This is a genomic window from Microcoleus sp. Pol12B5, assembly GCF_036701335.1.
In the GTDB taxonomy this organism is placed as follows: domain Bacteria; phylum Cyanobacteriota; class Cyanobacteriia; order Cyanobacteriales; family Microcoleaceae; genus Microcoleus.
On sequence record NZ_JAUBQQ010000013.1, the window covers coordinates 57,672 to 110,206 of the forward strand.

The following is a 52,535-nucleotide window of genomic DNA, read 5'->3' on the forward strand; positions in this document are numbered from 1 at the left end:
CGATCGCGGTCGTCTGGATGAATGCCTTGCAACCACCCTTTGCCCAAAGCTTCATCACAGGTAATTCCCGAAATTTGACACCAGCGCTCGTTGACATACAAGCAGTCTCCTCCAGCATCTGCATAAAATATTCCCACCGGCGAAGCTTCAGTTAAAGTTTGATAGCGAGCTTCCGTTTCTCGGCGTTCAATTATTTCTTTTTGCAGTATTGAATCGATCATCCCTAATTGAGTTGGACTCAGGAGAGTTAATGCTTGGGGAACGAAAGGGATTAATGCAAATGCGGTGTAACCAGAAATCGCGGCGGTAATAATTTTTAGAATGCCAGAAACCCAATAAACAGGATGCCAAAGCGTCCAAACTTCCATTATATGAGTAGTGCCGCAAGAGATAATAAAGGCTGCAAGCAGCCAAAAGATGTTGCGGAAGGGCAAGTCTTTTCGCTGACCGATAAAATAATAAATTAACGAGAGGGGTATTGAATAGTAGGCCAGGGCAATGATAGAGTCTGACACTATGTGGAGCGCGACTAGCTCTCGCTGCCAAAGGTAACAGTAGCCTTGAGGAATATAATTCCCGGTGAATAACAACTGATTTAAAAAATTCCAAATCATAAATCGAATGAGTAATCGGGAATGGGTAATCGAGAATTGGTAATTGGTAATTGGTAAGCGGGAATTGGTAATTGGTAATTTAATCCAATGACTTATAACCTATCTCAAATTTTTGAAATATACAGCCTTGGACCCAGCGGGCGGTAAAAACCCCGTTTCTGGCTAGATGCCTCATTGCCAAACCGAATATTGTCGTAGGGAACTGGTTTTTCTTCCGTAAGCCTTAATATAGCAATTCTCAATGATTCGCGATGTGTAGCGAGCTCTAGGTTGGGTAGAACGAAGTGAAACCCAATATTCCGATTTTAGATTTTAGATTTTAGCTTTTCCTTCCTTCTTCCTTCTTCCTTTTCCTTCTTCCTTCTTCCTTCTTCCTTCTTCCTTCTTCCTTCTTCCTTTTTCTTCTTCCTTCTTCTATAAAAAATGGGGCGAGCTCGAAGCCCGCCCCACCAAAAATTATGCTGCTGCTATTAACCCAACAGCGCCTGAGCCTTAGCTACCACATTATCAACGGTGTAGCCAAACTTTTCTAAAGCAACGGGGCCCGGTGCAGAAGCGCCGAATCTGTCAATACTGAGGCTATCGCCTTCAGAACCCAAATAACGTCCCCAGCCGAAGCTAGAACCTGCTTCAACTGCCAACCGCTTAGTAACAGCTTTCGGCAGTACAGATTCGCGGTAAGAGGCATCTTGTAAGTCGAACAATTCCCAGCAAGGCATCGAAACTACGCGCACTTTATTGCCTGCAGCGCGCAATTTTTCAGCGGCATCAACGCAGAGGTAGGTTTCGCCGCCGGTGCCGATTAAAATGATGTCGGGAGTGCCCCCGTCGTCGGACAAAATGTAAGCACCTTTGGCTGTTCCTTCGATCGAGCTTCCAGCCAAGTTAGGCAAGTTTTGGCGCGACAAAGCCATTAAAGTTGGGCGGGTGCGGCTTTCAACTGCCACTTTGTAAGCGCCGGATGTTTCATTACCATCCGCAGGGCGCATTACCAACAAATCGGGAATTACTCGCAGAGAAGCGATGGTTTCCACGGGTTGGTGAGTGGGGCCGTCTTCGCCCAAGGCTACGGAGTCGTGAGTCATTACATAAATAACTCCAGCTTCCGATAGTGCAGAGAGGCGAATTGCTCCCCGCATATAGTCAGCAAATACCAAGAAAGTAGCGCAGTAAGGAATTAAACCGCCGTGCAGTACCATACCGTTCGCGATCGCACCCATGGCGTGTTCCCGCACACCAAAGCGCAGGTTACGTCCTTCGTACTGACCTTTTTGGAAGTCTTTTTCACCCTTGAGCAAAGTCATGTTAGAAGATGCCAAGTCAGCGGAACCGCCGATCAGTTCAGGTAACACACCTGCCAAAGCATTCAAACATTTTCCAGAATGATTCCGAGTCGAATCGGCTTTATCTTCTGCCTTGTATGTCGGCAAAACTTTATCCCAACCTTCAGGAAGTTTGCCGGCAACGCTGCGCTCATATTCTGCTGCTTCTGCAGGATATGCTGCTTTATAAGCATCAAAAGCTTTCTGCCATTCTTGCTCAGATTGAGCACCGCGATCGACTGCTTTGCGGAAGTGTGACAAAGCATCATCAGGAATCTCAAACGGTGCGTGTTCCCACTTCAAGAAATCACGAGTTGCTTTCACTTCATCGGTACCCAAAGCAGCACCGTGAGAACTGTAAGAATTGCGCTTGTTAGGAGAACCGTAACCAATAACTGTGCGGACTTTAATCATGGACGGTTTGTCCGTGACTTTTTTGGCTTCTTCAATAGCTTTGTGAACTGCTTCTAGGTTAGTATCTTCGTCTAGAGCGGTATTGTCTACTGTAATGACGTGCCAATTGTAAGCTTCAAAACGCTTGCCCACATCTTCAGTAAAGGCCAAGCTTGTGTCGCCTTCAATAGAAATGTGATTGTCATCGTACAAGGCAATTAATTTGCCGAGTCCGAGGTGTCCGGCCAAAGAACAAGCTTCGCCAGAAATGCCTTCCATGTGGCAGCCGTCACCCATGATGACATAGGTGTAGTGGTCAACAATTTTATGGTCGGGCTTGTTAAACTTAGCAGCGAGGTGAGCTTCTGCCATTGCCAAACCGACGGCATTAGCAATTCCTTGTCCGAGGGGGCCGGTGGTAACTTCTACGCCTTCGGTGACGAAGTTTTCGGGGTGTCCGGGGGTTTTGGATTCCCACTGACGAAATTGCTTGATGTCGTCGAGGGTGACGCTATCGTAGCCGGTCAAGTACATGAGGGCGTACTGTAGCATACAGCCGTGGCCGGCGGAGAGGACGAAGCGATCGCGATTAAACCACTTGGGGTTTTTGGGGTTGAACCGCATGAACCGATCCCACAGCACAAAAGCCATAGGGGCAGCGCCCATCGGCAGTCCCGGGTGTCCTGATTTTGCTTTTTCTACCGCATCGATGGCCAAAAAGCGGATAGAGTTGATGCAGAGTTCTTCGAGTGATTGGGTTGCAACAGCCATAATTCTGGTTTTTATATGTTAAGAGAGAGTGTGTGTGGTCGATTCTGACAGAGGTGCGATGAGCCGAGTTCGATCGCTCGCGTTTCTGCTGTTCAGTTTCTATGGAACTGCCGTGAGGCTGCACTACATATCATCTCACCTGTTGCGATCGACAGACAACTTAATTTTTTAATGTTTCGGTCGCTTTGTGCAGTCGATAACAATAGTTGTCTGTTGTCTGTTGACTGTTGACTGTTGGGGAGAGGGAGTAGGAGGGATGGAGAGGATAGAAGACTTCCGTCAGGATTAAAACCTTACTGACCTTCTGCATCTGTCGATCGCCAGTGTGTCTGGATTATCTGACAAATTGGTCTATGTTGACCAGTTATGATAGAGTTTGGTGTTTCTGACATTTTGCAGCTCGATCGCGAACAGGCAAGATGCCTGTTCCACAAAGAGTGAATTTTCTTGTAGGGCGTTGTTTTGAGCAACGCCCGATCGCACGATCGCCAGAATAGTGCAAGATGTCAGATATTTGTAATTTTAATCAGGCAATAACTAATGACTCTCAGTGAAGCCGAAGTCCGCAGTCAAAAAGTAGACGAACTGCGATCGCAAGGCATAGAACCGTATCCCAGTGAATCCTACGCGCGATCGCACACAGCCCAACAAGTTCGCGAAATATTTAGTCAGCCGGGAAAAGAACTCCAAAACGGAGAAAGTGACCCCGAAGAAATTTCCCTGCGATTAGCCGGCCGCATCACTTCCAAGCGAGACAGCGGCAAAATTGGTTTCATCGATTTAAAAGACGCCACAGACAAAATTCAACTCAAAATCGAGAAAGCAATTGTCACCGGCGAAGTCGGTTTGAGCTTTGAACAAATTAAAAAATTGCTCGATGTCGGCGATTTTGTCGGCGTCGAAGGTATCGGCTGCCGCACCCCCAGGGGAGAACTTTCTATTTTAGTGAGGGAATTAAAGCTTTTATCAAAAGCTACTATTCAATTTCCCGATTCTTATTATGGAATTAACGACCCCGAAGTTTGCCGCCGTCACCGCGAAATGGATTTGGCAAGCAACCAAGATGCGCTCAACCGTTTTATGCTGCGAAGCCGCATCGTTCAAAGCATCCGTTCCTATCTCTGGCAAGCCGATTTTTACGAAATAGAAACCCCGACACTGCAAGCTATTTACGGCGGTGCTGCTGCTAAGCCATTCATCACTCACCACAATGCTTTGGAAGTAGATTTGTATTTGCGAGTGGCTCCAGAATTATTCTTAAAAAGAGCCATTTGCGGCGGTTTCGAGCGAGTATTTGAACTAGGGAAAGCATTTAGAAATGAGGGCATTGACAGCACGCACAATCCAGAGTTTACATCTTTGGAAGTTTACCAAGCTTATGCTGATGTTTTCGATATTTTAGGAGTTGTCGAAGACGTGATATGTTTCGCAGCGGCGGCGGTATTTGGGGATGTCAAAGAAATTGAAAATCAGGGGGAAACCATTAGTTTAGAACGCAAGTTCGACTACAGCGAAAAATATCCCGGTTTCAGCGGCAAACACTGGCAAGTGAAAACGATGGTAGAAGCTGTCAGAGACGAGTTTGGGCTGGATTTTGACAGTTTGGACTTGGAAAGTGCGATCGACTCTGCAACCAAGTTAGAATTGCACCTGTCTAAGTTAGAACAACAGAGTTTAGGCTACGTGCTCTATGCAGTTTTTGACAAATTAGTTGTTCCCAAACTCATTCAACCTACATTCATCATCGACTACCCTGTTGAAGTCAGTCCCTTAGCAAAAGGACATCGCAGCAAGCCGGGATTTGTAGAACGTTTCGAGCTGTTTATCAACGGTACAGAATACTCGAACGGATTTTCAGAATTGAACGATCCGAAAGAACAAAGAAAGCGGTTTGAGGAACAGTTAGCACAGAAAAATGCCGGCGATGACGAAGCGCATCCAATGGATGAAGATTTTATCCAAGCGCTATCTTTGGGAATGCCTAACTGTGCCGGAATGGGTATCGGTGTAGACAGATTGGTGATGCTTTTAACTAATACTCAAAGCATCCGAGATGCCGTCATGTTCCCGACAATGCGGCCGGTCAAAGATTGATTGGAGTAGGTTTTTTGCAGATGTCTAATAAGTACATGGGGATTTTTTAACCGCAGATATCAGCGGATTAACACAGATAAACGCAGATGGAATTTCATCTGCGTTTATCTGCGTTTACCTGCGGTTAAAACAACATTTTTAAGATCACCGCATAAATGAACCGACAACACCGTTCATATCTTCAGCCAAAGGATTTCCCAAAGCCTTAAACTTCCACTCGCCGCCTTCTCGATAGACTTCTCCCATCAACATATTTAATTTTCCTTCATAAGATGGGTCATTTGACAAGCGATAGCGAGCTATTTCTTTCCCGGCGGCATCTACAGCCCTCACGAAAGCATTTTGTACCAGGCCGAAATGCTGTTTTCTCTCTTTTCCATCGTAAATATTTACGCCCAAAATAATTTTGTTATATTCGGCTGGCAAAGAACTCAGTTTCACCACTATTTGTTCGTCGTCTCCGTCTCCAGCCCCCGTGAGATTGTCGCCTGAGTGAACAACTGTTTTGTCCTTTGACTCCAAATGAGAGTAATAAATTACATCCTCTTTGTAGTTCTTTATTTTGCCATTTTCTCCCAGCAGCATAGCGTAGGAATCTAAATCAAAATTGGCACCGCTGCTTCGACCGAAAAGACCTTTTTTAGCTTGGGCAACATCCCAGCCCAAACCCATTGTCAATCTGGATAAGTCGTATTCGCTTTTGCTGAGAACGATCGATTGCCCTTTTGTCAAGTTGATAGCCATAGTTTTGAGATTTTGTAAGGTTTATGGTGAAGTTGAATGATTGCCCTAAGCTAGCATTTTGTTTGGCTGCAAAAGCTGTTTCTAGGGTAAGAGATTTTTGATTCGTGCTGATTTTACCCAATGTGGATATTCGGCTGTCAACAAATCGTATAATTCCTCATCGGCAATATGTTCTGGGTCTTCTAAACTGAAGAAATCGGCGTTGTCTAGGTAGCGATCGCCCATTTCGTCAAGCTGTTCTAAAAAGCTAAAATCGCTCGCTACGGCTCTTGCTAACCACCCGCGAGCTCCCTTACTTTTGACATCTTTCTGCGACTTGCCGATCGCCATAAACTGCCAAAATATCGGCTCGTAAGACGACCATTGTAGCTGCTGCTTGGTTTCCGATTCGTCAGCAGTGGCTCCATCCGTGACAAACATCACGTATACAGGTCGATCGGCTTTAATAGCTGCGTAGCGCCTGCTACCGCGAGCGTCAGGAAAATAGAAATTTCTAATTTCTTTCATTACTTTACCGTAGTAAGTACCTCCTTCTAAAGGATACGGTTGCAGTATATTGTGGATGAAGTTTGAGAAATTGTCGATCGACATTTCACCGGGATTGTGGGGGTTGACTCCAAACAGAAATATGTCGATTGATCCGTTGTCATCCAACCGACACCCCAAAGCCAAAATCTTCTCTGCCAAACGCTGAATTTTTCCTGAACGGTATAGGGAAGACATAGAAGCAGAAATATCGAGGCAAAGCGCTACTTGAGCATTGTGATTTGTGAGATTTGCTTTCTTGAGCGAGATATCGGCTTTCTTCGCGAGATTAAAAATGTGCGGCGCTTTCTCCTCAAGCTTTTTGTCTAACGCTATAGCTTTCTGACTTTTGTGGCTATCTTCAATAACTGGTAATTTAGGCAATTCTACTGTACGTTGTGCTGGTTTTTCTTGCTGTTGAATCTCAGAATGATACTTATCAACAAAACTCTGCAACCCTGCTTTATATCCTTGCCCTACGGCCTGAAATCTCCAAGCTGCATCTTTTTTATACAACCGTCCAAACTCGATCGCGGTTTCTTCAGAAAAAGCTTCGGTTAAATCATACCGCGCTAGTTCGCTGCCTGTTTGGCGATCGTACAATCGGATAAAAGCATTTCTGATTTGGCTGAAATTTTGATGTTTAGCTTGTGCGTCGTGAATCGTGACCACAAAAACCATTTCTTCAACAGCAGCCGTTACTTTTTCCAAGTCTACATCAATTGTCTCGTCATCCCCTTGAGTTTGACCAGTTTGATTATCTCCCGAATGGGCGATCGCTCCGTCCGGCGACTGCGAGTTATTGTAAAATACAAAGTATCTTCCATCGGGAATCTTGCCGTCCGCACCTAATGCAAAAACAGAGGCATCGATATCGCAGCTTTGCGGGTTTGAGTTCGGTAAGTTTAGTTCAGTTGCTATTTCCCACCCCAGGGCGATCGCAACTTTTGTTAAACTTGGAGATGTTTTAGAAAGATTAAATCTTTCGCCCTTCTTTAATTGAATTCCCATCTGGTTTATCACCTCATGAGTCTGATTGCTTAAAATCGAGGGAAACATTCCTGCTTCCGAATTTCCCCTCGATTTATTTAGCTGGGAGCGATCGCCTTTTTATGCGGCATACTTATCTACAAAGCTTTGCAAGCCGGAATTGTAGCCTTCTCCTACAGCTTGAAACCTCCACTCGCCGTCTTTCTTGTAAAGTCTGCCAAACTCTACCGCTGTCTCCCGAGAAAAATCCTCGTCTAAATCGTACTTCATTACCTCTGTGTTAGTAGTAGTGTCGTAAATCCTGATAAAAGCATTCCGCACTTGACCGAAGTTTTGCCTTCTCGATTCTGCTTCGTGGATAGTTACCACAAACACAATTTCTTGCACCGCCGGATCGACTTTGCTTAAATCGACTGTAACGGTTTCATCATCGCCAAATCCTTCTCCAGTTCTGCTATCTCCCAGATGTATTACAGAAGTGTCCGGCGACTCCTTGTTGTTGTAGAAAACAAAGTATTTTTCGCCGGGAATTTTGCCCGTAGCCCCCAACATAAACACGGAAGCATCTAAGTCAAACGCTGTGCCGGTATCTGTAGCATTGGTATCCCATCCCAAACCAATCCCGGCATTTTTTAGCCCCGGTGCTTCTTTCGATAGATTGATTCTCCCGCCTTTTTCCAAATTGATAGACATTCGCCCTCCTATTCACAACATCACTGGCGTTACTACTAGCAATTATATCAAGTGTTATAGTAAGTTGACAATTTGCTTTTGGTACTCGTCCTCTGTGATTAGTTCGTGGGTATTTTCCACTCTGTCTAAAAACACGATTCCATCTAAATGGTCGTGTTCGTGTTGAAAAATTCGGGCCACAAAGTCTGTCAATTCTTGTCGGTGGAGTTTGCCGTCTCTACTGGTGTATTCTATCTCGATCGCCCTACTTCTCGGCACCAACCCTCGAATCCCCGGAATGCTCAAACAGCCTTCCCAGTCTTTGACTGTCTCTGTTGATGCAGCCACAATCCGGGGATTAATCATCGCTGTGGGTTCCATGTGGGGTGCTTGGGGATAGCGCAGATTGGGACGGGATGCGACGATGAACAGACGATCGGACTGAGCCGCTTGAGGGGCGGCAATCCCCACTCCGTTTGCCTGCTGTACTGTACAGATTAAGCTGTCAATCAATTGTTGAATGCGATCGTCCTTAATATTCTCGACAACTTGCGACGGGCGGCGCAGCACAGGATTTCCTAATTGTGAGATTTGTAAGAGTTCTGCCATATTAATTAGTCATTGGTAATTGCTAATTGGTAACAACTGCCAACCGTCAACCGTCAACCGTCAACCGTCAACAGATTATTGAACTTTTTGAACAGGCAAACTCCCCGGTTTAACAGTCAAATTAACTATTTGCCCGTTGCGGTTAATTTCCATTTGCAACAGCCCGCCAACCTTAGCATTTTGCACGAACTCCTGAACAGCTTCCGACTGAATAATCGGCTGATTATTAATTTTTTGAATCACATCTCCAGCCCGCAAACCTGATGCTGCTGCGGGAGAATTAGGAACAACGCTAACAATAGCCACACCCCGATCGACTGCAACTCGCAGACTGCTGGTAGCATTGCTGTTAATTTGCTCCTTAACATCGGGAGTCAGCGTCGCCATTTCAATACCCAAATAAGCGTGTTCGACTTTCCCCGTCGAAATCAGTTCCTTCGCCACCTGTTGCGCCGCCTGAATGGGAATCGCAAACCCCAATCCTTGAGCACCTTGAATAATCGCCGTATTCATGCCAATAACTTGTCCCGAAGCATTCAGCAGCGGGCCGCCGGAATTCCCCGGATTAATTGCAGCGTCTGTTTGAATAAAACCGATCCGCTTGTCGGGTACGCCCACATCGGTACTCGATCGCCCCGTAGCGCTAATAATTCCCGCAGTTACGGAATTGTCCAAACCCAAAGGATTGCCGATCGCGATCGCCCATTCCCCAGACAACAGCTTATCCGAATTGCCGATCGGCACCACAGGCAGATTATTCGCCTCAATCTTCACGACAGCCACATCCGTCACCTTATCCGCCCCCAACACCCGCCCCTGAAAGCTGCGGCTGTCCTTGAGAGTTACATTTACTGTATCGGCTCCCTCTACAACGTGAGCGTTAGTGAGAATCACACCGTCGGCACCGATGACAAAACCCGAACCAGTGCCCCGTTCGATCCCGCCCCGGCCGCCCGAATTCGGTTCTATGCCAAAAAAATCTTCCGGCGACAGCCCTCTATTTCCCGGTTTCACCCGGCGCGAAGCATCGATCCGAACCACTGCCGGCCCAACTTTTGCCACCGCAGCCACAATAAAATTCACATTAGTCCCGTCGCCCGACAAGGAAGCAGGTGGCAAGACTTTGCTAACTCGATCCTTTGTATTAGGAGGCAGTTGCAATTTCGGTTCCAGCGCCCTTTGTCCAGAATCGCCAGAATTTGCACGAAATTGAGAAACCGTCAGACGATCGCCCAACATGGCGGCCCCGGCTCCCGTTACCAGCAGCAATATGTAAATTGCCGGTTGCTTCCAAAATTTGCCAGTAGAACTCTTCATTGCCATGTTTTAAGGCTTTCCTGCCAAATCTAAATATTTGCTGAACAGCTCCCCGATACCTGGTTTGGACTGCAGAGCCGCCAAATTTTTGGGCGATGGCGTCCCGCCCTCGCCCGTGCTACGGCAGACTCCCTTAAACTTTAGCATCTGAGGACTAAACTCTCTAGAGTAGAATTAATATCTTGAATGCCGATCGGCAGAGGTGAGCAGTGGACATTCCCCTCGAAAGTCTGTGGAATCAGATACTTGAACGTCTCCAGGTACAACTGAGCAGACCTAGCTTTGAGACGTGGATCAAAACTGCTAGGGCGGAACAACTCGAAAATAACTGTTTGATCGTCAGCGCCCCCAACCCCTTTGCTCGCAATTGGTTACAAAAATATTACAGAGAAATCCTTGCCGATGCAGTCGCAGAAATTCTGGGCTATCCCGTAGACATTTACTTGACAATTGCGGGGGGAAACGAAACAGGCGGCAGCAGCGACTCGGCCATAATTTGGCCCTCCCCCATCGCGGATATCCAGGAAAGTCACTCGCTTCACCCCCCCAAACCCGCCAATTTAAACCCGAAATACCTCTTTTCCCGCTTTGTCGTCGGTTCCAACAACCGCATGGCTCACGCGGCTTCCCTCGCGGTAGCCGAGTCTCCGGGCCGAGAATTCAATCCCCTATTTTTGTGCGGTGGCGTCGGTTTGGGCAAAACTCATTTGATGCAGGCGATCGGTCATTATCGCTTGGAAATTGACCCCAACGCCAAGATTTTTTACGTTTCTACTGAGAAATTTACTAACGATTTAATCGCCGCCATTCGCAAAGACAGTATGCAAACTTTCCGCGATCATTATCGGGCCGCAGATGTTTTATTAATAGATGACATCCAATTTATTGAAGGCAAAGAATACACTCAAGAAGAATTCTTTCACACTTTTAATACTTTGCACGAAGCCGGGAATCAAGTAGTTTTAGCTTCAGATCGCCCGCCGCAACAAATCCCCCGCCTGCAAGAGCGTTTGTGTTCCAGATTTTCGATGGGATTAATTGCCGACATTCAATTGCCAGACTTGGAAACTCGGATGGCAATTTTGCAGAAAAAAGCTGAGTATGAAAATATGCGGCTGCCGCGAGATGTGATTGAATACATTGCTTCTAGTTACACTTCCAACGTTCGGGAATTAGAAGGTGCTTTGATTCGGGCGGTAGCATATCTTTCAATTACTGGTTTGCCGATGACTGTGGAAAATATCGCCCCGGTTTTGAATCCGCAAAGTGAAAGTGTAGAGGCAACCCCAGATGCAGTAATTGCAGTTGTGGCTGAGGAGTTTGATGTTTCTGTTGAAGATTTGAAAGGTATTTCCCGGAGGCGAGAAATTAGTCTCGCCCGTCAAATAGGGATGTATTTAATTCGGCAGCATACTGGTTTAAGTTTGCCCAAAGTTGGCGAAGTGTTTGGCGGCAAAGATCACACGACTGTGCTTTACAGTTGCGACAAAATTGCTCAGTTGCGGAACACTGACCCGAATTTGGCTCAAACTTTGCGTCAGTTGAGCGATCGAATTAACGCTGTCAGCCGCAAAAGTTAATTTGAAGTCAGTTGTCTGTTGACAGTTGTCAGTTGTCGGTTGACAGTTGTCGGTTGACAGTTGTCAGTTGTCACATCAATGACTCAGTTGTCAGTTGTCAGTTGTTATCACTCAACGCCGTCAACAGTCAACAGTCAACAGTCAACAGTCAACAGTCAACAATTCCCATTCCCAATTCCCAATGCCCCATAATAGACAATCTTGCCTGTGGAAAAACCTGTGGAAAATTGGCCCTCCGTTTGTGGAAAACTTTACTCGATCGCCCGAAACAGCTTTTGCACAAAAAAGGGCGATCAACCGCACCAGCTTTTCCACAAGTTTTCCACAGGTATTTCTTACCTATAAGTTACGCCCAGCAAGCAGTTAGCTTTTTTTTCCACAGTTTCCACAGGGCGATCGACACAAAAATAATTCAATAAATTAAAAAATACTAGCGATCCCTACACACCCTACACACATAGTTCGCGACGCGCGCTGACTTCAGAAACCCGGTTTCTACCAAGCTTTCTCGTTTTTACAGACAAAATTTTGCCTAGACACGCAGTTTCTAGCCCCATGCTTAAGCCCTACACACAGAAAAACCGACCCGCCGGCTTTCTGTGATACCATTTGTTTCTGTTTCAAATCCGGTTAATTAACCTTCCTACAATGAAATTGGTTTGCACCCAAAGTGACCTCAACGCCAACCTCTCGTTGGTAAGTCGGGCCGTTCCCTCCCGCCCGACACATCCGGTACTAGCCAACGTGCTCTTAGTAGCGGATGAGGAAAATCAGCGGGTTAGCTTGACAGCTTTCGATCTCAGTTTGGGCATTCGCACCAGCTTCGCAGCAGAAGTAACAGGCGGCGGCAGTTTTACCATACCCGCTAAATTACTCAACGATATTGTTTCGAGACTCCCAGATGGAGAGATTACTTTAGAAGACGAAGCAGGGGACACCGTAGCATATCTCACTTGCAGTTCTGGCAGCTACCAAGTTAGAGGCATGGGCCCGGAAGAATTCCCAGAATTGCCTGCAATAGAAGGCGGAACAATCCTCAAATTGCCACCGGAAGCCTTGATAGAAGGACTCAAAGGAACTTTATTTGCTACTAGCCCCGACGAGGCAAAACAGGTACTTGCAGGCGTGCATTTAAAGGTATTGCAAGATTGCCTGGAATTTGCAGCTACAGACGGTCACAGATTGGCAGTAGTTCAAACTGCCAATGAAAAACCTGAAGGCGAAGAAACCCAAGAAGAATTTGAGGTGACAGTCCCCGCTAAAGCATTGCGCGAAGTAGAAAGAATGCTGGTGATGCGGCAGTGGACTGAACCTGTCGCCTTGCATTTTGAACACGGTCAAGTAGTGTTTGAATGGGCAGATCAGCGGCTGACCACCCGCACATTGGAAGGGCAATATCCCGCATATCGGCAGTTGATTCCGCCGTCTTTTGAGCGGCAAATTACCTTAGAAAGGCGATCGTTCTTAGCAGCAGTAGAAAGAATAGCCGTTTTTGCCGACCAAAAAAACAATATTCTCAAATGCAGCATCGACGAGGAGAATCAGGAAATTACTTTGTCTGTAGATGCTAAAGATGTCGGCTGTGGCAAAGAGTCAATGCCCGCACAGATTTCGGGAGATAGCATAGATATTGCTTTCAACGTGAAATACTTAATTGACATTTTGAAAACCGCTCAATCCCCCGAAATTCAACTGCAATTAAACGGTGCCTTAGCCCCCGTAATTTTCCAGCCTTTGGGCGGAGTTAATGCTACATTCTTGGTAATGCCTGTTCAGCTAAGAGCTTAAAAAGAGTCAGTAGTCATTAGTCAGTAGTCATTAGTCAACAGTCAACAGTCAACAATCACCGATCGTGCAACCGAACTCGCTCTAACTCATCTGCGTTAATCGGTGTTTATCTGCCCTCATCTGCGGTAAAAAAAAGAGACTTTATTAACCGCAGATGACAAGGGATTGAGGCAGATTCACGCAGATAAAGAGAAGGAGAAGAGAGATAGGAATAATTCCGATGCTAATAGATTTGAGATGAGTTATTTCTTCAAATCCATGGCAACAAAATTTCAAATTCAGTACCTGTACCTGGCGTAGAATGCAAATTTAACTTGCCTTTATGCTTTTCCGTAACAATTTGATGGGTAATTGCCAACCCCAAACCGGTACCTTTCCCTGCCGGTTTAGTGGTGAAAAATGTCTCAAAAATCCGCCGCTGAATTTCTGGCGGAATTCCCGGCCCGTTATCGGCAATTCGGATGGCTATCCAAGCGTTATTTTGATTTTTTTCCGCTGTTTCTGGGCAGAAATCGCCGTTTTGGCTGGCGGATGATAGCTGTTTGACATTTTGTCGATCGCCCCTAACATAATTTTGAATTAATTCCGAATTCACGCAGTCTCCGTCAGAACTGTCTATTACCTCGGTTTCAATAGTAATCGCAGGCATAAAATCTTTTTCTGCTTTTACCTCTTCCAAAGCGTCGATCGCATTGCTGATGATATTCATAAATACCTGGCTCAACTGACCAGAGTAACACTTAACCAAAGGTAAATCCCCATAGTTCTTAACTACTTTAAACCCGTACTTCAGACGGTTTTTCATAATTAGCAGCGTACTGTCAATACATTCGTGGATGTTAGCTTGCTTCAAGTGGGTTTCGTCCATATGAGAAAAGGTGTGCAGGCTGGTGACGAGTTCGGTCAGCCTCTGCGATGAAACTTTCATACTTTTGAGAATTTCCACCCAATCTTCTTGCAAAAAATCAAATTCTATGTGTTTTTTGAGTTGGTTAATTTTTTCGTTTTCACCGACAATATGTTCGTAAGCAGACAGCAACTCCAGGATGTCTTTCGAGTAGTTGGACAAAAAGCCTAGATTTCCGCTGATGCAGGTGACGGGATTTCTAATTTCGTGGGCGACTCCAGCTACCATCTGTCCCAAACTGGCTAGTTTTTCGGTTTGAATTAGTTGAGATTGAGTTTGCTGCCTCAGCAATTTTGTCGCTAGTTCGTGAATGTTGGATTGGGCTACTAACAGTTCGTGTACGTCTAGCAAACTATAAGTTTGAGGCGAAACTTGAACCACAATCGGTTCGTAAAGCAATTCTTTCGATCGCAACAGCGACTTCCTGGCTGCATCCACGATTAAAGTACTGCTGGGAAAAATTAAACTCTCAGTTTCGGCAAAGCGGTACAAAGCCCTCACAGGTCGCTTTAAAAATAATTCTCGCCCAAAAGGACGGCTGATAAATTCTAAAAATCTCCGCCGGGAAATCATACCTGCAAATTCACCTTGATGGGTGACAATGACTCCCGGTAACAGCGGATTAGCTTCTAACATCTGAGAAATTCGCATTCCCCAATCCGTAGCTTCTACCTGAAAATCGTAAAGCGACAATTGTTGGAGAGTAGAGTCTAAACAAAGTTCTCCTAGGTCAGCCTCGGAGATGGGTTGGACGGGTCTTTCTACGCAGGAGGTATTCAACATAAATTTATCAGCACGCTTTTTTGGGTTCTATTTGCCAGCAGACATTCAGCTACCAAAGCTCAGCAGGTGAGTTGCTGAGTGTTTTGACCGGCATCCCCCTGGCAAACTGCATTTTAAATTACACAAAAAACTGACTGTAGCAAGGAAAATTTTACCACTTAAAGTATTAGGCAAGATTGAGGCTCACCGAGATAAATGCGCCCTGGTAATTATACCTGACTTTATTTTATACTGACTTGAACGGTATTAACGCTTGTTTCGACTATTTAACTATTCATTAATCTTAATTAATCGTCTTAACCTTTTGTTAATAAATTATTAGGTTAAGAAATATAATTAATTGATAATAGAAGAAAATGGGAATTGCCCGATCGCCCCGGCGATACAACGCCCTGAAACAAATTAAAAGCACAAAGCTAGGGCGATCGCGTCCCTGAGTTTTAGCTTGCAATCGCGATGGCGGGACGCCTTGCAAGCTAGGGCATCTGAGGCTATGTATCCCATCTCCCCGATCCGGTACTCGCAACCCCCCGTAACGGCCAGCTAGCGGCCCACCTGCCAGTGCGTCCCTTATAGGTTTGTAGTGAAAACTAAAGTCATCGCTACAAACATATTTTTTAGCGATCGTTATATAAAACAGTTAGCCTTGCCCGCAATCTGCAAAATCTGCCTTGGCATTTGTTCTAAAATCAATTATTGTTAACCGAAATATCCATCAAATCCGCGACGGTTGGCTTAGTTAATTATTAATTGGCTGTACGAGGCGGATATGAATAAAAATCCAGTCAAATTTAAACGGCTTTAAGCAGTCGAAATCATTCCATATCTTAGCATTGATTAAATTAGAAGGTCTACAAATTATAGCAAAAAAAACACCAAAAACAATTAACTCGATCTTAACTTAGTGCTATGCTTTAGTATGATATACAAGGAGTTCTACCAAAGACGTATAGCTAAATAGCAATCTACCAGTAGGTGATCGATGCAACCCGCCCTGACAAATCAGTTAAATAATGCTTTCACCCTGTTTCTCAGCTTGTTAGTAGAAGCAATACCTTTTCTGCTGCTGGGAGTTTTATTTTCAGGTTTGCTGCTGGGGTTTGTAGACGAACGCAAACTCGTATCGCGCATCCCACAAAACCCGCTGCTGGCGGCTTTGATGGGCAGTTTAATCGGCTTTTTGTTTCCCGTGTGCGAGTGCGGTAACGTGCCCGTAGCCCGCAGGTTACTGATGCAGGGAGTACCCGCACCAGCGGCGATCGGCTTTCTGCTGGCGGCCCCCACCATTAACCCCGTGGTAATTTGGGCTACTTGGACGGCATTTCGCGATCAGCCAGAAATTGTAGTTTTCCGGGTGGTATTTTCTCTGTCTATAGCCACAATTATCGGCTGGGTGTTCAGCGCCCAAAAAGACTTGCGGCCTCTGCTGCAAACCTCTGTAGCCCGCGCAATCCCCTTGCCAAAACCAGAGTTTTCCGAAAAAGAAGTTGTCCAAGCTAACACTCCGCTGCTGTTGCAGTCGGGAACATTTATGCTCGGTCAGCCGGGGGGGGTGGTGCCGATCGAATCTTTGCTACAAGACGACTGGAAGCCATTAAAAACAGGCAAAACAGAAAAAACCTCGAAACGTTCCTCAATGTTTCACCGGGTTTCTAAACAGCGTCTGCGCCTGCTTTTAGATACTATGGTACAGGAGTTGCGCGAATTGGGAGGAGTGTTGGTAATCGGAAGTGCGATCGCAGCCATCATTCAAGTTGGCGCCCCCCGCGAACTAATTCTCAACCTCGGCCAAGGCCCCGTTTCCTCGATTATAGCCATGCTGCTATTAGCGGCAGTCGTATCGATTTGTTCTACAGTAGATGCCTTTTTTGCCCTGTCTTTTGCTTCCACATTTACCAGCGGTTCGCTGTTAGCCTTTCTCGTTTTCGGCCCGATGATTGACCTCAAAGGTATCGGTTTAATGCTGTCAATTTTTAAAGGTAGAGCCGTAGTTTACTTAATTGTCTTGGCAGCTCAGTTAACCTTTTTAATGACCCTCGCTGTCAACTTGCATTTAGGTTAATAAGTTAGCTCAAACAGACAACTAATACCATTTTCGCTTGGCGATTTTCAATTACCTTGCTCGCAGACACGGAAGTCACGAATATACGGATAGGTGTTTTTCATTTGCTATCTTCCCTATTCCTTCTTCCTTCCCCATCACTTTTAAAAAATGAATCTTAAAAAAATTAGCCCCTGGCTGGACGCCCTAGCTATCTTAGGCTGGGGAATATTGCTCCTCAAATATTGGATCACCGGCCAATTAAGCATTCTCATTCACCCCAATTACTTTGGCTTGACTCTAGCAGGAGGAATCGGCTTATTGGTTATTGGCGGTTTAAAAACTTGGGAACTCTTAAAACTCGATCGCACTACCCAGCAATCGCGGACATCAACAGCAAATAACTCTCTCAGAATCACAGAAGTTGAACACGTTACTTTGTTTCCCCCCAGTATCGGCAGCACCTTAATGTTGGGCGTCGCATTAATAGGTTTACTAACAACGCCACGCACCTTTACCAGCCAGACAGCATTAGAACGAGGCCTCACCGAATCCCTGCCCATCACCAGACTGCAACCCCAAGAATTTCGCAATACTACAAAACCCGAACAGCGATCACTTGTCGAATGGGTGCGGCTGTTAAATTTCAACCCCGAACCGGATACATACAGAGGTCAAAAAGTCAAAGTTCAAGGATTTGTAATTCACCCCCCTAACCTAACAGAACAATATATGTGGATTGGGCGTTTTATCATTACCTGCTGCGCGGCAGACGCCTATCCGATCGGCTTGCCAGTCAAATTACTGATTGGTCAAAGCCGCACCACCTTTGCCCCAGACACTTGGCTAGAAATAGAAGGAGAAACGATCGTAGAAGAACTCCAAGGCAAGCGCAAATTAATCATTCAAGCATCCTCCCTCACACCCATTCCCGCACCCAAAAACCCTTATGATTATTAGATGTTGAGTAAGTATCAGATTAAATTTTACCTTGATTGCGAGATGGAAAGTCCAGACCCAATCTCCGTATACAGATCAACATACGGTAAAGTCAGCTATAAAAGTGGCAGCATCCTCCTCTAGGAGTTGCAAATAACAAATTCAGCAACTACACTCGTAATTAGGAAATAAATTCTGAGTATATGTCATCAGAAAAAAAATTAGCTATCAAAGGTGCTGCCTGGACGATCGCCAGTTATGCAAGCAGTCAAATTATCCGATTTGGCAGTAACTTAATCCTGACGCGTCTGCTTTTACCCGAATTATTTGGTTTAGTAGGTCTAACCTACGTTTTTATAACAGGGATCAACTTATTTACAGACATAGGTTTGGGCCCAAGTATCATCCAGAACAAACGGGGGGAAGATCCTCAATTTCTCAACACCGCTTGGACACTGCAAGTTCTTCGCAGCTTGTTCATTTGGATTGGTTTGGTTATAATTACCCAGCCCGTTGCGAGTTTTTATGAAGAGCCCCGTCTTCTGTGGTTGATTCCAATCATAGGTATAAATTCCGTACTAGGAGGGTTTAAATCTACTTCAACAGCCAGCCTAGAACGCAAAATGGCAGTGAAGAAAGTAGTAATTTTTGAGTTGGGCATACAGATTGTTTCTACAACAGTGATGATTGTCTGGGCATGGTTCGATCGCAGCATCTGGGCGATCATCGTCGGTGGCTTTACTGGAGCTTTCATGGAGTTAGTATGGAGCCATTTTTTGATTCCAGGCAAGTCAAACCGCTTTGCTTGGGATAAAGAAGCAGCTAAAGAAATATTTTCTTATGGAAAATGGATATTTTTGTCTACGGCTTTGTTTTTCTTGTGTTCTCAAGCCGATCGACTGATCCTAGGGAAAATATTTACTTTAACAATGTTGGGCATTTACGGCATCGCTTTTACCCTGGGGGATATGCCGCGCCAAGTCATCATCGCCATTAGCGGCCGGGTGATTTTTCCATCGATTTCTATGCTGGCAGAGTTGCCGCGGGAGGAGTTGCGCGCGAAGATACTCAAGAACCGCAAGCTAATTCTAATACCATTAGCCGTAGGTTTAGCAATTTTTGTGATCTTTGGAGATCAGTTAATTTTAACACTGTATCGGAAAGAGTATGAGGCTGCATCTTGGATGATGCCAATCTTGGCGTTAGGTATCTGGCACACCACCCTCCACAATATCATGGGTTCTTGTCTGTTAGCCGTAGGAAAGTCTCAGTACCCAGCTATAGGCAATCTGCTGACTTTTGTGAATCTATGTATAAGTATACCGCTGGGATACTACTTAAAAGGTAATTTAGGGGCCGTGATTGCTGTAGCTCTCGGTGACCTTCCTACCTATGCAGTAACTAACTACGGTTTGTGGAAAGAAGGACTAACTTGTTTTTGGCAGGATATTCAATTAACAGGGCTGTTTGTAGTGGTGCTGGCCACTCTACTTTGGTGTAGAGTCGCTTTGGATTTGGGTCTGCCAATCGATAAAATATCACCGATGGATTTAGTTCCAATCAATCAACTATTTCAGTAAAAAAAAGGAGATTGTCTCTATGTCAGCCGAACAAAATACAAGAAGCAAAGTAATGCACTTTATGTTCTTACAAATGGCTCTTTTACAAGAAATCTCGCGAGTGGCAACAAGGTATAGTAAACTGATGTTTTTTTATCAAAAAAATCGGGTTATAAATTTGTTCAAAGAAAACGAACAGCTCGAAAAAAAACGCCCCAAAGTCTTTGTGGCTGTCCCACACATTACATCAGTTGAAGAATTTAACAATCCCGAAAAAGCCACAGCAAAAATAGAGAGACTCAGGCACACAATAGATGGACTGTTAACGACTTTTGCTCATTGCGACCTGACAATTACTATCCAAACTCTACCGAACAGGCACGTTACAGCCTACTTACCTGAATATCAAATTAAGTGCATTCAGATCCAAGAAGGTCCTGAATGCGACCCCATGTTTGTAGAGTTTAGACTTCAGGAAGAATTTGTCGAAAAAGTAGAAAAATTTGACTGGTTTTTATTTATAGAAGATGACATTGTTTTATACGATGCTTTCATTCTAGAAAAATTAGAAAGTTTTAACCGACAAAGCGGGTATGAGAATGCTATTCTTTACCCACACCGTTTTGAAATGTATCAAGGAACCAAGAGATACATTGATTTGACAATAGATGATGAACTATCGTGGAATAAACTATCTAGTGTAGAGATAGAAACTGTAAAATTTGCTGAGTGTACCAATCCTCATTCAGGATTTTACTGTTTGTCAAGAAAGCAGATGAAAGAGTGGATAAAATCAGGTCGCATCTTCAAAAATCACGTAGTGAAGGTCGGGCCTTTAGAGAGTGCAGCCACTTTTTGTCTTTTGGAATGTTTCTCGATATATAAGCCCCACCCGTCAAACTTAAACTATTTTGAGATCAGGCATTACGATAGCAAATACTCTAAGCTATATCCCGAACCGGAATCGCCGTATACACTGTCAGCAGTTAATAATAGTTCCCACACACCCATCGGCAAGGCTTCGTCAAAGGGATCTAAGTAGTCGTCATGATTATTAGTAGGATGGGTAGATCGCAAGCGTTACCCCTAAACCTATTAAATAATTAGCGATTTGAGATGTGAGATTAAATTAAAAATCTAAAATCTCAAACAGTGTTGGACGCAAGTGGTATAATTGTAGGGTGCTCTACTGTCCTCAAAGCCTCTCTCTATCGAGCAATTTTTAGCACTGAGGCAGCCTAAAAGGTAAAATCTCAAATTTCACATCTCCACTCGGTTGATACTGTTGGAAGTGCCGCAGAATCCACGGATTTAAGAGCGTGAGTTTAGTTCAGTCCTGGAGGCACACACACTTTCAAAAACCGAGTTTTTTACCAACATATTTCGTTATATTTCGTTGCAGCCCTTTAGCCTGGTAAAAAAAACCGTTTCAGAGGGCCGGGAGTACGCCCAAGACAGTAAAATTTAAGAGGGAAAATTTGGCAGTTACTTTTCAGCAGAAAGTAGGAGAGAAAGATTTGTGAGTATTTTTAAGAAAAAAATTAATCCTTCACCCTTCGCTATTCTGCCATTCCAACAGCCGATCGACCGCACGGCGATCGTCCTCATGCTAGTGCTGAGCTTCTTAATAGGGCTGCTGCTGCTGAGCGGCGATCGCACAGCACCCAGAGTGCGAGAATTTACCTGGGAAAACAAACAAATCGGCGCCGAAGATACCGGCTTTATCCTCACCTTCTTTCGGCCGATGAACCACTCCACCGTCGAGGAAAACTTAAAGCTAGAACCCCCCCTCCCCGGTAAATTTAGTTGGGCTGGAAGACGCATGGCTTACACGCTCAAAAATCCAGCACCCTACGGCGTTACCTACACAGTCAAACTCGCCGGAGCAACCGACAAGTATTTCGGAGAAAAAAACCAAAATAAAGGAACGCCCATGCAACCGTTTAGCAGTTCCTTTCGCAGCCGCGATCGAGCTTTTGCTTACATCGGTGTCCAAGGCGAAACAGAAAGCAGATTAATGCTAGTCAATCTCACCAGCAGCGACTCAAAACCGATACCGCTGACTCCCAAAGATTTAGTTGTCACCGATTTTAAACCTTATCCCGACAGCGATCGCATTTTATTCTCCGCCACAGATCGATCGATCGCCCGTACTCGCGGCACTCTAAATCAAGAAATATTCACAGTCACCACCGGCATCAACCCTCAATCTGACTCAGGAACTCAACAAAAATACCCAGCCGGTAGAATCGACAAAATCTTAGACTCCAAAGATTACCAAAACCTCAAATTCGACCTCTCAGCCGACGGAAAAATCATAGTTGTCCAGCGCGTCAACCGCCGCAATCCCGGCGATTTCAGCCCTTGGATTGTGGAAGAAAAACAGGCGCCCAGACCATTGGAAAATGAACAAGGCGGAGATTTTATGATTCGCCCCGACAGCAAATCGATGGTAATATCTCAAAAACAAGGATTAGCGATCGTCCCCCTCAAACCCGAAGCAGATCCAGTAGAATTTTTGCCAAAATACGAACAAGTGTTGGGCATGGCTCGCGACAACTCCGCCGCCGCCTATGTTAAATACAACAGCGACTTTACTCGATCGCTTTTCATCTTAGATAACCAAGGTGTAGAACAAGAAATATTGCGTATTCCCGGCAGCATTATGGCCGTTTATTTCGACCCCCGCAAAAACCAAGACAACCAAGTTCAGCGTCTCTACTGTTTGTTAGCCCAACGCCTCAAAACAGAAAGCTACAAAGAACAGCCTTTCATCGCCACCATCGACCTCAAAAAAGAGGGTACTCGTTTGGTCGGAACCATCAAACCGCTGCTGATTTTGCCCAACCAATTAGATACCCAAATCAGTTTATCTCCCGACGGGCTGGCATTAATTTTCGACCAATCAGTCACAGCAGCAACTCCCTCCGTAGCAGACAGTCCCCGCAACGATAGTGGACAGTCGATCGCCACCAGCCGCCTCTGGCTGCTACCCTTAGTAGAAATACCGGCAGACGGTTCTCCCGCAAAACTACAGCCAGAAGAACTTCCCTTTGCCGGCTATCACCCCCGCTGGCTACCATAAACCAATTTGAGATTTGAGATCGCACTGCTGACTAATCAGTGGTGACTAATCTAAAATCTAAAATCTAAAAGCTAAAATCATTATGACTCCCGAAGAAATTAGCAATACCCTTAAAGACTTATTTGGTGACAGTGTTGAGATGCCTGCTGCCACTTCTTGGCAAGTAGAAACCCCCAATTTTCGTCTGTTAGTCCTCCTTTCAGAAGACGGGAGTTGGCTGCGGATTTTGTTGCCGATCGCCGATGCCCAAGAAGCTCAACCATTTCTTGATAAACTGCTAGAAGCTAACTTTGACACCACCCTCGAAACTCGCTACGCCTTACATCAAAACGTTTTGTGGGGAGTATTTCAGCACAGTTGTGCCACACTCGTGGCCGCCGATTTCTCAGCCGCCGTCGCCCGAGTGCTGGCTTTGCAAGAGAGAGGTTTGTCTGACTTTTTCGGCGGTTTGATAGAAAGCCGCATCCGTCAAATCATCAAAGCTGCGAAGGCGCAGGGACAGTCTGTCGAAACCACCCTTCAGACTTTAGACCGTTTCTACGCAGAGGGATTGATGGGTGAAATGGAACTAGGGCGAGAGTCTAGCGAAAAAACTCTCGCCGCTTGGCGGTATCAGCTAGAACGCCTCTGGCCGGAGGTGGAACCCTAAAAGAATTGGAGATTGCTGATTGGAGATTGCAGACTGCAAAAAACTGATGACTATCGAGGTTCGGAAGTTGCCTAAAGTTGCATTTCTTTTGAGTGGTATAGCAACCGCGGCCGACGCTTAGGATGTTCTTAATTCCACAAACCCTTGGGGAACATTGCTTCTTCCTTCTCTCGCGACGATAACTAAAGCCTTCCATCCGTTACATTCGGTTACATCCGAAGAAAGCGAATTCGTTGCCGAACTTCCTTTGGCTAGGGCCCTAGTCTGGACAATTGGAGCCTGCAAGCCCCTTGGACAATGGCTAATCCGGGCCCTCGAACCCTCACAGGATGCAAGTATCTTCACTGATAACCCGCTCGCGGTTCTCCAATTCCCTTCTATCACTGGAAAAATGGTATAATTTATCACAATAATTAGTTATAAATATTAAAAATTTTCGGAAAACACCCGATCACAGGTATATCATGGTAAAAAGTTTACAGCAGAGATCAGTAAGTTCCACAAAAGCTTCGATCGTTTAATATTGACTTAGAAACAAAATCTTTAGGAGACAATGCTACTGCGATCGGGTTTTCCCATCGGGTGCTGTTGTAATTTCACAAATTAGCAACTACCCGCTACCAATTACCAGTTACGAATTAATAGCAACTTAAGTTGTTCATGAATACAATTTTTAACAGGGGTTTCATCTATGTTTGCTGTGCGTGAGACTAGCTCGGAGTTATCAGTGTTGCATATACCTGAATTTTGTACTTGGAACATCTCCTTAGAATCAACTCTCCTAGACCTGCCACTCTCCAACTGCCAAATTGAATTAACTCAACAGGCAAAAGAAGTAGCCAAGGCTTTTGAAGAAAATTCAATGCTTCCCGGCGTCATTTTGACAGATAGTGGTAATTTTGTCGGCATGATATCCAGGCGTCTATTTTTTGAAAAAGTTAACTGCCGCTACGGAGTAGAAATGTTTTTCAAGCGACCAATAGAGGTGCTGTACAAGTTTGCCAAGCCAGAGGAACTCATACTTCCCGCCAGTAAATTAATAGTAGAAGCCGCCCAGGAATGTCTTTACAGATCAGCAGAATTAATTTACGAACCCGTAGTAGTGGAAATAGCCCCCCAAGCCTACAAGCTGTTAGACGTACACCAATTAATGGTCGCTCAATCAAGAATTCACGAATTAACAAATAAGTTACTCCACAAACAAACCCAAGCCAAACTCATCCAAACAGAAAAAATGGCGAGTTTGGGGAGGATTGTAGCAGAAGTAGCCCACGAAATCAGAAATCCGCTGAACTGTATTTGGGGAAATTTAACTTTCCTGCTGTCCTATTTTGAACACTTGCTTCAGCTCATGTCGGTTTATGAAGAAGAATATTCGGCACCCTGTCCCCGAATTGATGCCCTTAAAAAAGAAATTGAATTTGATTTTTTACAAGAAGATTTGCCGATTACCTTAGAAGGAATGGAGTTGGGAGCCTCGCAATTGCTAAAAATAGTTAACGGGCTGCACCACTTCTCTCACATGGACGAGACAAAACCAGCCGAGACAGATATTCACGAATGCGTCGAGATGACGCTGTTAATTTTGAAAAACCGCTTTAAAAACAGCATAGAGGTGGTTAAAAATTACGGCGAACTGCCCCTAGTTAGAGGCTACTCCGGTCAGTTGAGTCAGGTGTTTTTGAACTTGTTAGTTAATGCTCTAGACGCCCTGACCGAGTACGCAGCCGATCGAGAAATACACACCCAGTGCGGGGACAACTGGCAGCCCCAAATCGAAATTAGCACTAAAGTGATAGAAACCGAACACGGCAAGCGAGCCGCAATTTGCATTGCCGATAACGGGCCAGGCATTCCCCCAGAAAATCAGCAGCAGATATTTGACACCTTTTTTACCACTAAACCAGCAGGCAAAGGCAGCGGTATGGGGCTGGCTATCTGCCATCAAATCGTCACAGAAAAGCACGGCGGCCAACTCAAATTGCGATCGCAACCAGGTAAGAACACTGAATTTGAAATTCTCCTGCCTATAGTTGGCACAACATGATTAGCTTAAGAATATTCTCGGTTGTTCGCTCCTGCGGTGAAATGATAGGGTAGCTTAGTAGTAGGTGCTCATTTCACTTTCCCAGCGTTTCGGCAACTAAAAGTTCCAGTGGCAAATAAATTCAGTTCCAAACTCCTTGGCCCTTCAGTCTCCGAAGGCAGCCATCAAGACCTTTCGCTAGAGTCTACCCTCTGGGATTTGCCCCTGTATGACTTTCAGGTTAAATCGAGCTGCTTGGCCGTGGCAGTTGCCGAAATGTTTGAACAGCATCCCCTAGTGCCGGGGGTCGTCTTGATGGAAGCAGGAGAGTTTGCTGGCATGATATCCCGCAGGCAACTGCTGGAATATTTGCTCAAACCCCAAGGCCCAGAGCTATTTTTGCACCTGCCACTAAAAGTTCTCTACAGTTACGCTCGCGTCGAAATATTATTGGTGGCAGAGAGTACAACCATTTTGGCAGCAGCCCCACAAGCTCTGCGTCGATCGCCCGAATTGCAGTCAGAACCGATCGTCGTCCAAATAGACTCCCAATCTTACCGACTGTTAGACCCTAACGCACTCAACATCGCGTACTGGCAAATTCGTGGCATAGAAACTCAAGTCCGCTACGAAAGAGCCCAAACTCAAATGATTCAAAGCGAAAAAATGGCTAGTTTAGGGCGTTTAGTTAACGGAGTAGCCCACGAAATTTTAGATCCGGTAGGCTTTATCTGGGGGAATTTAACCTACGTCAGCGACTACAGCAAAAACTTGATGGAATTGCTCTCAGTTTACGACGCATACTGTACCGATCCCCCGCCGGAAATAGCACGACTCAAAGAAGAGATCGACTATGACTTTTTGCAAAACGATTTTCTCCGAACTGTTGCCAGCATCAAATCAGGTGCAGAACGTTTGAGCAAGTTGGCAAGCAGTTTACAAAACTTCTGCCACATCGACGATATTTATCCCAAACCCACCGACTTGCACGCCAACATAGACAGCATACTTTTGCTGCTCAAAAGTCGTTTGACTAGGGAAATCCAAGTAGTGAAAAACTACGGCTACCTGCCACCAGTGCCGTGCTATGCAGGACAGCTAAACCAAGTATTTATGAATATATTGACGAATGCTATTCATACATTAATTAACGAAGCAGTCGGTCAAGAATTGGCAAAAGAGTTCAAAGGTGGAGGACTCAGAGATGCCGATCGCCAGCCTAAAATTGAAATCACAACTCAAGTCTGCTGTCCCGAACCTGCGCCGGATTTAGACAAACTTCATGTTCGCTGGGTTTCGATTTGCATATCAGATAACGGGCCAGGAATGTCACCTAGCAAGTACAAAAAAATCATAGAATCCTTCTCTACGGAAAAACGCGCCCTCAAAGAAACCAGTTTAGCAGTTAGCTATCAAATAGTGACGGGCAAACACGGCGGTGCATTCAGAATGCGATCGGAGTTAGGCAGAGGCACTGAATTTGAAATTTTGTTACCGTTAGCTTAAAGAAGGAAGTTCGGCAACGGATTCTGTAACGGATTGTGTAACGGATTTAACGGATTTCAGGAAGAAGGAAGTTCGGCAACGGATTGTGTAACGGATTTAACGGATTTCAGGAATAAGCAAGAAGCAAGAGGGAAGAAGTTACAGTTTATTCCTGATTTATGAAGTACAGGAGACGGCAATGCGGTTTCCTTAACCGTTATCTGTACTCCACTCAACTGAAAACTGCTGTAACAGTCAACAGTCAACTATTATCTAATTGACTGCCGCACATTTTACAAAATTTAGCATTAGCATCGTGTACCGACCAACCGCAACCTTTACAAACAGCTTCTCCGTGATTAGCACTTTTAACTAAGTGCTTAATCAAGTCCCCCAATTGCCAAGGAATCAGAGCAATTCCCGTCAAAATCATCAAAATAGTCAGAAAACGACCGGATTCCGAAATCGGAGTAACATCGCCAAATCCCACGGTGGTCATGGTGACAACCGAGAAATAAACAGCATCTAAAAAAGTTCCAAAACTTTCCGGATTTGCCGGATGTTCGACTTGATAAATTAAACCCGAATAAACAAAAATTATGGCCAGCAAAGTAAACAAAATCCGAGCAAAAATCACCCCATCTTCGCTGCTGATGCGGAAAATAGAAATTTTTAATTCTAGAAAGCGGATGAGTCGGAGAATTCTAAACCAGCGGAAAATTCGGATAAAACTAACGTTGACAAATCCCAGCAAAAATGGTAATATTGCCAGCAAATCAATAATAGAAAAAAAACTAAAAATAAATTTAACTCGATTTTCGGCACACCATAGTCGCAATAAATACTCAAACAAAAAAACAACTAAAAGTGCTGTATCGAGAGTTTGCAAATTAATTCTAACAGTTTCGGAAATCGGATAAGTTTCGGCGATGAAGCTGGTCGAAGATAGGAGAATGAGTCCGGTAAGAGTTAAATTGACGGTTCTGCCAATTGGGGTTTCGATGTCTTCGAGATAAAATCCAATTTGCGATCGGGTTAACATAGATGAGATAATTAATACCATTTATGAGGTAAGGGAATTATCGCATATGAGTATCGAATTAACGAAGGGTGAAAGGTTCAATCTTTCTAAAGAAACTCCTAATTTCAGTAAAATTGCGATCGCCCTGGGTTGGCAAGTCAGCCAGACAGCACAAAACTGCGACATTGACGCATCTGTTTTTATGTTAGCGGCGGACGGTCGGATTCCCGATGAAAAGTATTTTGTATTTTACAACAATCTGACATCGCCGGACGGTGCGGTGCGACATTCGGGAGACAGCAGGAATGGACAAATTGAGGGAGATGATGAGACGGTTTATTTGGATTTGAGTAAAATCAATTCGGCGATTCAGGAAATTGTGTTTGTTGTGACTATTCACGAGGGACAGGAAAAAAATCAAAGTTTTAGTCAAGTTACAAATGCTTTTATCAGGCTTTACAATTCAGAGAATCTTGGCGAGTTGGTTCGGTACAATTTAAATCAGATTTTTTCCCAAGAAACGGCTTTAGAATTTGGACGGTTGTATAAGAAGAATGGCGAATGGAGATTTCAGGCGGTAGGACAGGGATATAATGCTGGGTTGCAAAGTTTTGTAGATAAGTATTATGTTGAAAATGCGGTTGAGAAAAGCTCGAATGCTGGTGAGAAGGTTGATGATGCTGAGGTTTTGAGGCAGTTTAGCGATCGGGTGGATCGGTTATTGCGCGAAGAGGCGATCGACGAGACATCGATTCCAGCATCTAGCGAAGCGGTAGAACAGTCGGCTGCTACTCCTGTGAATGCGGATACTGTGGAATCTGAGGAAGAGGAAAAAATTGATGATTCTGCACTACAAAATCTGGAACCCGCTATCAGTGCTGAGGATTTTTTGCAACGGTATAATCAGGGAGAACGAGATTTTACGGGAGTTAATCTAGCCGGAGTAAATCTGAGCGGAAAATCCCTGCATAATGTCAACCTGAGTAGCGCTAATCTCAGCGGTGCAGAACTCTCTGAAGCAAACTTATCTGGTGCTAACCTGACTAAGGCAAATTTATGTGGTGCAAACCTTTACAAGGCAAATCTAGAATCATCAAACTTAGGTAAAGCACAATTACTCAATGCAAATTTAAGTGAAGTAAAGCTGAATCATTGTACGAACCTCGTTGAAGCTAATCTGAGTGGTGTAAATTTCAGTAGTATTGTTGTTGGTTTTTACCCAATAAAACTATTGAGCATGGCAAACCTCAGTAAAGCAAATTTAACTGGGTTAAGTTTGAGAAAATCAGAATTGATGAAGGCTGATTTGAGTAATGCAAACCTAAGTAATACTAACCTATTAGAGGCCAAGCTTGAAGGGGCTAACCTTGAAGGAGCAAAACTTCAACAAGCGCTTTACAACGCAGAGACTATCTTCCCCAGAGGTTTTGACCCTGTTAAAGCAGGTGCTTACTTAATTGATTCTAATACTTCACTGCAAAGAGCAAACCTAGCTGGTGTTGACTTGAGTTATGTCAACCTAAGTGAAGCTAACTTGAGTGGTGCAAATCTAACTAAGGCAAATTTGGATCGTGCAAACCTCCTGCAAGCTAATTTGAGTAACACCAACTTAAGCAGAGCAATTCTGAGTAGCGCCAACCTAATTGCGGCCGACTTGCGCGGGGCGAATATGAAAAGTGCACAAACAGATTCTGCCAATTTTAGTGGTGCTAATCTGAGTAAAATTAATCTGGTTGGTGGAAGTCTTCACTGTAATCTAAGCGGAGCAATATTAACTGAAGGAAATCTCTGTGGAGCTAATCTTAGTTACGGCAATTTTAGTGGAGCAGACTTAACTTTTGCAGACTTGCGGGGGGCAAATTTGCAGAATACAAACCTCGAAAAAGCCAACCTAAAGGGAGCGAATCTAAGTGGCGTGGTAAATCTGGAAACGGCAAAACTCGCAGGCGCAATTATGCCAGATGGCACAATTCACGAATAAATTAATGTTTGTAGTAACGAATTGAGTCCTTAGAAATGGCAGGAGTAGGGCGTGTTTTCTTGACCCGGAGATCACCCCTAGCCCCCTTAAAAGAGGGGGGAACCGGAAGCACTCAAAGTCCCCCTTCTTAAGCATTCAAAGTCCCCCTTCTTAAGGGGGATTTAGGGGGATCGAGACTTTGATAGAAGTGACATTTATTATGGGTTTCAGTCTTAAATTGATACCAATAGTGGGGTGTGCATCGCCCTAGAAATAGATTATGATTAGTATTAAAGATCAAATACATAGATTGTCGATGAATGAATCTGACACGGAAATTATAGAATCTACCCTCAGATGGATGACCGAGTTTGTCGAGTTGTCGCATCCCGTTTTCAGCGATTTACCGATTTGTCCCTTCGCTAAAAAGGCACGCTTGGCTAATCAAATTTTATTCAAAATCGAGCGGTTTTCAGCGCTGACTGAGTTCGATCGCGATTCTGCCATCATGAAATCGATTCATGAATTTTACAATTCGGAATTTGAAATAATGGTAGTAATTAATCCCGAAAAAACTGCAATTAGTGCGCCCGAAACTAAAGAATTGATAGACAAATTGAATAATCAGATTTCAGAGTTGGGCTTGCTGGCTTTTCACATCCATCCCGAAGAAGATTTTAATATTGACGGACTTCATACTAGAAGGATGCCCTATCCGGGCTTCACTGTTCAAGTAAATTCTAAGCTGAAGCCCGCTTCGGATGCTTTAGAGAAAACTGAATATTACAAAAATTGGACTGTCGAACAACTAAAATATTTCGGGATTCCGAGAAATTGACGATCGCCCACCCTCCCCGCGCATCTCTGTGCCATTACAATTAGTTCAGCAAAAAATCTTTACACATAAGAACTCATGCAGCTTAAGTCAACAACCCGCCATATTCGCATATACACCGCCATCCTCGAAGATAACGAACTCGTACCCAGCAATGACCTTTTGACGCTCGACATTGACCCAGATAACGAGCTTAACTGGGATGACGAGTCAGTCAAACAGGTACAGGCCAAATTCGACCAACTCGTAGACGCTTACGAGGGCGAAGACTTGACCGAGTACAACCTCCGCCGTATCGGTTCGGAGTTGGAACACTTGGTACGATCGTTCCTACAAAAAGGCCAAATCAGCTACAACCTCAACAGCCGCGCTGTTAACTACAGCATGGGATTGCCTCAAGTTGATGCCAAAGTTCACCTGTAAGGGCGATCGGGCGATCGGCATTTATGTCAACTTAAGATTGAAACCCATAATAAATGTCGCTTGTAGCTGAGTTTTGATCCCTCCTACTCCTCTTAATCAGGGGAGTACGGGGGAAAAAGAGGGTTATGTTTCGTCTCTGGCTTTGGGGATAGAGGGAGATTTAGACTTGGATACAGAGGAAAGGTGGAGATGGGGAGAATTGGGAAAATCTGCTTTTATTCTTCTTCCTGCTTGTTTCTGACTCCTAACTCCTGACTCTTGACTTCTTCCTTCTTCCGACTTCGATCGGACTTCTCCCCCGCCTCCCCAGCATCAACCGGAGAATTGGGAACGCGATCGCGTTCCAAAAACTGTTTAACTGCCAGTTGGCGGTTGGTCATAAACTGACCCCAAGCGCCAGGAAACAGCCCATCCAAGGTTTCCACCAGAGCCCAAACCTCAAGATTCATCACTTTGTAATAGAAACTGTGAGAATGTTGAATGCTAGTGAGTATTTCGTCTATTTCAACTGCCGGCAGTAGCTTCGGATCGGACAAATTCTTGGGAAAGGCGCTGGGATCATGTGGGGGCATGGTTAAATACTCAACAGCTTGCAGAGGCCGGTCAGTCGATTTGAGATTTGAGATTTGAGATAGACTCCACAGATGAATCTGGGGGCTTGAACTAACATCTAATTTTTTTGGCTTTCCACGACTCCTGTCGGGGGCTGGCATCCGTCAGTCGATTTGAGATTTGAGATTGACTCCACAGATGAATCTGGGGGCTTGTATCCGTCTTTGGGTAGGGTTAAATTTAACTTCTCTTGCGAAACTCGGTCACGAGGCAATGAACACCCTTGGCGAGAAAACCGAGAAGTGATATTTATTTATACCTGTCGGCTCAGGTGATTTCTACGTACCAGCATCCTACCATTATAGTTAGTCTAAAATCTCAATTCACTTGACGATCGCGATTTCTTCGGAAATTGCCGCTATCAGGAATATGCTGAAAACAGCGTGATTTCCAGCCGATGACTGGGGTGTCGCGCGATCGTCTAACCCTGAAAGCTCATAGCAAGATTCATCCGGCCGTCAACAAAATGGTAAACTGTTCGTGTCAGTACAAGACATTAAAACCTACCCCTAGACTGGGGGAAAGTCAGATATCACTACGCACACAACAGTGGAAACGTGGTGAGCCCGGGAACCTGAAAAATCAGGATATTAGGACTGCGAAGTCTTAAGAATCTGCGTCTGTTGAGAAAGCGGGGGTGTCAAATAATCGCCACGTATCAACCCGTCGAGGTTCAATCGCTAAAATAGTTCAGATCAGCACGCTTGCCCAAAGGCGTCAGGAACCCTTATGCAAAACTCTGTGGCAAAACACTACTTATGGGCTTTAGGTGAAGGGATCAAAGGGTGTAAGCCAGGCGATCTGATCGCTGGTCGCTACTTGGTCAAGCGCGATCGACTTCTTGTCGATACTCAACCCGAACACTTGCCGGAACTGCCCGAAGAGATTCCGAGTGTTGTCACTCCTTATCTGAGACTGTTTGCCTATCAGTTGCACGTACCTCAAGTATACGGCCTGGTATCGTCCAAGATGAGCAAGCTATCGGGAGATATCTGGCTACTGGAAAACGTGCCTATTTTGAAGGTGACGGAATCTTTAATGCCGGAATTGGCGGACTCCTGGAAAGGAGCCGCAGCGATGCGCCAGCTCAATTGGCTGTGGCAAATGGCCCAGTTGTGGCAGCCGTGTATCGCTCAGGGCGTGGCTTCGACGCTGTTGACTCCCGAACTGCTACGGGTAGAAGGGCAATTGGTGCGGTTTCTGGAATTGCAGCCCGATCGCAAACCGCCTCATTTGTCGCAGTTGGGCAAATTGTGGCAGCAGTGGCTCGAAGATGCTCACCCAACTATTGCCAATTTTTTAAGGCAACTTTGCCAGCAAATGGTTGCCGGTCAAGTGCGCCACGGCGAACAACTGATGGGCCAGTTGGATAAAGCTTTGGCAAAGTGCGGCCGATTTTACGATCGTCACGTTGAAATTGCCACGGGCACGGATGTAGGCAGATCCCGGGCTCACAACGAAGATGCTTGCTATCCGCCCAGTGGTACGCTGTTCGCAGGAAACCCGGGCGCAGAAGCTTGCGCGATCGTCTGCGACGGTATCGGCGGACAAGACGGCGGCGAAGTCGCTTCGGAAGAAGCAATTGGTGTGCTGCGCGACAAGTTGCAGCAAATGCCCCTGCATCAGGCTAATTGGGACCCGTTGAGCCTGACTTCCAAGCTGGAACGGGCGGCTTGTGCTGCTAACGACAAGATAGCCAGTCGCAACGACAGCGAACACCGCCAAGGCCGCCAGCGGATGGGAACTACGCTAGTTATGGCTTTAGCCCACATTCACGAGTTCTACGTCGCCCACGTCGGAGACAGCCGGGCTTACTGGATTACCCGCACCGGCTGCTATCAACTTACTCTCGATGATAATGTGGCCTGCCGCGAGGTGCGTTTGGGCTACTCTCTCTACCGGGATGCTTTGGAACAAGTGGCCGCCGGAGCTCTGATTCAAGCTTTGGGGATTACTTCGTCCAACACTCTGCACCCGACTATACAGCGTTTTCCGGTGGATGAAGACTGCGTTTTGCTGCTGTGTTCCGACGGTTTGAGTGATAAAGACCGGGTTGAGGAATGTTGGGAAGCGGAGATTTTGCCAATTCTCGACGGTAGCATTAGTTTGGGTAAGGCGCGCGATCGACTGATTGAGATTGCTAATACTAGAAACGGTCACGATAACGTCACTGTTGCTTTAATTCACTGTCAAGCACATTTGAGGGAAGACGGCAATACTTTTACAGAACTGTCTGTCGCACCTTTAGATACCCCGATCGAACTAATTTCCGACAGCGAGGATTTGCCAACGGATTTAAATGGGCCGACAAGCCCTGGCGGTGCTAATTCTGAAGGAAAAACGCAGTTGTTACAGCCGGAAAAAAGCAAAAGCCCATTTTCGCTGCTGCTGAAAATTTTATTTTTATTAGGCTTGGGGGGTGTATTTGCTTATTTTTTCATCCCTCCGGTGGGTCGCGCGATCGATACTGCCGGGGAGTCGATTTTTGGCAAAGGCGGTTTAATTAAAGCTGGAAGGACGCCGGAGAAAACAGTTGAATCTGTAGCTTCTCCGGTCAAATCTTTAGAAACTGGCTCATTTATAGAGATTAAAAGTTCTGCGGCTGGGGAATTAGGAAAAGAGGGCGATGGCTTGGATTTGCGAGGCGCAATCGGTGAGTTGACTGTCAAAGGAACAGTCCCTGCCGGCAGCGTTTTGCAGGTGACAAACAAACAGCTTACGCCTCAAGGCAATTGGCTGGAATTGAAAGTTTGTTCGATTGCTGAAATAGTGCGGTCTAACTCTCCCAAACCCGAGTCAAATAAAGATTTTTCTACAGTTTCAAAACCGACACTGAATCCATCTCCCGCTGTGGCAAATCCCTCGCCTTCCCCGCCAATTAAGCCAACAGTTGAAGTAGAAAGCACCAAGCTGCAACCGGGGGAAATCGGATGGATTCAAGAACAAGATGCCATTTCTAAAGTAGTATCTAACCTATCCTTAAACCCAATTCAAAAGGGGAAATGTGTTGATTCTGAATCAAATCCTAATGCTAATTAAACTGTTAATGCTTGAGTATATTTATCTAAATTGATAGAGTTTAGTAGAAACAAAAATGCAGATTTCTCAACAAAACTAAGATTAATATCATGTCCGGTCTAGTGATCGCGATTTTTGTAGGGACCCGTGACCCAAAAGTACCTGGCAATAATTAACAATCTCAAAAACCCGCCCCGACCGGGACATTATGGTTAATCAATCGGACATGATATAACTGATACCATCGGTGGTCAAGTAGCTGGCATAATTTTAGATTTGAGATGGGAAATTATTAAATTACCAATCTCAAATCTAACAAGGTTTCAAAATTGCTAACCTAATTTGTTAGATACTTCTGCCAGTTTAGTCACCATTTGGGATACGGCTTTGTCAACTGCCGCGCTCAAAAGTGAGTCTTCATTGCTGCTGCCAGAATTGCTGCTGATACCTCTGACAGAAATATTAGAATCGCTTTGATCTGCTTCTCCTACTGCTTTGGCTGTGGCAAGAATATCTCCCGAAGCTGTACCGATTAACCGCACATCTATTTGAACGGTAGCTTTGGTTTTTTGTGAACCCGCGCCGATTCCCATGAAACTGCCGCCGCCGGATTGTTTGTCGATATTAAACTTGGTAATGGTGCCGATGAGCACGGCGTCAACTCCTAATTGTTTGCCAATTTCGGCTGCTGTGCCAGCATCCATCGCACCGCTGCGATTTTGCTGTTTGAGCACTTGTTCGAGTTTGCTGCGATCGACTACTGTATAAGTGCCGTTGTTGACGAGTTCGTTGATTAGCAGTTCGCTGATGCCTTTGGCGGCGCCGACTCCCCTGTAGGAAGTGTAATAGCTGTTGGTGGGGCCGTAGTCGAAGTCCATGACGACTAGGCGCTTTTTGGCAGTTGCTTGGGCGAGTTGGGTTGCGGGTTCGGTGGTGGCTGGTGTGGCGATCGCATTTACTGAAACGCCTGCTAGCATTAGAGTAGCGAGGGAAATGCTGGTTAAGCGAGATATAGTGGTTGTTTTCATAAAGCTTACCTCACAGTTGTTTTGTGCCGACTCTAGGATACTTTACGGAACAGCCCGATGTCAGGGTTGGGGGGTGAGGAGGTTGGAATTGGGGGGCTTGAGTGTGTTTGGACTTTCAACAGGCTTAATTTTGGTTAATTAACCGCAGAGGACGCAGAGGACACTGAGAAAGAAAGGAAGAGTTTAATCAAGCTTTCAATCCTTTATAGGGATTTAGGGGTTTTCATGTCAATAAATTTAATATCTCTGTACTTTAACGGTGGCCACAACCGCACAGCCATCCAAAATTCCTCTTACGCCCCAGCTTCCATAAAACTCATCAACCAATTAGCCATCGTCGCCCTGCGAGTCTGTCTGGGCCCGAATTCCCCAATTTTATAGCCTTTAAAGCCCAGTTTTTCCTTCAGCAACTGCTTGTTTTCTGGAGGAGTCGATCGAGTCAATTTCACCGTCGCCGGCCTAGAATCGATAAAATCCGGCGGTTCCGGGTACTCTTGCCGCCACTCGGCTGCAACACCTGCACTGTTCCACTTGCCAGTCTCGGCATCCCAGCGGTAGCCCAGATATTGCCAAACTAATCGGTTGACAGCAGCATCGTCGATTTCTTCGTTGAGAATAGCCCAAATAGTTTCGTTATTCAGCGGTGGTAATTCAGACATAAGCGCGATCGAATCGGAAATAAAAAAAGTTTAACTCACATTAGATAACATGATCAGGAACGGGCTGTCCGGCCCGTTCCACAAAACATCATAGGAATTTGTTTGTGGGGTGGATACGCGAGCCCGCCCACAATGCCACCCCCAAAAAAATTAATTATTCAAAATTCCGTCTTTCTCGGCCATAGACAGCATTAAGTCAATCACGCGGCTAGAATAACCCCACTCGTTGTCGTACCAGGAAACAACTTTGAAAAACTTAGAATTCAGTTCAATTCCCGCACCTGCATCGAAAATGCTCGATCGCGCGTCGCCCTTAAAATCTGTCGAAACAACTGCATCCTCAGTATATCCAAGAATGTTTTTGAGTTCGCCCTCTGAAGCTTTTTTCATTGCCTCGCAAATTTCTTTATAGCTAGTTTCCTTCGCCGTTTTGAAAGTAAGGTCAACTACAGACACGTCGGGAGTTGGCACGCGCAAAGCCATTCCAGTCAATTTTCCTTTCAATTCTGGCAACACCAAAGTAACAGCTTTCGCTGCACCGGTCGAAGATGGAATAATATTTTGAGCCGCACCGCGTCCTCCCCGCCAATCTTTTTGGCTGGGGCCATCTACAGTTGGTTGAGTAGCTGTCATTGCGTGAACTGTCGTCATTAAACCTTCTTCCAAACCGAAGTTATCGTTGATAACTTTGGCAATTGGTGCTAAACAATTCGTCGTACAGCTAGCATTAGAAACAACAGTATCTGTGGCTGGGTCAAATTTATGGTGGTTGACGCCTACTAGAAAAGTTGGAACTTTTTCCGGGTCTTTTGTCGGTGCTGAAAGTATTACTCGTTTTGCTCCCGCCGTCAAGTGTTTTGATCCGCCTTCAAAATCTGTAAACAATCCGGTAGATTCTACAACATAATCTGCGCCGGATTTACCCCAGGGCAATTCGGCAGGATTTCTAATTGCTGTGCAGGGGATAAAATTTCCGTCAACGACAATCCCGTCGGGTTTGCTTTCAACTTCGCCGTCGTAAATGCCGTGGGTGGAGTCGTATTTGAAAAGATAAGCCAGGTTTTCTGGCGAAACTAAGTCGTTAATGCCGACAAATTCGATGTTGGGGTTTTTGATGCCGGCACGCATGACTAGCCGTCCGATGCGACCAAATCCGTTGATGCCGACTTTTAATGCAGCCATGTTTAAACTCCTATTGAAAATATCGTTAGTCGATCGGGCGTTAGCGAAGCCCTCGCAGAGGATCGCCTGTTGTGGCTTAGAATTTACCACGCTCACTGATTTTTGCAACTGATTCTTTTCTATCTCTTAAGAATTCTGAATTATCCCCCGGCTGGGAAGGGCAATTCATCCTGAAATAACCGCTGACTAATGGCTAATGGCTGATTTAAGTCAAATTGTAAAAGTGCTATAATAGACAGAAATTATTTTCAAAATCGCTTTTTCAAAATCAGTCTAAAGTAATAATAAAAAACTTATTCAAAAGGCGAAACGGATTGGCATTCTCACCAGTGGCGATTGTCGGAACCAAAGCCTAGGATTAAAGTCGCAGATACGCGCAAGGACACAGCAATGCCGTGGCCCTAGACATAGGGCATACAATCTATAGCAATCTTTGCAGGAGTCGTAATTTTTTTACCCCACCCAAACCCTCCCCGAACTCGCGGGGAGGGAGTAAGCAATTTACAAATGATTTAGGATTGCTATAGGTGCAGCTCAAATTTTCCGAATTGGTATAATCACCAATCACTAATAACTAATGACTACCCGACGCACCTAGTAATTAGCAATTCCACCGCATCTGAAATAAAACACGACCCACCAAATTTATTGAGTACGGGTCTAATGTTTTCTGCAACTGCTGAAACTTGAGCTGGTGAACAAAAAGCAAGCACATAAATGTTATCCAGCGCCGTCATTGATGAATCACGGGAAACGTGATCCCTAGTGCTTTTTCCAGCGACATCACGGATCACCGAATAACCGGGTACGCCAGCTTTGTCTAAACCGTCTAAAATCTTGCCGAGTTCTACTGAGTGGGCTATGATTTCTACTCTTTTGACTGACTCCATCATCTCACCTCCAAAACATATTGATTCCGTATAGATACAGGGGAATGCCTACAATGATATTAAATGGAAATGTCACTGCTAAGGCCGTTGAAATGTAAAGACTTGGATTCGCTTCGGGAACAGTTAGGCGCATGGCTGCTGGTACTGCTATATAAGAAGCACTCGCGCACAATACGGCAAACAGCAAAGTATCTCCCTGCGGCATTCCGATTAATTTGGCTATTACCAAAGCAATTACTGCGTTGACTATGGGAATTAGGATTGCAAAGCCAATCAGAAAAATTCCTGCTTCTTGCAAATCTTTAATTCTGCTAGCAGCAACCAGCCCCATGTCTAGTAAGAAAAAAGTCAGAACTCCGTAAAACAAGTCTTGAGTAAACGGGCTCATAACTTCCCAACCATGCTCTCCTGTCAGTACGCCCATAATTAGGCTGCCAATCAGCAGAAAAACTGAACTGTTTAGGAATGCTTCTTGCAACACTTCTGGCCAAACTATTTCGCGTTTTCCTTCTTCCCCGCCAAATACACTGACTAGAATGAGACCTACTATAATTGCCGGGGATTCCATTAATGCTAGCGCGGCTACCATGTAACCGTCAAAGTCGATCCCCTGTGCTGTGAGGAAGGAGGTTGCGGTAATAAATGTGACGGCGCTGATGGAACCGTAGGTGGCTGCGATCGCGGCAGCATTGTAGGAGTCAAGTTTGATTCTCAGTATGAAAAAAGTATAAACTGGTACTAGCATTGACATCAGCATCGCTGCCAAAATTGTCAGGGCGATTTGCTGGTCAATTCCGCTTTTGGACAGTTCGACGCCACCTTTAAATCCGATCGCAAACAGCAGGTACAGCGAAAACAGTTTAGGGATGGGCGCTGGAATTTCTAAATCAGATTTGAGAAAAATGGCCAGCATTCCCATGAAAAAAGCTAATATTGGGGGATTTAAGATATTTGACGATACTAAACTCAAATCCACGATCGGTCACTCCCATTTGTTGCGTTTTTAATATTACTTCCCCAGTAATTGTTGCACGAGAATGGATCAATAGACCGATCAAACTTTTGACTCAGAAGCTCGATCGGGCTAAATACCCCCAAATACGGCAAAGGCGCACAGTACGCACCCTACAACGAATGTGTGCACTGTGCACCCGCAGGCTAAGTTATTGTTGTTTAACTAAGCAACTGACAAATAAGAGTCTAGGGCTTCGGAACCACCGATCAACTTGCCGTCGATAAATACTTGCGGCACAGTTGTAGCCCCAGTCACAGCCCGGAGCGATCGAGTTGTGATATCTCGACCCAAGACGATTTCTTCATAATCCAAGCCCTTCTGACTCAGCATTGCCTTAGCCTTAGCGCAGAAGGGACAGCCCATTTTTGTAAACAGCGAAACTACCTTCGGCTTGGTTGCTGCGGAGTTGATGTAGTTGAGCATCGTCTCGGCATCGGACACTTTGAAAGGGTCGCCCGGTTCATCAGGCTCAATAAACATTTTTTCAACCAAGCCATCTTTTACCAGCATCGAATAACGCCAAGACCGCTTGCCAAAGCCTAAATCTGTTTTGTCTACCAGCATTCCCATGCCTTCGGTAAATTCGCCGTTACCGTCGGGAATTAATGTCACATTGTCTGCTTCTTGGTCTTTGGCCCACTCGTTCATCACAAAGGTGTCATTGACGGAAATGCAAACGATTTCATCTACGCCGTTTTCTTTGAAAACTTTCGCCAATTCGTTGTAACCGGGGAGGTGCGTTGACGAACAAGTGGGAGTAAAAGCTCCAGGCAGCGAGAACACTGCTACGGTTTTGCCTGCAAATATATCATCGGTGGTGACATCGACCCACTCGTTGTCTTTGCGAGTGCGAAAGGTGACTTTGGGTACTCTTTGACCTTCTTGGTTCGTCAGCATGATTTTAAATTTTTGGGTACTTGGGTTCAATTCCTTTGCTTATTATAGCGTACTCATAACGAGTATGACTTGTCAAGGCTAGGCGGGTTTTTTCTCGGACTTGGGCGCGCGCGAGCTCAGTTCATTGTCTTTGCGACAGCTAGCAGATTTAAAACTTGCTGTTTAAGTAGGTCGGCAATTCTGTCTCCATTCCTTTGCTGCTGCTAACGGGTGAGGATTTTTTACACATTCTGTCAATATATCGATATCAATTCCCGGTAGCAATTCGCTTTGTGTGATTAATTCATAACCGCAGTTTGGCACGAATTCAACCGGGATTTCTTCTCGCAAATGGTAGATAGAAAATCTGTTATTTCGCCAGAAGCAAACCTCTCGCACATTCAACCTTCTATACAGTTCTAGTTTATTGATGCTGCCACTGGTAATAATCACTTCAATTACCAAATCGGGAAATTCTTTATCTGTGCCAATACAGTAAGCTTCATCTGGTTCCGTACCGCCACGTTTTTCCTCTTGTCGCAGAGTTGTAGACCCAAAAGGGAAATATTCGATGTCAGCTTCTACAAAATAAATAAGCAGCAGATCTCCAATGCGAGTTTTTCTACTTTCATGGCGGCGAGAAGGCGACATAATTTCCAAAACTCAATCTAAATAAGTAACTCGATATCCTGCCGCATCTCCAATCCGATTCAGCAGTGTCTCGTATTGTTCCCAGTTGGCGGTATCGGTAATGTAGCGATCTTCAGGATCTTGGCGTTGGAATGCTTGTTCCTTAAGTAGCGTATCTAGCTCGCTCGTCAGCATCGGTATTACCTCCTTACAAGTTGTTCTAATCTTAGCTCAACTTTATTCCCAATCAAACTGCCTCCCCAAATATTCCTCTAATTCCTGATTGTAAGGTCGGAAATAATCGCTTAACCTGTCGCGAACCGATTCATTTACTCGCTGGTAAGAACCGGGATTAGCATTTTGGTACTCAGACAATTGATATTCCGGCAAATCTAAGAATTCTAAAACTTGCTTGACTGTTGTCGCTGCATCTGCATAAAAATCTTCGCTTTTCAAAATTAGCAACTGTTCTGTAGGAAAGAAAGTCCGCCAGTTTTTAATAAATTCTATGTACCTACCGCGAGCTAAATAATTGCCCGGTTCCTCGCCGATGATGTATTCGGGATTTTGATTCAACCGTTCAATTTCATCGCTAATTGCTTGATCGAGCGATCGCGCTTCCCAGTTTAAGTCAGTCAAGCGGTAAAATTGAGAAATCGCCCGATCGACCGGATTTCGCAAAAGTACAATCAGTTTCGCCTCTGAAAACAGGCTGTAGAGACGTTCCGGTGCTTCCCGATAGTCAAAATAGCTTGGACTTGCTTCGCCAGTTACAAATTGCTCTCCCTGCAGCATTGGCGGAAAATGAGCCAAATACCAATCAAGACCTCTGTCAAAGTGCCACGAAAAAAAATCCATCTCCTTTTTAATCGGAGTCAAAATTTGCGGGTGTTGCGCTAAATAAGTATAAAGAGAAGTTGTGCCGCACCGCTGAGAACCAATAATTATAAATTTAGGAACTTTGACGGCTTTTAAGTTCCAATTTTGTAGAACAGGCAAGATGCCTGTATCTGCTTGTAGAACAGGCATATTGCCTGTTCTATTACTTATAATAGATGCAAAACTTTGTTTAAAACTGACAGTTCGATAAAAATCAATCGCCTCGGCAATTTTACCTTGCCTCGTCAAAGCTTCCCCCAAATTCAGATAAGGCCAAAAAGCCTCCGGTTTAGCTGCAACAACTTCGCGGCACAAGTTCTCAACTTCATATAGCTTATTTTGCCTAACAAAAACTTCCCACAAATTGTAATAAAACCACCAAGGAATATCGGGATTTATTTCTATAGCTTGCAAAAATGCCGCCGCCGCTTCCTCCCAATATTTTTGGTGGCTCAGAACAGCACCTAAATTGTAATAAGACCAGCAATCATCGGGTTTCTGGGCTACCCTTGCGCGAGATGAGGCTAATGCGCGAGCGCATTTTTCTTGCTGCTGCAACAAGTCCTCTAATTTCGCTGATATTTCTTCACAACTCGGCATCCTTGTCAATAACAATTTGTAAATAATAATTGCGCTTTTTGGGCGATCGTACTTGGCTAAATTCTCTCCTAACTTCAAATAAAACTCCCAATTTTCCGGTGTAATTTGCAATTGATATTGTTCTAACACCAACTTTAAATCAGACTCTGTTTGCCCGAGAGCATATCCCAACTTCTCGTAAATTCCCGGCAAATCTCCATCAATTTCAATAGCTTTTAAATACGTAGCAATAGCTTCATCCCACAGTTTTAGTTTAGTTAAAGCGTCGCCTAAATTGCAAAAAGACCAAACAAAATTTGAGTTGAGTGCAATCTCGCAGCGGTAAGCAACAGTAGCTTCTTCCCATCCCTGAAGTTTTAGCAAAGCATCGCCCAAATTGTGATAAGACCACGAAAAATCGGGATTTAACTCAACAGCTTTTTTGTACGCAACGACAGCTTCCTCGCATTTTTCAAGTTTCAGCAAAACATCGCCCAAACTGTGATAAGACCAAGAAAAATTAGGATTTAATTCAATAGCTTTTTTGTATGCAGCAACAGCCTCATCAAGCCGACCGCATTCTTGCAGGGAATTTCCCAAATCGTGGTAGTCATTATCCATGCAAAACTCCTGCCATAGCCAGTAATTTTTCCAGCGAACTCAAATCCAACTGCATATCTTTATGTAAAGGTCTGGTCGGAGTTCCATCATCAACCAAATCACCAATTAAATAGTAATGTTCCAAACCGCACAAATTGCTAATCATCCAATAACAATGCGGAACGTAAAGGGGAGAAAAAATCTCAATTACCTTAGTTCCCGGACTGCAAAAAACTAAATTAGTCAATCCCCCTCCGTGAGGTGCGACAACTACTTTAGCAGCAGCCAAACACGATGCTTGTTCCGCTATGGACATCGTTTCCAGCTTCACACTGCGGAACCCAAATTTTTCTAAATATTTAATTACCTCTTCATCGTTGACTATTTGCCGATAAGATGCTTTTTGGCGGCTGATATAAATTCGCTCTGAATAGTCTGTATTGCGAGGCTGTTGTTCATTTGAAAATGTCTGTTTCAGATATTCACACTTCCATTTTGAAACCGCCCCAGATCCGTTATAAGATATTGAAGGAACTATTAATTTATCTGCTGTAATATGTAAATTGCAGCGACTTTCTAAAAGTTTCTCTTGAGGAATTCCTAAAATCTTTAAAGTTTCTGCTTGATAGGAAGAATCCGAGGCATTGACAACAAACTTATCTATAGTTTCTATCAATCCGCTACGCTGCAAAAGGTCAAATCGCGTAATCACATCAAACATCCAATGAAAATAAGCGGCTCCACCCCAGCGAGCAGATAAAAAAGCCACATTTCCATCGACGTGTTCAGCGGGAGTCAATTTGTCGGAAGTGATTACCAATTCAGAACAGCCCATTGAAATATCAGCAACAAGTTTATTGTTTGAAGTAATCACGGCGGTAGTCACAACATCTGCCCAAGCTCGTCCGTTTGGCAATACGGCAACAAAAGCTTTTCTGGAATGACTTTGATGTTCCCAAAATCTGCGGCTGCTGTCGATTGTTTTGGAATCAGATAAATTGATTTGACTCGCAGGATGGATGTCAATGCAGGTGAGGTGCGGATTGGATTCTGCTACAACGGTCAAATCTTCTGTAAACCCACAGTATTTTTCGAGAATACTTAAGGGTAAATTTTGATTACTGCATTTTGCCCGATCGCTCTCATCGACTTCTCCTTGTTGTTCCAGAGCATAACCTATATTATCGTATGCTTCAAACAAATCGGGTTTAATTTGCAGGGCTTGAACTAAATTAGTGATTGCAGGTTCCCACTGCTGTTTTGCAATTAAACTCAAACCCAATCCTTCGTAACACCAGCAGGATTTTGGATCGAGATTGATACCTTTTTCATAAATGGCGATCGCCCTTTCCAATTCTCCTTGATTCCGCAGTGCATCACCCAACTTTTTGTACAGCCAACTATGCTCAGCTTCTAGCTCAATAGCACGATTAAAAGCCCCTGCTGCTTCGGGCCAATTTTCTTGTAATTCCAGAACTTCTCCCAAAGCATTGTACAGCCAACAATCATCAGAATTTAATTCAATAGCTTTGCGGTAAGCCACCGCCGCTTCTTCCCAATGTTCCAGTGCAATCAAAGCCTTACCTAATCTATCGTAAGACCAACAAAAACCGGGATTCAGTTCAACTAATTTGCGGTAAGCAACAGCAGCTTCCTCCCACTCAGAAAGCTCCATCAGCGCATCGCCTAAATTGTTGTAAGTCCAACAAAAATCGGGATTTAACTCAATAGCTTTGCGGTAAGCAGCAGCGGCGTCGCCCTGTTCCTCAATCGCCTGCAAAGTTTCCCCCAAAAAGTGGTAAGCCCAACTAAAATTAGGGTTTAGTGCGATCGCCCGTTGGTAAGCTGCCCGAGCTTCCTCAAACAGTTCTTTCTCTTGTAGAGTTTTACCCAACTTGTGGTAAGTTAAGTAGTTCCCCGACTTAATTTTAATAGCTGTTTGATAGCGGGCGATCGCCTCATCCAAATAACCCGCATTTGCTGCAATATCCCCCAACTTTTCCCAACCCAGAGACAACAGAGTTTGCTCTTCGCCCAAACTTTGATGGCCGATTTTTTTAACAATCAGTTGATAGCCTTTATGTACTACTTCTAACTGACTTGCAAACATCTCCAAAAAAATATCTATCCCTATTTTAGTATCTTGCTCCGGGCTGTCGGGAAAGGTAAACTCGTAATCGTCAAAAATCATCAATCCCCCAACTTTCACCAACCTCCAAGATAAAATCGCATCTTGCAGAGCACTGGTGGGTTTGTGACAGCCGTCAACGTAAGCAACATCGTAATATTCCGAAGTCAAATTAATTAACAAATCTTGAGAGTAACCTTCTAATTCAATTACCCGATCTGCTGCTCCCGTTTTAACAATATTGCCCTTAAAATGTTGTTGAAAAAACAAATCAATACAAGTAATCTTTGCCGTCGGATGAGTTAAAATATTATCCAGCAGCCAGCAAGCCGACATTCCCTGAAAACTGCCGATTTCCACAACTTGAAAATCTGCAATTCCGGTAAATTCCTGCAAATGCCGTTTCCAAATAGGAATATTGTGGGTAAACCAATCTTGGGTAAATTGATAATCTTTCGCCGCACACTCAGCCCAACCCCTCAATTCGGCCGCTTTTTGGTGGCAAATAATTGCTTCTTCTAATTCCCCTAATTGGGGTAAAATATTTCCTAAATCGTTGTAAGGCTTAGAATTGCTCGGATCGATTTCAATTTGGTGGCGGTAAGTGGCAATTTGTGCGTATAACTCCTGTTGTTTCGCCCGAACATCATTCAGTTGGGCGACAACTTCCGCAGCATTGGGTTCAATTTGCAGTGCCATGCTATAAAATACGATCGCACCTTCCAACTGCTTCTGTTTCGCTAAACTATTGCCTAAATTTATATAAAACTCCGCTCCATCTAACTCAATTCCCAGCAAGTTGTGGTAAATTTTCCCGCTTGCAAGTACCTCTACACCTTGACAATAAGTTTCGATTGTGCTGTCTAAACCCGATTCGCTGCGCTTCCGTAAAACATATCCCAACCTCTGATTGATGCCCGTTAAATTCGGCTCAATCTGAACCGCGTGCAAGTAAGCGCTAACAGCTTCATCCCAGGATTGTTCGCAGGTTAAGGCAATTCCCAAATTACAATAAAACCAAGGAATATTGGGATTTATTGCAATAGCTTTGCGGTAGCAACTAATAGCTTCGGGCCACAGTTGTTTTTGAGCCAAAGCTTCCCCTAAATAATTGTAGGCCCAGTAGGAATTATCATTAATTTCAAGAGCCTGACGGTAACATTTAATAGCTTCATCCAACTCACGCTTCTGCACCAAAACATTGCCCAAACCAAGGTAAGCACGAGCGTAGTTGGGATTGAGTTCGAGGCTTTTGCGGTAACAGGCGATCGCCCGATTTAATTCTCCTCGCTCCGCCCAAGTTTTACCCAAACTGTGGTAAGATTCAAACGAATTTGGATTGATGGCAATGGCCTGTCGGTAATTGGCGATCGCCTCATCCCACCGTTTCTCCCCGACCAGCATTTCCCCCAAATTGTGATAAGCTGTTGCCAGTTGCGGGTTTAACTTAATTGCCCGCGAATAACATTCAAGAGCGCGATCGAACTTCCCCAATTCAACTAAACTATTTCCTAGAGTGACGTGCTCGTCAGCAGTTGCCCAATTCGGATCGATATTAAAAGCTTGATACCAGCACTCTGCCGCCTCTTCTGGCTTCTCTAACTGCGTCCAAATTCTCGCCAACTGCCGATAAGCTGCAGCAAAATTAGGCGCTAGCGAAATCGCTTTTTCACAATTGGCGATCGCCTTTTCCCACAGTTTTTCTTGAGAATACAAAATGCCGAGATTAGCATAAACTTCCGGCAAATTTGGATTGCGATCGATCGCCCTTTCATACCAATGCTTAGCTTGCTCGATTTCACCTCGAACCTGCATCACCTTTCCCAGCGTCTGACAAGCTGCCGCCAAATTCGGTTCAATTTTCAACGCTGACTCGCAAGCAGCAACTGCCTCATTCAACTTTCCTTCGGCTAAATAAACTTCTGCTTGCCGACTCAAATCAACCGCTGCCTTTTCCATCTTCTCAATCGAGGGCATAATTAAACTTTCTCCAGACACCAACTAACCCAAACCCACCACTTCAACCATCCTTTTCAGCGAACTCAAGTTCACTAAAATATCCTCAGTCAGCGAATTCTGATACATCAACTGTCTAATAGGATAGCATTCAAAAGCCTCGCCCGTTAAAAAGTAATGTTCCAACTGCAAATATTGACTGATTCCCCAGTAATAATGGCTGATATAGTGAGGCGACACCAACTCAATTACTTTAGTTCCCTGGCGACAAAAAATCGTATTTGTCAAGCCGCTGCCGTGGGCTGCAACTATTACCTCAGCGTGGTAAAAATGAGCAATTTGCTCTGCCAAAGACAAAGACTCAGGTAAAATAGAAACAAAGCCAAATTTCTCCAAAACCTCAACCACATATTCCTCGTTCAAGACTCGTCGGTATCTTGCTTTGCTGCGGCTGATATAAATGCGTTTTGGATAGCTCGAACTAGGTACAATTCCCTTGAGAAACTCGCGCCTCAAAAAATCCATCGCCCACCCAGAAGGCCAGCCCAAATATCCCGCAAAAGACGGTACAATTAACTCTGTTGCTTGAATATGAGGCAAGCGATCGCTCTCCAAGACTTTTTCTTCGGGAATGCCCAGAATTCTCAAACTTTCCCGCTGAAATTGGTGCTGACAACTATTCACCAAAAACCAATCAATTTCCGCAAAATTCCTACCGCTATGCCGCAGCAATTCTATCCTCGGCAAAACATCAACCATCCAGTGAAAATAGACATTTCCCGACAAACCAGAAAGCACCGCCACGCTGCCGTCAATTTGCTTTAAACCTGGAAAGGATTCTAACTGAAAAACGCTGTGTTTTCTAACATCATGCTTTTCGCATCCCGGCAAAAACCCCGGATAGTCTCTCGACACATCAGCCAATAAATAATTGTCAGGAGTAATTACAGCGATCGCCTTACAAATCAGCCAATAATTTTCCTGTGGAACAATCCAAACTCGCCCGTTGGGAATTGCTGCCACAAAAGTCTTGGGCGCCTCCACAGGTATCGGTTGCGAGTTGGACAAACGGCAAATTCCCCAACCCAAATGCACCGGATCGAACCACTTAGAAAGTCGCTGCAAACACAGCCCGCAAGTTAACCCGGCACAATCGGAATTCGCCAATTTGGAATTAGCGATCGCAAATTGGGAATTCGGAATATTTTCTGCACTTGCTTCTGGTGCCGATTTCCAAAATATTTCCACATAATTATCAGCATCCAGCTTAGCATTAACTAGCCAATCCCAACTCGCTAAATAAATACCGTGAGGAGGTTTTAGAGAGGTGTTATCTGGCAAGATAAAACTCTTTGTTTTCCATTCTTTCTGCTCCCCATACCCGTGTAATTGCAGCTCTAAAACTTTTTGATAATAATCAATCGCCCGTTCCCAGCGCCCCTGTTTTTCCAGCAGTTTTGCCAACTCAAAATAAACCTGCGGTAAAGCAGGTTGAATCGTCAAAGCTATGCGGTAAACTGCAATTGCTGCGCCCAAGCGCTGTTGCTGGGCTAAGGAATTTCCCACCCGCCAGTAAAGCTCTGCATTTTTGGGCTGAATTTGCAAAGCTTTTTGATAATAAGTGGTGGCAGATTCGTGCCCGCCGTACTCTGTTAAGGCATTTCCCAAATGCAAGTAAATTTCGGCTAAATTATCGCAAATTTTAGCAATTGGTAATTGGGCATTGGGCATTGGGCATTGGGCATTGGGAAGAGTTTCTTTTTCATCCTTCTTCCCTCTTCCTTCTTCCTTCTTCCTTCCCATCAATGCTGTGAGAAATCGATCGCACGCAGCGATCGCCCTTGACAATTCATCATCTTCTACCGCCGCAACTCTGCGCCTGTCTCCTAAGCGGCAGTAAGCCTCAACAAAATCAGGCTTCAGAGCTATTGCCCGCTCAAAATAAGGCATGGCTTCAGCAATTTTGCCCAAAACCATCAAAGAAAACCCAGCGTCTGTATAGCCCGAAATATAGTCGGAATTGATCTCGATCGCGCGATCAAAACAAGCAACCGCAGCCGAATGTTCCCCCTGTAATTGCCACGCTTTCCCCAGATTGTAATGAGCCAAAACCATGTCCGGCTCCAACTCAATAGCGGTGAGGTAAGATGCGATCGCCCGATCGGGATTTTTGTCCAGCAAGGCTTGACCCAAATTATTGTGCAGCGTCGCCCAATCCGGCTTAATCTCCATCGCCCGCTGGTAAACCTCGATCGCCTCAGCAGCCCGATCGTCCTTTAGCAAAATCACACCCAGATTGGTGTAAGCTTCCACGTAATCCGGCTTTAAAGCAATCACCTGTCGGTAGGTATCCATTGCCGCTGCGAGCTGACTATTTTCATCTAAAACCACAGCCAGATTGTATAAAGCATCGAGATAATCCGGTTTTTTGGCGATCGCATTTCGGTAACAGTCGATCGCCCCCAACAAATTACCCTGCTTGTGAAAAACATTTCCCAAGTTATAATGAACTTCCGCCCAATCTGGTTTCAAATCCAGAGCTTGTCGGTAGTGAAAAACCGCCTCATCCAGCCACGCATAGTCGCTGTAAAGTTGACCCAAATAAGCATGAGCCAGAAAAAACTGGGGCGAAATCTCCAAAGCTTGCACAAAAGCGTCTCTTGCCGCCGTCGGATCGCCTTGAGCGTCGAGAATTTCGCCTAAAGTCGTGTAAGCCGAGGGCGAAAATGGTTGAAGTTCGATCACCTTTTTGCAAAACTCGATCGCCTCAGTTAACTTCCCCCGGTTCAAATAAATTTGGGCTTGCCGGATATATTCTTCAGTGCTCATTGCTAGCCAGCAGTTGCGATTTCTTTACCGCTTCAGTAAAACCTAGAAATTGTAATTTAAAAACTTTGTATTTATATTTTGCCCGATCGGGCGATCGATTAATTTTATCAATAACTGTCGATCGACTTTTTTTTAACTGCCCCTGTTTCATTTCCTGCATTTAAGATTTCAACCTCACTCCGCTGGTAGCAGAGTGAGGTTGAAATCCTTTAAAACTACCGGCTTTGTGAGAACAGCCCCGAATCTTATCCGGTGCTGCCCCACAACAGCCAGTTGTTTTAGAACAACTCGAAGTTGTTCGAGGTAATTGTCAGGCCAGGCTGCAACTGAGCAATAGTTAGCACTCCGCTGGCGCCGTTGAAGTACAACGCACCGCTTGTTGGGTCGTAGACCAACTTGTTGGTCGTGGTTGCTCCTGGAGTAGCTGCGTTGAAATTAGAAACGACGACAAACTCGCTTGCCTCGAAGCTGCTACCCAAATTAGCGAACACACCGCCCTGCTTCAAGCGGATCTTATCTTCGCCTGGGGTAAAGTCAGTGATCGTGTCTACGCCATAATCGCCACCACTGGAGAAGAAGTAGAACGTATCGCTACCAGCACCGCCGATCAGGACATCGCTGCCTCTGTCGCCAGAGATAAAGTCATTGCCACCGCCACCATTGACAGTATCGTTGTCTTTACCGCCGTATACAGTGTCGTTGCCGTCGCCGCCGTCGACAATATCGTTGCCTTGGCCGCCAAAGACTGTATCGCTGCCACTTCCGCCAAGTACGGTATCGTTGCCTCTGTCCCCAGAAACCAAGTCATTGCCGTCACCGCCATCAACGAGGTCATCCCCTTTACCAGCAAAGATCCGGTCGTCGCCGGTGCCCCCAGCGACCACATCGGCGCCGCTGCCTGAAAAGATATTATCGTTGCCGTCGCCGCCACCGATACTGTCATTTCCGCCTCCGGTAATAATCAGGTCGTTGCCACCGCCACCAGCGACGACATCTGCGCCCCCAAAAGTCAGGATAATATCGCTACCATCGCTGCCGTTCAACCTGTTGGCGCCAGTGATGCCGATAACGGTTGAGCCACCGCCACCACCACCTGGTAATGAACTTGCTGGTTGTGTTGGATTTGTTACCTGTGTCATTTACACTCCTCCTAAAAGATCAATCATTTTTCTACAATACACTTTTCCCTCCAAAGGGATTCAATAAATGAAACCGGACATCGGTTGAGACCCTAATTTACCCGGCTGCTATAAGCTGTCATGTAATTTAAATTGTCAGCAGCGAGCCTCGGAGCGCGAGTTGAATCCTGTATTCGTTGAGCAGCAAATCTCGGTTGTTTCCTGCTTTTGACTCTCGACTCCACCACTGCCTCCTCTAACACGAAAATATTCCAGTTAAACGTTTGCGAGTTTACCATAATGACCATCGATATGGCTAGTCATTATTCAAACAATACCCGGAAGATACACAGAGACCATTTTTAATGGGAGTATGCTCTCAAGATTGAGAAGTTGCACCGGGCCCGCGGGCACTGTCGATCGCCGGAGAGTTCGATCGCCCGCAATGGGGCTGGAACTAAGCTGCGATTTCTTTTAAGTACACTGTAGTTGACCAGACTTTAGATTTTCCCCAAGAGTTCCCCACAAATCAAAATTTTTTAACTGGCTTTCACAGCAAGCCGACGCACGCTGGAGGTCGTATTTAATCAAAAGTGCATCCCAACACAGTCCTGGAGAGGCTTTTGAGCCTCATCACCTGGATGTTTCCAGCCAAATCCGTCACTATCAACGCAGAATTTTGGCTAAAAAACCCTGTTTTTAAACCACAATCCGTCATTTCAACCATGATCCACATCCATCCGGATCATCATACAATGCAGCGATCGTCTTTTGGTGAAGTTGGGACGAACGGTGGGTCGGTAGATTTGTGACGGTACTGTCACTAGATTTTAAATTTTAGATTTTAGATTTAGTCCACAGATGAATCGCAGTTATGGGTTGGCACAATTATAGTTATGGATAATTTACCTGTTCATAATGCTGAAGCCGTCAATTTTTGATGCTATCTATCGGCTCCCCAGTAAAATTATTACCTCGATACTCGCCGGATTTATCTCCCATCTAGTTATAGTGGGCAAAAATCAAAGCGATTTTCCGCCCTGAAGCGTATCCACCTTCAAATGTTCTTGATGAAGCGATTACTAAAGCTATTAATGCTTTTAGTGATGAAAATGCTTGGCCATCCTTTCATCACTCTGGTCTTTTTTGATAACCCATTAAACAGTTAATTTTTGTGTTACATTCGATCGGGAGCATCTCATATTTGTAAAAACACTTCTTCTGGCTCCTTATTTCTTCCTATTTCCTCCTGCCTCCTGCCTTCTGCCTCCCAACTCCAATTTATAGCTTGGCTGCAAAAGTGAGATGCTCCCTATTCTAGGGCTAATAAGTAGTTAGACAGAATTAATTACACAAATACATAGTAGAATGATATTCCAGGCAAAATTATGAGTTAATTAGAAT

39 protein-coding genes (1 of these 39 only partly in view) are annotated in these 52,535 nt (G+C 44.9%); 16 read left to right on the plus strand and 23 right to left on the minus strand.

Going from position 1 to position 52,535, the window contains the following annotated elements; all coding sequences use genetic code 11:
• Nucleotides 1-614 carry the 5' portion of a PAS domain-containing sensor histidine kinase gene (locus QUA24_RS09525; RefSeq protein ID WP_445242592.1) on the minus strand. It extends 2,185 nt beyond the left edge of the window, so 614 of the gene's 2,799 nt are visible here — the first part of the coding sequence; its start codon is at nucleotides 612-614; the stop codon falls past the left edge of the window.
• A 470-nt stretch (nucleotides 615-1,084) separates the two neighbouring features.
• The gene (tkt, locus tag QUA24_RS09530; RefSeq protein ID WP_333208959.1) at nucleotides 1,085-3,100 is read right to left on the minus strand and encodes a transketolase; all 2,016 of its coding nucleotides are present in this window, start codon (nucleotides 3,098-3,100) and stop codon (nucleotides 1,085-1,087) included.
• 540 nt (nucleotides 3,101-3,640) lie between these two features.
• Here tkt and lysS point away from each other — a divergent pair.
• Nucleotides 3,641-5,194 carry a lysine--tRNA ligase gene (lysS, locus tag QUA24_RS09535; protein WP_333229114.1) on the plus strand — a complete coding sequence of 518 codons (1,554 nt, stop codon included), beginning with the start codon at nucleotides 3,641-3,643 and terminating at the stop codon, nucleotides 5,192-5,194.
• Nucleotides 5,195-5,338: 144 nt separating this feature from the next.
• Here lysS and QUA24_RS09540 read toward each other — a convergent pair whose 3' ends face one another.
• The 5 genes from QUA24_RS09540 to QUA24_RS09560 all read right to left on the minus strand — a co-directional run bounded on the left by QUA24_RS09540 (nucleotide 5,339) and on the right by QUA24_RS09560 (nucleotide 10,051).
• Nucleotides 5,339-5,938, minus strand: coding sequence for a TerD family protein (locus QUA24_RS09540; protein WP_333208955.1), 600 nt, complete (start codon nucleotides 5,936-5,938; stop codon nucleotides 5,339-5,341).
• Between the two features lie 81 nt (nucleotides 5,939-6,019).
• Nucleotides 6,020-7,474: a TerD family protein gene (locus QUA24_RS09545; protein WP_333229116.1), complete on the minus strand. Its 1,455-nt coding sequence runs from the start codon at nucleotides 7,472-7,474 to the stop codon at nucleotides 6,020-6,022.
• 99 nt (nucleotides 7,475-7,573) lie between these two features.
• A complete protein-coding gene (locus tag QUA24_RS09550; protein ID WP_333208952.1) occupies nucleotides 7,574-8,146 on the minus strand; it encodes a TerD family protein in 573 nt (190 codons plus the stop codon).
• A gap of 54 nt (nucleotides 8,147-8,200) precedes the next feature.
• Nucleotides 8,201-8,734 carry a peptide deformylase gene (def, locus tag QUA24_RS09555; RefSeq protein ID WP_333229118.1) on the minus strand — a complete coding sequence of 178 codons (534 nt, stop codon included), beginning with the start codon at nucleotides 8,732-8,734 and terminating at the stop codon, nucleotides 8,201-8,203.
• 75 nt (nucleotides 8,735-8,809) lie between these two features.
• Nucleotides 8,810-10,051, minus strand: a complete 1,242-nt coding sequence (locus QUA24_RS09560; RefSeq protein ID WP_333229120.1) for an HhoA/HhoB/HtrA family serine endopeptidase — start codon at nucleotides 10,049-10,051, stop codon at nucleotides 8,810-8,812.
• A gap of 209 nt (nucleotides 10,052-10,260) precedes the next feature.
• On the opposite strand from QUA24_RS09560, the gene dnaA reads away from it, so the two are divergent.
• The 3 genes from dnaA to dnaN all read left to right on the plus strand — a co-directional run bounded on the left by dnaA (nucleotide 10,261) and on the right by dnaN (nucleotide 13,419).
• The gene (gene dnaA / locus QUA24_RS09565; protein WP_333229122.1) at nucleotides 10,261-11,631 is read left to right on the plus strand and encodes a chromosomal replication initiator protein DnaA; all 1,371 of its coding nucleotides are present in this window, start codon (nucleotides 10,261-10,263) and stop codon (nucleotides 11,629-11,631) included.
• An 11-nt stretch (nucleotides 11,632-11,642) separates the two neighbouring features.
• Nucleotides 11,643-12,050, plus strand: a complete 408-nt coding sequence (locus QUA24_RS09570) for a hypothetical protein (protein WP_333229124.1) — start codon at nucleotides 11,643-11,645, stop codon at nucleotides 12,048-12,050.
• A gap of 229 nt (nucleotides 12,051-12,279) precedes the next feature.
• The gene (dnaN, locus tag QUA24_RS09575; RefSeq protein WP_333229126.1) at nucleotides 12,280-13,419 is read left to right on the plus strand and encodes a DNA polymerase III subunit beta; all 1,140 of its coding nucleotides are present in this window, start codon (nucleotides 12,280-12,282) and stop codon (nucleotides 13,417-13,419) included.
• Between the two features lie 250 nt (nucleotides 13,420-13,669).
• Here the strand turns inward: dnaN and QUA24_RS09580 are convergent, their stop codons facing one another.
• Nucleotides 13,670-15,109 carry an ATP-binding protein gene (locus QUA24_RS09580; protein ID WP_333229129.1) on the minus strand — a complete coding sequence of 480 codons (1,440 nt, stop codon included), beginning with the start codon at nucleotides 15,107-15,109 and terminating at the stop codon, nucleotides 13,670-13,672.
• A gap of 982 nt (nucleotides 15,110-16,091) precedes the next feature.
• Here QUA24_RS09580 and QUA24_RS09585 point away from each other — a divergent pair.
• The 8 genes from QUA24_RS09585 to QUA24_RS09620 all read left to right on the plus strand — a co-directional run bounded on the left by QUA24_RS09585 (nucleotide 16,092) and on the right by QUA24_RS09620 (nucleotide 26,914).
• A complete protein-coding gene (locus tag QUA24_RS09585) occupies nucleotides 16,092-17,171 on the plus strand; it encodes a permease (RefSeq protein WP_333229131.1) in 1,080 nt (359 codons plus the stop codon).
• 150 nt (nucleotides 17,172-17,321) lie between these two features.
• The gene (locus QUA24_RS09590; protein WP_333229133.1) at nucleotides 17,322-18,110 is read left to right on the plus strand and encodes a TIGR03943 family putative permease subunit; all 789 of its coding nucleotides are present in this window, start codon (nucleotides 17,322-17,324) and stop codon (nucleotides 18,108-18,110) included.
• A gap of 182 nt (nucleotides 18,111-18,292) precedes the next feature.
• Nucleotides 18,293-19,669 carry an oligosaccharide flippase family protein gene (locus tag QUA24_RS09595; protein ID WP_333229135.1) on the plus strand — a complete coding sequence of 459 codons (1,377 nt, stop codon included), beginning with the start codon at nucleotides 18,293-18,295 and terminating at the stop codon, nucleotides 19,667-19,669.
• 19 nt (nucleotides 19,670-19,688) lie between these two features.
• On the plus strand, nucleotides 19,689-20,690 hold the full coding sequence (locus tag QUA24_RS09600; protein WP_333229137.1) for a hypothetical protein: 1,002 nt from the start codon (nucleotides 19,689-19,691) through the stop codon (nucleotides 20,688-20,690).
• 477 nt (nucleotides 20,691-21,167) lie between these two features.
• Nucleotides 21,168-22,733, plus strand: a complete 1,566-nt coding sequence (locus tag QUA24_RS09605; protein WP_333229139.1) for a hypothetical protein — start codon at nucleotides 21,168-21,170, stop codon at nucleotides 22,731-22,733.
• Nucleotides 22,734-22,815: 82 nt separating this feature from the next.
• Nucleotides 22,816-23,382, plus strand: coding sequence for a hypothetical protein (locus QUA24_RS09610; RefSeq protein ID WP_333229141.1), 567 nt, complete (start codon nucleotides 22,816-22,818; stop codon nucleotides 23,380-23,382).
• Between the two features lie 691 nt (nucleotides 23,383-24,073).
• Complete coding sequence (locus tag QUA24_RS09615) at nucleotides 24,074-25,429, plus strand: ATP-binding protein (protein ID WP_333229143.1); 1,356 nt, start codon at nucleotides 24,074-24,076, stop codon at nucleotides 25,427-25,429.
• A gap of 108 nt (nucleotides 25,430-25,537) precedes the next feature.
• A complete protein-coding gene (locus QUA24_RS09620; protein ID WP_333229145.1) occupies nucleotides 25,538-26,914 on the plus strand; it encodes an ATP-binding protein in 1,377 nt (458 codons plus the stop codon).
• A gap of 241 nt (nucleotides 26,915-27,155) precedes the next feature.
• Here QUA24_RS09620 and QUA24_RS09625 read toward each other — a convergent pair whose 3' ends face one another.
• Complete coding sequence (locus QUA24_RS09625) at nucleotides 27,156-27,956, minus strand: ion transporter (protein WP_333229147.1); 801 nt, start codon at nucleotides 27,954-27,956, stop codon at nucleotides 27,156-27,158.
• A gap of 25 nt (nucleotides 27,957-27,981) precedes the next feature.
• Here QUA24_RS09625 and QUA24_RS09630 point away from each other — a divergent pair, with 25 nt between their 5' ends.
• The 3 genes from QUA24_RS09630 (at nucleotide 27,982) to QUA24_RS09640 (ending at nucleotide 31,132) form a co-directional block, all read left to right on the plus strand.
• On the plus strand, nucleotides 27,982-29,895 hold the full coding sequence (locus tag QUA24_RS09630; RefSeq protein WP_333229149.1) for a TerD family protein: 1,914 nt from the start codon (nucleotides 27,982-27,984) through the stop codon (nucleotides 29,893-29,895).
• A gap of 295 nt (nucleotides 29,896-30,190) precedes the next feature.
• Nucleotides 30,191-30,712 (plus strand): hypothetical protein, encoded by a 522-nt coding sequence (locus QUA24_RS09635; RefSeq protein WP_333229151.1) that lies wholly within the window; start codon nucleotides 30,191-30,193, stop codon nucleotides 30,710-30,712.
• Nucleotides 30,713-30,787: 75 nt separating this feature from the next.
• Nucleotides 30,788-31,132 (plus strand): NAD(P)H-quinone oxidoreductase subunit M, encoded by a 345-nt coding sequence (locus QUA24_RS09640; protein WP_333213493.1) that lies wholly within the window; start codon nucleotides 30,788-30,790, stop codon nucleotides 31,130-31,132.
• A gap of 215 nt (nucleotides 31,133-31,347) precedes the next feature.
• Here QUA24_RS09640 and QUA24_RS09645 read toward each other — a convergent pair whose 3' ends face one another.
• A complete protein-coding gene (locus QUA24_RS09645) occupies nucleotides 31,348-31,704 on the minus strand; it encodes a hypothetical protein (RefSeq protein WP_333229153.1) in 357 nt (118 codons plus the stop codon).
• A gap of 769 nt (nucleotides 31,705-32,473) precedes the next feature.
• Between QUA24_RS09645 and QUA24_RS09650 the strand changes: the two genes are divergently transcribed.
• Nucleotides 32,474-34,783: a protein phosphatase 2C domain-containing protein gene (locus tag QUA24_RS09650; protein ID WP_333229155.1), complete on the plus strand. Its 2,310-nt coding sequence runs from the start codon at nucleotides 32,474-32,476 to the stop codon at nucleotides 34,781-34,783.
• A 311-nt stretch (nucleotides 34,784-35,094) separates the two neighbouring features.
• Here QUA24_RS09650 and QUA24_RS09655 read toward each other — a convergent pair whose 3' ends face one another.
• The 13 genes from QUA24_RS09655 to QUA24_RS09715 all read right to left on the minus strand — a co-directional run bounded on the left by QUA24_RS09655 (nucleotide 35,095) and on the right by QUA24_RS09715 (nucleotide 51,152).
• Nucleotides 35,095-35,790 carry an LPS assembly lipoprotein LptE gene (locus QUA24_RS09655; protein WP_333213497.1) on the minus strand — a complete coding sequence of 232 codons (696 nt, stop codon included), beginning with the start codon at nucleotides 35,788-35,790 and terminating at the stop codon, nucleotides 35,095-35,097.
• Nucleotides 35,791-36,083: 293 nt separating this feature from the next.
• Nucleotides 36,084-36,449: a DUF1823 family protein gene (locus tag QUA24_RS09660; RefSeq protein ID WP_333229157.1), complete on the minus strand. Its 366-nt coding sequence runs from the start codon at nucleotides 36,447-36,449 to the stop codon at nucleotides 36,084-36,086.
• A gap of 150 nt (nucleotides 36,450-36,599) precedes the next feature.
• Entirely contained in the window at nucleotides 36,600-37,631 is a 1,032-nt protein-coding gene (gap, locus tag QUA24_RS09665; RefSeq protein ID WP_333229179.1) for a type I glyceraldehyde-3-phosphate dehydrogenase, read from the minus strand.
• Nucleotides 37,632-38,212: 581 nt separating this feature from the next.
• Complete coding sequence (locus QUA24_RS09670; RefSeq protein ID WP_223300725.1) at nucleotides 38,213-38,524, minus strand: P-II family nitrogen regulator; 312 nt, start codon at nucleotides 38,522-38,524, stop codon at nucleotides 38,213-38,215.
• A gap of 1 nt (nucleotide 38,525) precedes the next feature.
• Entirely contained in the window at nucleotides 38,526-39,497 is a 972-nt protein-coding gene (locus QUA24_RS09675) for a sodium-dependent bicarbonate transport family permease (RefSeq protein WP_333229160.1), read from the minus strand.
• A gap of 201 nt (nucleotides 39,498-39,698) precedes the next feature.
• Nucleotides 39,699-40,433, minus strand: coding sequence for a glutathione peroxidase (locus tag QUA24_RS09680; RefSeq protein ID WP_333229162.1), 735 nt, complete (start codon nucleotides 40,431-40,433; stop codon nucleotides 39,699-39,701).
• A 162-nt stretch (nucleotides 40,434-40,595) separates the two neighbouring features.
• Complete coding sequence (locus QUA24_RS09685; protein ID WP_333229163.1) at nucleotides 40,596-41,063, minus strand: Uma2 family endonuclease; 468 nt, start codon at nucleotides 41,061-41,063, stop codon at nucleotides 40,596-40,598.
• 12 nt (nucleotides 41,064-41,075) lie between these two features.
• On the minus strand, nucleotides 41,076-41,237 hold the full coding sequence (locus QUA24_RS09690; protein ID WP_333229165.1) for a hypothetical protein: 162 nt from the start codon (nucleotides 41,235-41,237) through the stop codon (nucleotides 41,076-41,078).
• Between the two features lie 42 nt (nucleotides 41,238-41,279).
• On the minus strand, nucleotides 41,280-43,121 hold the full coding sequence (locus QUA24_RS09695) for a tetratricopeptide repeat protein (RefSeq protein ID WP_333229167.1): 1,842 nt from the start codon (nucleotides 43,119-43,121) through the stop codon (nucleotides 41,280-41,282).
• Complete coding sequence (locus tag QUA24_RS09700) at nucleotides 43,114-47,205, minus strand: tetratricopeptide repeat protein (RefSeq protein ID WP_333229169.1); 4,092 nt, start codon at nucleotides 47,203-47,205, stop codon at nucleotides 43,114-43,116. The genes QUA24_RS09695 and QUA24_RS09700 overlap by 8 nt, the downstream gene beginning before the upstream one ends.
• A gap of 24 nt (nucleotides 47,206-47,229) precedes the next feature.
• The gene (locus QUA24_RS09705; RefSeq protein WP_333229171.1) at nucleotides 47,230-50,013 is read right to left on the minus strand and encodes a tetratricopeptide repeat protein; all 2,784 of its coding nucleotides are present in this window, start codon (nucleotides 50,011-50,013) and stop codon (nucleotides 47,230-47,232) included.
• Complete coding sequence (locus tag QUA24_RS09710) at nucleotides 50,003-50,173, minus strand: hypothetical protein (protein WP_333229173.1); 171 nt, start codon at nucleotides 50,171-50,173, stop codon at nucleotides 50,003-50,005. Before QUA24_RS09710 ends, QUA24_RS09705 begins: the two co-directional genes overlap by 11 nt.
• A 118-nt stretch (nucleotides 50,174-50,291) precedes the next feature.
• Nucleotides 50,292-51,152, minus strand: a complete 861-nt coding sequence (locus QUA24_RS09715) for a calcium-binding protein (RefSeq protein WP_333229175.1) — start codon at nucleotides 51,150-51,152, stop codon at nucleotides 50,292-50,294.
• Nucleotides 51,153-52,535 lie beyond the last annotated feature (1,383 nt).

Excerpts from the sequence above, each read along its gene's own strand:
- tkt (WP_333208959.1), bottom strand. The coding sequence starts at position 3,100 with ATGGCTGTTGCAACCCAATCACTCGAAGAACTCTGCATCAACTCTATC.
- lysS (WP_333229114.1), top strand. The coding sequence starts at position 3,641 with ATGACTCTCAGTGAAGCCGAAGTCCGCAGTCAAAAAGTAGACGAACTG.
- QUA24_RS09540 (WP_333208955.1), bottom strand. The coding sequence starts at position 5,938 with ATGGCTATCAACTTGACAAAAGGGCAATCGATCGTTCTCAGCAAAAGC.
- QUA24_RS09545 (WP_333229116.1), bottom strand. The coding sequence starts at position 7,474 with ATGGGAATTCAATTAAAGAAGGGCGAAAGATTTAATCTTTCTAAAACA.
- QUA24_RS09550 (WP_333208952.1), bottom strand. The coding sequence starts at position 8,146 with ATGTCTATCAATTTGGAAAAAGGCGGGAGAATCAATCTATCGAAAGAA.
- def (WP_333229118.1), bottom strand. The coding sequence starts at position 8,734 with ATGGCAGAACTCTTACAAATCTCACAATTAGGAAATCCTGTGCTGCGC.
- QUA24_RS09560 (WP_333229120.1), bottom strand. The coding sequence starts at position 10,051 with ATGAAGAGTTCTACTGGCAAATTTTGGAAGCAACCGGCAATTTACATA.
- dnaN (WP_333229126.1), top strand. The coding sequence starts at position 12,280 with ATGAAATTGGTTTGCACCCAAAGTGACCTCAACGCCAACCTCTCGTTG.
- QUA24_RS09580 (WP_333229129.1), bottom strand. The coding sequence starts at position 15,109 with ATGTTGAATACCTCCTGCGTAGAAAGACCCGTCCAACCCATCTCCGAG.
- QUA24_RS09585 (WP_333229131.1), top strand. The coding sequence starts at position 16,092 with ATGCAACCCGCCCTGACAAATCAGTTAAATAATGCTTTCACCCTGTTT.
- QUA24_RS09590 (WP_333229133.1), top strand. The coding sequence starts at position 17,322 with ATGAATCTTAAAAAAATTAGCCCCTGGCTGGACGCCCTAGCTATCTTA.
- QUA24_RS09595 (WP_333229135.1), top strand. The coding sequence starts at position 18,293 with ATGTCATCAGAAAAAAAATTAGCTATCAAAGGTGCTGCCTGGACGATC.
- QUA24_RS09600 (WP_333229137.1), top strand. The coding sequence starts at position 19,689 with ATGTCAGCCGAACAAAATACAAGAAGCAAAGTAATGCACTTTATGTTC.
- QUA24_RS09610 (WP_333229141.1), top strand. The coding sequence starts at position 22,816 with ATGACTCCCGAAGAAATTAGCAATACCCTTAAAGACTTATTTGGTGAC.
- QUA24_RS09615 (WP_333229143.1), top strand. The coding sequence starts at position 24,074 with ATGTTTGCTGTGCGTGAGACTAGCTCGGAGTTATCAGTGTTGCATATA.
- QUA24_RS09625 (WP_333229147.1), bottom strand. The coding sequence starts at position 27,956 with ATGGTATTAATTATCTCATCTATGTTAACCCGATCGCAAATTGGATTT.
- QUA24_RS09630 (WP_333229149.1), top strand. The coding sequence starts at position 27,982 with ATGAGTATCGAATTAACGAAGGGTGAAAGGTTCAATCTTTCTAAAGAA.
- QUA24_RS09635 (WP_333229151.1), top strand. The coding sequence starts at position 30,191 with ATGAATGAATCTGACACGGAAATTATAGAATCTACCCTCAGATGGATG.
- QUA24_RS09640 (WP_333213493.1), top strand. The coding sequence starts at position 30,788 with ATGCAGCTTAAGTCAACAACCCGCCATATTCGCATATACACCGCCATC.
- QUA24_RS09645 (WP_333229153.1), bottom strand. The coding sequence starts at position 31,704 with ATGCCCCCACATGATCCCAGCGCCTTTCCCAAGAATTTGTCCGATCCG.
- QUA24_RS09650 (WP_333229155.1), top strand. The coding sequence starts at position 32,474 with ATGCAAAACTCTGTGGCAAAACACTACTTATGGGCTTTAGGTGAAGGG.
- QUA24_RS09655 (WP_333213497.1), bottom strand. The coding sequence starts at position 35,790 with ATGAAAACAACCACTATATCTCGCTTAACCAGCATTTCCCTCGCTACT.
- QUA24_RS09660 (WP_333229157.1), bottom strand. The coding sequence starts at position 36,449 with ATGTCTGAATTACCACCGCTGAATAACGAAACTATTTGGGCTATTCTC.
- gap (WP_333229179.1), bottom strand. The coding sequence starts at position 37,631 with ATGGCTGCATTAAAAGTCGGCATCAACGGATTTGGTCGCATCGGACGG.
- QUA24_RS09670 (WP_223300725.1), bottom strand. The coding sequence starts at position 38,524 with ATGATGGAGTCAGTCAAAAGAGTAGAAATCATAGCCCACTCAGTAGAA.
- QUA24_RS09680 (WP_333229162.1), bottom strand. The coding sequence starts at position 40,433 with ATGCTGACGAACCAAGAAGGTCAAAGAGTACCCAAAGTCACCTTTCGC.
- QUA24_RS09685 (WP_333229163.1), bottom strand. The coding sequence starts at position 41,063 with ATGTCGCCTTCTCGCCGCCATGAAAGTAGAAAAACTCGCATTGGAGAT.
- QUA24_RS09690 (WP_333229165.1), bottom strand. The coding sequence starts at position 41,237 with ATGCTGACGAGCGAGCTAGATACGCTACTTAAGGAACAAGCATTCCAA.
- QUA24_RS09695 (WP_333229167.1), bottom strand. The coding sequence starts at position 43,121 with ATGGATAATGACTACCACGATTTGGGAAATTCCCTGCAAGAATGCGGT.
- QUA24_RS09700 (WP_333229169.1), bottom strand. The coding sequence starts at position 47,205 with ATGCCCTCGATTGAGAAGATGGAAAAGGCAGCGGTTGATTTGAGTCGG.
- QUA24_RS09705 (WP_333229171.1), bottom strand. The coding sequence starts at position 50,013 with ATGAGCACTGAAGAATATATCCGGCAAGCCCAAATTTATTTGAACCGG.
- QUA24_RS09710 (WP_333229173.1), bottom strand. The coding sequence starts at position 50,173 with ATGCAGGAAATGAAACAGGGGCAGTTAAAAAAAAGTCGATCGACAGTT.
- QUA24_RS09715 (WP_333229175.1), bottom strand. The coding sequence starts at position 51,152 with ATGACACAGGTAACAAATCCAACACAACCAGCAAGTTCATTACCAGGT.